The sequence below is a fragment of the Dyella jejuensis genome (assembly GCF_044904675.1).
GTDB lineage: Bacteria > Pseudomonadota > Gammaproteobacteria > Xanthomonadales > Rhodanobacteraceae > Dyella_B > Dyella_B jejuensis.
Window position 1 is genome coordinate 1 of sequence record NZ_JADIKJ010000010.1, and the last position, 57,671, is coordinate 57,671.

Genomic DNA, 57,671 nt, shown 5'->3' on the forward strand with positions numbered 1-57,671 from the left:
ATGCCCACCGTCACCTCCGGACCCACGCCGCGCGAACGCAGACCATGCGCCAGGCGGTTCGCACGCGCATTCAGTTCCGCGTACCCATACGACGTGCCTGCGTACACCAGGGCCGCTGCGTCCGGACGCTCGCGGGCCTGACGCTCGAAGGCTTCGTCCACGCTCCCCGGCGGTATTGGCTGGACAGCGCCGCAACGCCATGACTGCCGCGCATGCTGCGCATCTGACAACGTCGGTGGGATATCTCCCGTTTCCCGGCGGGGGTCGATATGCGTCACCATTGCATGTGCTCGAGTTCGCTGCTCTCGCTATCGACCACCGCCTGTGCGCTGCTTACAAGCGCAGCCATGGCTTCCAGTCGAGGCGCATCGAACAGGGTGCGTAACGTCAGCTCGACGCCGAAGGCATCGCGAATTGCGACGGTCAAAAGCATCATCAGCATGGAATGGGCACCGAGAGCGAAAATGTCGGCATCAAGGCCGATATTGGCCATATCCACACCCAGGAGCTCGGCCCAGATTTCGGCGAGTCTCCTTTCAGTGGCATCGCGAGGCGATCGATACGATCCCGGATGTACGGTCGCCAGCGCGGACAGCGCACGCATATCCAGTTTGCCGTTGACCGTCGTGGGCAGTTGATCCAGTCGCATCAGCGTCGCCGGCACCATGCAGCTCGGCAGCTTTACCCGCAGCCGCTCCAGCACGTCGTCCTCCCAGCCGGCCGCCACCGGGGCATCCATCGATGCCACCACGTAACCCGCCAGGCGTAGCCCGCCGGTTCCCTCGCGCGCGATCACCGCCGCCGCGGCCACGCCCGGTTCCGCGCGCAGCGCCTGCGCCACTTCCTGCGGTTCCACGCGGTAGCCATCCATCTTCACCTGGCCGTCCAAACGCCCCAGGTATTCCAGCGAGCCATCCCCGCTCCAGCGCACCCGGTCGCCGCTGCGGTAGTAACGGCCCGCATGGCCCGCCACCGTCACGAAGCGCTCCGCCGTTTCCGCCTCGCGGCCCACGTATCCCCGCGCCACGCCGGCACCGCCGATGTACAGCTCGCCCGGCACGCCTTCGGGTTGCTCCTGGCCCTGGCGGTCCAGCACCAGGCAGCGCACATTCGCCATCGGCCGGCCGATCCGCGGCAGCGGACCTTCGATGCGCGTCACCGTCGCGTACACCGTCGTCTCCGTCGGCCCGTAGGCATTCAGCGCACCCTCGGCACGTCCCGCGTAGTGCGCCGCAAGGCGGCCCCACAGATTCGCGCCGATCGCCTCGCCAGCGATCACCACGGACGGCAGCGGCGCGCCCTGCACTTCCAGCAACGCCTCGACCTGCAACGGCGTGGCGTCCAGTACCTGGATCGATTCGCGCGCCAGGTACGCACGCAGTTGCACCGGATCCCGGCGCAGTTCCGCCGGCAGCAGGTACAAGGTTGCACCATGGCGCCATTGCACCAGCGCCTGCAGCGACACGTCGAAGCCGTAGGAGGCGTTCCATGCCCAACGTTCCCAGCCATGGGCTCCCAGCCCCGCCAAGGCCGCATCCAGTCCCGCGGCGAGGTTCATCACGCTGCCGTGCTCGACCCGCACCCCTTTCGGGCGACCACTCGAGCCCGACGTGAACAGGATGTAGGCCAGCCGATCCGGCGGCGTCGGCTCGCTCCGCACCGGATCGTGCGCCGGCGCCGCCGCCAGCTCCGCGCGCAGCGCCGCCGTGTCCAACGCCAGCGGGATCGCCGCATGCAACCCTTGCAGCAGGGCTTCATGGCCGATCACGCAGTCCGCCTGCGCGTCATCGCGCATCATGGCCAGCCGCGCCGACGGGTTGTCCGGATCCAGCGGCACATACGCGCCACCGGCTTTCCACACCGCCAGGATCGCTACCGCCAGGTCCGCCGAACGCGGCAAGCAGATGCCCACCGTCACCTCCGGACCCACGCCGCGCGAACGCAGACCATGCGCCAGGCGGTTCGCACGCGCATTCAGTTCCGCGTACCCATACGACGTGCCTGCGTACACCAGGGCCGCTGCGTCCGGACGCTCGCGGGCCTGGCGCTCGAAGGCTTCGTCCACGCTCCCTGGCGGTATTGGCTGGACAGCGCCGCAGCCCCACGTCTGCGCAATCTCGCGCACCCGCGATGCCGGTGTCAGCCGCAATGACGACAAGGCCGCGTCAGGGTTGGAGGTCACTTGTTCGAGCAGATAAAGGTAAGCGTTGCTAAAGCCCTCCAGATCCGATGAGGCATATATGTCCTGGTCGTACTCCCACTCGCCAACCAGTCCTTCCCGGTCTTCACGCATGCTCAACAACAGGGCGAACTTCGGCTCCTGTCCGCCTCGCGGCAGCATCTCGACGCGCCCGCCGCCGAATTCACCCGCCAATTCGCTGCCGTTCTCCAGCACGAAGCTGACATCGAAGAGCACGCTCACACCCTGCTCGGCTTGCACCGCCTGTACCACACGTTCATAGGGAACATCCCGATGCGCGTAGGCATCCAGTGCGGTCCTTCGCACGAGTTCAAGGAGCGCACGAAACGTGCCCGTGCCAGAAAGGTCGGAACGCAAAGCCAACGTATTGAGAAAATAGCCGACCACCGACTCGAGGTTTTCGTGCCCGCGCATGGAGATCGGCGAACCGACCACGACGTCATCGCGATCGTGGATGCGGGCAAGAAGCAGCTTGTACACGGCCAGACAGGCCATGAACAACGTTGTGCCTGTATTGCGTGCGACGATACGGAGCGCCTCCACCTGAGCGCTGCCGATTCGCATCGGATGGCGCCCCGCTGGCTGACGCTGCGATGCCGCGGCTCCACTCCATCCTGCATGCAGCGGATCGGGAAGCAGGCCCAGTTGATTTCGCCAATAGTCGAGTGAACCTGTCGAGGTTGTACTTTCGACAAGTCCGTGCTCCCATTCCGCGAAATCGGCGTATTGCACCGGCAATGGAGCCAGCGACGTCGCGGACCGGTTCGCATACAGAGCGGCCAGTTCACGCACGAAAATCTGCAACGACCAAGCATCGGTCACGATGTGATGCCAGTTGAAAAGCAGCACCTGCTCTTCATCGCTGCAGCGTATGATCGCAACGCGAATCAACGGCCCGTTGCGCAAATCGAAGGGTGTTCGACTATCCGTCTGGATCAGCTCTTCCAGGTTCCGGGCTCGATCATCCGCACTCATCCCACGTAGATCGTGCTCGGCGAAGCCAGGCGTCGCGTCCGGGAGGACGATCTGAAGCGGCCCTCTGTCGCCGCTGGCAAATACCGTTCGCAGGATTTCGTGCCTTTTTACCAGTGTCCGCAGGCAGTCGTGCAGGTGGTCTGCGTTCAACGGTGCGCGCACACGGAGGGCACTGGGATTGTTGTAGGCGCTGGAGTCGGGATCGAGCTCGTAAATGAACCACAGGCGCTGCTGGGCAAACGATTGCCTGAAGACATTTTGCGACGCCTCCTCCTTTCGGGGAAGCGAAGGTATGGGAAGCGCGTCAGCGCCATTGCCATGGCCGCGTGAGAAGCAGATCAGGCGCGTCATGGCTTCGACAGTCGTTGTTTCGAGCACTTCGCTCAGCGCCAAGTCGACGCCGAAAACCCGGCGGATCCGCGAGAGCAATCGAATCAGAAGCAGCGAATGGCCGCCCAGTGCAAAGAAATCATCGCTCACCAGGATATTGGACACGCCAAGTACTTCCCGCCACATTTCCAGCAACATCGACTGTTCTGGCGTAACGGCACCGGATTGCGCATGGCCGCCACTTGCCGATGCGCCGAACGTTTGCGCGAGCATCTTGCGATCGAGCTTGCCATTCAGGGTCAGCGGCAAGCGATCAACGACGTCAATGGACGCCGGCAGCATGTACTTGGGGATGCGTTCGCCCAGCCAGGCCTTCATCTGCGTGGTCGTGATCGACTCATCGCCCTCGCTGAGCACTACTGCGGCGATCAACCTGGCCGACGCATCCGCGCTCTGTCCGGCCACCGTTGCCGCGGCATGGCGGATCCGGGGATGGCGCATCAGCGCGGCTTCCACCTCGGCCAACTCGATGCGGAACCCATGCAGTTTGACTTGACCATCACGGCGCCCGGCGAACTCGATCGAGCCGTCTTCCACATAGCGGCCAAAATCGCCGGTGCGATACATCCGGCCATCCGGGTGTCCAACGAATGGATCAGGCAGGAAAGACTCTAAGGTCGATTCCGGGCGGCGATGGTACCCCAGCGCAAGGCTGGGTCCACCGATGTACAGCTCGCCATACTGCCCCATGGGAACCGGCTTGCGATGACGATCGAGAACATAGATCCGGACGTGCGGATAGGGGTTGCCGATGGGTAGCGCGAGCCGCCGCGAAACTTCGGGGAGTGCGCCAAGATCGGCCGCCGTTACGCTGACCGTGGTTTCAGTCGGTCCATAAGTATTGAGCAGCCGCACACCCGTGCCTGATATGCGCTGCCAATGGGCCAGTGCATCCGGGCTGGCCGCCTCACCGCCGATGATCAGCAGGCGGACGCACCCAGGTAGGCGTACATCAGCGTCGGCCACCATGGTGCTCACCAGTTCGTGCCAGAGCGACGTCGGCAGATTCAACACCGAAATCCGCTGCTCCTCGATCGAAGCGACCAGCTGCTGCACCGAGACGGATCCGATTGCATCGTCGGGGAACACCAGCGTGGCCCCGGCCAGCAGGCTGGGAAAGATCTCTTCGGCGCTAGTGTCGAAACCGATCGAGGCGAATTGCAACACGCGGTCGCCGGGCTCAACGCGAAACAGGGTTTGAACACCATGGGTGAACGCGGCAAGGGCGCCATGCCCCACCACCACACCTTTTGGTTCGCCGCTGGTTCCGGATGTATAGATGATGTAAGCGGGATCACTCGTCGCGGGAGTCGGCGCGAATGTCGTTGGCGACTGGTCAGGCCACGAAGGCACCAGGTCGATCGCAAGGAGAGGCGGTTCCGATCCATGCCAGTCATCGACGCGCTCTGGCGAGGTCAACATCAGCTTGATGCCGGCGTCGTCGCACAGGTGGTCACGCCGCCTCCGCGGCAACCCAGGATCGATGGGTACGTACACTGCGCCGATTTTCATGGCGGCAAGCAGCGCCACCACGAAGCCCGGTTCCCGCTGGAAGAACAGTCCGACCTTGTCGCCCGCGCCGATACCCCGGGACCTGAGGGATTGAGCCACCCTCATCGCGATCCCGTCCACTTCGTTAAACGTGTATCGCCATCCCCTGCCTTCCAGCGCAATGGCATCGGGATAGTCGTGAGCGCGACTTTCTATCGCCGCGAGCATGTTCGTCGCCGGCTGGATGACAGGCTGGGCCGGTGGCGGCTCGGCACCAAACGGCAGCCGGTCGATGGCCAGATCCGGATATTTGAGAATCGCCTCTATCAAGCACTGATAACAGCGCTCGATCCGAGCCATGGCTTTCGCCGAAAAAAGGTGCGTGTTGTACTCGAAAACGCCAGAAAAATGGCCCTGGACCACGCTCAGGCTGAAGTTCAGATCCAGCTTGGCCGCGCCGGTGTCGCAGTCAATCACGCTGACCTTGTCGCTGACCACATCCGTCGGCCAGGGCGTATTCTGGAAGTCGAAGCCAGCTTGAAAAAGACGGTTGCGATCAGTAGCGCGTGCCACCTGCACGTTCTGCATGATCGTGGTCATGGATGCGGACGTATGTTCGTAGTCGCTCAGGCACTCGCCGCGCACGCGGCCCAGCAAGTCGACAAAGCTCTCGTCCGGATTGACGCGCCCTCGCATCGGCAGAATGTCGGAGAACAGGCCGATGACGTTGCGGCAGTCCCGCTCTTCGCGATTGGAGACGCTCACGCCGAGCACGATGTCGTCCTGCCCGCAAATGCGGGAAAGCAGCGCGTAAAAACTCGCCAGTACGACCATGAACGTCGTGGCGCCACGTTGGCGGCCCACCTCGGCCAGGTCCTTGGACACCTTTTCGGGTATGACGAAGGCGTGAATCGCTCCACGAAAATCATTTCGCGGCGGCCGCCGGAATTCGATGGGCAGATCAAGGGTTGCGGGTGCGCCCTGCAGGCGTCGAGACCAGTATTCGACATCGGCACGCCCCTGATCGCTGGCGGCCACTTCGCGCAGACGATTCACGTGGCTGGCGTAGCTGACGGGAAGCGGATCAAACGCGGGCTCAGTACCGTGAAGGTGGCTTCTGAAGGCCTTTCCGAAATCCCGCACGAACACTCCGATGGACCAGCCATCCATCACAACGTGATGGAACGTGGCCAGCAATGCGTGCAGGCTCTCGTTGATCCGCACCAGGCGGAAACGAAACAGCGGACCTTCCCGTAGGTCAAAGGCGAGTGCCGACTGCTGGACGCAGAGTTGCTTTACGCGAGCTTCCCAATCGTCGCCCTGGTCGTCCCCAAGCTGCATCCTGGGCAACTCAAGCGCCACCTCTTCCAGAACCCGCTGCCGGGGTTCGTCATCGGTGCTTTCAAATACGGTGCGAAGCGATGCGTGGCGACCTATCACGGTACGAAGCGACGCCTCGACGGTTTCGTGCATGACGTTTTCGGCGATCAGCCCATGCAGGCAGAAAGCGATCGACATGTTGTAAGCCGTGTTCCCCGGGGTCAGCTGCTGCTGCATCCAGATGCCCAGCTGTGCCGGTGACAGAGGGAATACCCGCTGGCGTTCGTCACGCTTGCGCAGCAAGGCCTCACGCAATGCGTTCTTGCGGTCGAGTGGCGGCGGGGTCAACACTTTCTCCGTCATCGTATTCAGCCCATCCTTGCCAATTCACTGCAAATGAGGCCGACCAGCTCGGTCTGCCTTTTGCGCAGGTAGAAATGCCCGCCTTCAAAGATGCGTAATGAAAAAGACAATCCGGCGAAGTGACGCCAGCCCTCGAGGCGATCGCGTGTGACGCGAATGTCGGTACTGCCTCCATACACGCTCAATGGACAGCGACAGGGGACATGGAGCTTGAAGCGATGGGTCTCGCAAGCGGTAAAGTCCGCGCGCAGTATCGGAAGGGCATAGCGCACCAGTTCGGGAGTGTTGAGAACCTCCTGCGGAAACCCTTCCAGTCGAACCAGTTCTCGGAAAAATTGCGAGTCAGGCAGTCCGTGCAGCTTCTCAGGCACGGGCATGTGCGGAGCCGGCACCGCTGACAGGAACACATGATCCGGATATGCCGTCGATCCGGCGAGCCGTTGCATTACCTCGAAGCAGACATATCCACCCATGCTGTGGCCGAAGAATGCACATGGCATATCGTCCGACCTGGCAATGTGTTCGGCTACCGAATCGGCGATTATCCCCAGGTCGCGACTGAGAGGCTCAGCGGATCGGCATTCACGCCCCGGATAAACCACGCCAACGAGCTCGACGAACTCGGGCAGAAGATTCGCCCACTCGTTGAAGATCGAAGGGCCCGCACCCGCGGGCGGGAAACACAATAGCCGCACCGTCGCGCGCGGAGAGCGCCGTATCGTTCTCAGAGGCATGCCGGACAGAGTCTCTGCGAACATCAGACCGCCACCTTAGCCGCTGGCTGTTCGCGCACCAGGCGATCCTCAACGATGCGGCCCTCCTCAAAGCGCACGATTCTGTCAGCCCGCTCGAAATACTGGTCGTCGTGGCTGATTACCACGACGGTCTTGCCCGCCGCCTTCAGTGCCGGAAGAATGTCGTGGTAAAAGACGCGCTTGAAAGCTGGATCCTGATCCGCTGCCCACTCGTCGAAAAGATAGATTTCGCGGTCTTCCAGGAAAGCGTTCAGCAGTGCCAGTCGCTTGCGCTGCCCCTGGGAAAGATCAATCGTGGATAGTTCGCCATCGATCACTTTGACCTTCCTGGCCAGGCCAAGTCTGTCGATCAGGTGCGAAGCACCGTTCGACCACTCGCTGCCCGTCATGCCGTAGATCGACTTGAACAAGTGATAGTCGGAAAGCACCGTGGAAAAACGCTGACGGTACGTATCGCGGTTATCGTCGCCGATCAGTTCGCCATCAAGAAGCAGATCGCCGCCGTCGTGGGGATACAGGCCGGTAAGGATTCGCGCAAAACTGCTCTTTCCGCTGCCGTTACCACCCACCACGAAAACCAGTTCACCCGCATCTATGCGGATATCCACCGGGCCAAGGCGGAAAGACTCTCCCTCCTCACCTTCATAGCTATACACCAGGCCACGCAGTTCGACCGAGCCGAAGGGCGGCCGGGCTGCATCCGCCTCGTTGGATACATCGCGATGATCCGCTTCACCGAGTGCCAACCCCAACTCGGTGATCTTTTTCAACGAAACTTCAGCCAGCTTGAAGTTGGGAATCGCACCGACCAGGCTCGCGATCGGACCGCCCATGTACAGTGACATCAGGACAAATCCGCTCAACACCTGCGGAGCAAGGAAGCTCACGTGCGGCGCCACGAACAAGGCTATGCCCAGCAAGGCGAAGAAGATCATCTGGGTGTGGCCATTGGCGAGCGCCAGGATCCAGTTCCAACGCCAGGAGTGACGCATCATGTTCGTTGCGGTCGGCGTCAGACTCCGGCTCATGAACTCACCGCGCCGCGCGCGGTGCATCTTCAGTTCCTTGTTGCCATCGATCAGGTCGTTGTAGTACGAGATCAGGACATCCCACAACGAGCGCGCCTCGACGATGGAGGGCTGGGCTCTGCGTGCGACTATCTTGTAGTCGATGATGCCCAGTGCAAAGATGCCGACATAGATCAGGGCCAGCCACCACGACAGCCAGAACAGATATGCAAAACAAGCCATGGCAATGGCTGCGTTGGCGCACTGTTCGGGAAACTCTATCATCGCGGTGGCGATCTGGTGGATATCCGTCGTCAGCGCAGCAAGCAGCGCGCCGCGACCATTTTTTTCCACGGTGCGAAGTGGCGCACTCAGGATCTTTTCGCTCAATTCGACGCGCATGTTTCGTACCACGCGCGTCGATACCCACACCAGCAACAACTTCGACACCACCTTGGTCGATACCGCGGTGATCGCAAGCACAAGGAAGACCCAGGCTGCCCGTGAGCTTGTTTCGCCCAGGTGATCGAGGCGTTCGTTGATTACCGTCAGCACGGCGGCGCCGGACACTCCCGCGGCGACACCCGCCAGCGCCGACAGCAAAAGCGGCAACGCAGAATTCCTGAATATGAGCACGAGCAACCGCATACTGAGTTTGACTCCCTATTCCCTTAAAAAGCGACGTCCTCGGCTATGCCTGGAAGCATTCGATCCACAGCCCGGAAATCCGCTCTCCCCACCGGATAACGAACGGACGAACCAACTTGCGAACAATGGCCCGCGCTCTATGCCGCAGGCCAACGGCCATCTGAAACGATCATCGTCGCCTTACTCCAGCGCGACGGCCTCCGTGCCCGGCGAGGCGTTCAGATCGTTGAGAATGGAGTCGATTTCTTCATTTGTCAGGTCGTCGATGCGATCGAGCACCGCTTCGAAACCCGCGCCATCCGACGCAAGCGTTACAGCCGCGGCGTTACCTGCGTGGCTGCCGTCCTTGTGCGTGTCGGTAAGCTCCGCCCTGAATTGCTCGGCAAGATCACGGATCGATTTTCCCGAGACCAACGCATTGGTGCGGACGATTACATCGATGCCCGACTCGATGCGATCCTTGAGCTCCAGCGACATGATGGAATCCAGGCCAATGGAGATCAATGGCGCATCCAGTTCCACCTGTTCGACATCGAGCATCAAAGCGTTACACACCGTCCGCCTGATCGCCGCCACCAGCAATTCCATTTGCTCGTCCGGCGTCTTTCCGACCAGCGATGCCCGCGTGATCCGGCTATTGCCTCCACCACCCGCACCCTGTTGCCCGGACATCAACGAGGCGAAATACGGGGTCTGCGCGGCATAACCGCGCATACGGGCCCAGGCATCCCAGTTCATCGGGAGCGCACCCTTGGCACCGGCCTGGCGCTCCAGGATCAGATCCTCGAGCAAGTCCAATCCTTTGTCGGGCATCACCATGCCCATGCCATGCTGCGCAAGGCGCTGGAGGTTGTGCACATCGGCAGCCATGCCAATCTCCGACCAGGGACCCCAGGCAATGCTCAGCGCTGGCAGGCCCTGGGCCCGGCGATGCTCGACCAATCCCTCGAGGAACGCATTCGCAGCAGCATAGTTGCCCTGGCCGGGCGAACCGATGAACGAAGCAAGGGACGAAAACAGCACGAAGAAATCCAGTTCCTTGCCTGCAACCGCGCGATGCAGGTTCCACGCGCCATGAACCTTGGCCGGCATCACGGAACACACCTGGTCATGATCCATCTGCACCAGCATCCCGTTGTTCAGGATACCGGCCGCGTGGATGACTCCCCTCACGGGTGGCATGTCGCGCTGGATCGCGTCGAACATGGCAGTCACCGCGTTCATGTCGGCTATATCGACCGACATCGCCGTACAACGAGCGCCGCCCGTGTTGATTTCTTCCATCACGTCCAAGGCGGACAGTGAGGGAGGACGCCGGCCAACCAGAACGACGTGGCGGGCACCGTCCCGCACCATGCGCCTTGCGATGGCGAGACCCAGGCCGCCCAGACCGCCAGTGATCAGGTAGGTCGCATCTTCTCGATAGGTGCTTGGCAACTGGGTGGTCGCGGTTGCCAGTTCAACCGTCACAGAGCGATCGACCGAGCCGATGTCCCCCTCCAATTCGTTCAAATCCAAGGCTTCGACATCGCCAAGGACAAATGCCCCTTCCGCAAGCAACCGGACGACTTCCTCCAGCAATGCCTGAGCACCCTTCGGGTTGGTCTTGCGCAGCCCCTCGAACTCGACAGCGGCGTAGGAACAGTTGCTCGGAAGGTCGCGCTGTATCAGCGAAATCGACCGCTTCCGGCTGTCGTCATTCGGGAACAGGTCGACATATCGCCCGAACGGGGCCAGGAATCGAGGACAAAAAGCCGCTTCGAACTCGCTCGTCACGTCGATGATGGCTGCCACGTCGCCGCAGACGGCACTGGCTAACGCATAGTCGAGAGGATCGCCTTCATCAAAAATGCGCTCGACCTTCAGGCCCCGAAGATGATCGTGAAGATGCCTAGGAGCGGTCACGAAGAGCTTGGCTCCCAGCCACAACGCGACATGTACCGCTGCGAAGCCGCGCCGCGCATCTTCGATCCGCATCAGCACTCGCTCGCCGCGAGTTATGCGAGCGACCTCGCGCATGCCGAACAAGGCGGTGAGGTAGCTACGTAGCGACGCCACCGTCCGGGTGTCGGACAAGGCGTCGTCGAGCACGGCCGTCGCGCCGGCGTCAACCAGCTGGTGCGAGGCAAGCGGTCCGCCAGCGACGCTGACGACGCGCTGCCCTGGAAGGATCCCCCGCACTGCTGCGCCGACACGCAACACGGTTCCGGCGATGGCGTCGACCCGTGACGTGCCTGCGTCGCCATCGAACCGCATGTCGGCGGCGCTGACGCCGATTTCGACATCCCCTTCCTCGGGACTGTGCCGGCGCCCGGCGACCGATTGCAACATCGGCGCGCCATCCCCGTTCCGGGAAACAGACCATGTGCGCATGGCCGCTTCGGCGGGGCTTTCCGCTGCGAGCCCCGCCCGCGCAGGGAACCGAAGGTGTGCGACATAGCGACGCTCGCCGCGGAAAGCAAGCTGGTCATCCAGTCGCTCTTCGACTAACTCATTGCACAATGCATCCAGTTCGGAGGCGACGATACCGGGGCTCAGATCCACTCGCACACACCGTAGTTCGGCGTGCTCGTGCAGGATGGTCTTTGCGCAACCCCAGGCCATGGATTGCCCCAGCGAAATTCCGGCCTCACCGACCTCCACGGGTTGCGCGCCGGCGGTAACCAGCCACAGCCGGGGGGCGCGAGTCAGTTCCGCCAGTGACAGCGCACGAACCACGTCGACCAGGCTGGTCACGCCATCGGCGTATCCGGCTGGCACATCATCCGTGAACGGTAGCGCGTCCAGATTCCACAGGTGCAACACGGCACGGCATGGATGATCACCGTCAGCATAGAGTTCGCGTACCAAACGCTCCATGTCTGACGAATCCGCTACGTTTACGGTATAGGCGGACGCATCCATCCGCGCATAGGCATTGCCTGGCCGCACCAGGACGCACTCTTGCCCTCGCGCACGCAGTCTCTCGGCGATACCCTCGGCTACTCCACCTGCGTCGGCCAGGATCAGCCAATGCCCCGGTCCCGGTGAAACCGGGGCCTCTGCGGGCAGAATCGGCATCTCCATCCACTCGACTTCGCAGCGCCACGCAGCGGGGTCTCTGGGGATACCCGAGGTTTGTGCATACGTCATCCCGGCAGGGAATTCGAATTCCATGCCCTCGGCCAGCGCGACCACTGCGCCATCGGCATCCAGCACCCATGCATCTGCGCGCATCCTTCCGTCGTCGGCATTCGTCGCCGAGCGGTCATGCAAGGTGGCATACGCATATACGGCGTCGCTCAGAGTCCCGAACACTCGCAGCCGGCGGACCTGCCTGAGCATGGTGAAAGCGGCACTGCTTCCGGAAGCGAGCCGGCAAGCCTGCTCCATGGCTTCGAACATCAGAGGATGCAGGTGGAATCGCTCCACGTCGCCGTTGCGCACGGCAATATTCAGGTGGAGCAGCGCCGAGCCCTCCGCCATGTGTATTTCACTGGCAACGTGGGCCGCGGCGACGTATTCAACGCCGATTTCGCCGAGTTTTCGGTAGACCTCCGCGCCGCTGAATTTCGTCGGGTTGCGCGTGCTCATCACGTCGACACGCACCGCTTCGGGGCGGTTTGCCTTCACGTTACCGCCGACCAGCGCGCTGCACGTAAACAAGGACTTCCAACATTCGGAAGGGCCTTGCGAGTCGTCCACCTGCGCATCCACGCAGATATCGTAGCAACCACGCATCATGCTCACGACGCGGGTCTGGAGCATCGGCAATGCATCGTCTTCGACGCTCGCCAGCCCTTCACTGAAGGCAAGATTCACCAACTCGCGCCCCCCGCGCGGGTCACTCAGGCTCGCGGCCGCGTCCAAGGCGACCTCTACGTGCAGCCCGTTGCTCAAGCGTCCATTGCCATGCACGCGGGTCGAACGGATGCTCGGTTGACCATAGATGTCCAGGCGCGATTGCCAAGTCGGCTGCGACACGGGCATCCGCATGGTGACCAGCGGGTGTGCGCACAAACGCTTGCGTGCCTCGTGATGCGCGCTATCCAGCCAGTATCTGTCGCGCTGCCAGGAGTAATGAGGCAGTTCGCGGTCGAACGCACCGTCTCCACAAAGCGCCGACCAGTCGACCTCCACGCCACGGACGTGCAGTGCGGAGATACAGCGCTTCATGCATAAATTATCGTCCGTCTGACGCTTCAGCGTCGGCAGCACGACACCGCGTATCCCGGATGCGGTCAGCGTGCGGGAGATGCCACCGTTTAACGTGGGATGAGCGCCGATCTCGATGAAGATGCGGCTGCCCCGTTTTGCCATCGCCTCGATGGCCTCCTTGAAGCGCACCGCCTCGCGGGCATTAAGACCCCAGTATTGCGCCGTCGGGAGGTGATCTTCGTCCACCCAGTCCGCACGTACCGTGGACATCAGCGCGATCTGCGGCACACGCACTTCCATGCCCTGCATTTCAGCTACGAGCGCAGCCGCGGCAGTCTCGACCAGGGCACTGTGGAAGGGATAGTCCAGCTCCAGTTCAACGCAAGTAACATCCTGTCTGGTCAGTTCCTCGATGAGCGCCCTGATCGCCAGATAGGTACCCGATACGACCGTGGTGCCTGGGCTATTCACGCTGGCGATTGAAAGCTCCCGTCCGTAATGGCGGACCACGGGCTCGAGCAGGTCGACGGGCATTTCAACGCTGACCATGCGTCCGGTTCCCTTCACCTCGCCCATGAGGCGCGCGCGCGCTGCCACCAGCCGGCAGGCGGTGTCAAAGCCGATGGCGCCCGACACGAAGGCAGCGGTAATCTCGCCAAAACTGTGACCGACAACGGCCGAAGGCTTCACGCCCCAGGATTTCAACAGGGCGGTGATGGAACACTGCAATGCGAACAGCGTTGGCTGAAGGTAGACGGTATCTTCGAGCCTGGTGTCACTGTCGTCCGCCGACAATACATCGATGACTGACCACCCCGTATGTGGCACCAGCCCCGCGTCGCAGCGCTCGAGCTCGGCCCGGAATACGGCTTCGGTCTGGAAAAGACGACGCCCCATGGCCGGCCACTGCGCGCCGTGGCCTGCGTACACGATCGCGATTTCGGGCGTGGAACCTGCCCCGAGGGCGCCGTTGTATTGCCCGGCTGCGACGTCCTGATGGTTGCGGGTCTGCAGGTACGCCTCGATGGCGTCGGCCATGGCCTCGCCGTCGGTTCCCACCACGCACAAACGATGATCGAAGTGAGTGCGGTGCATGGCGCAGGTGTGACATACATCCGCCAACGCGACGCTATCTCCCTTCGCGCGAAGGTGTTTGGCCAATGCGTCAGCATTGGCATTCATGGCGCGCTCGGTCTTGCCGCTGATGGCCAGCAGACGCAGTCCCTCCGGCGCCACCGGCGAGACCGGCGCCGCGGCATCAGGCACGTACTCCTCGAGTACGACGTGAACGTTGGTACCACCGATGCCGAAACTGTTGACGCCGGCCAGGCGGGGACGCCCCGTCTCCACGAGAGAGCCCAAGTGTCGCTGCACGCGCAGCGGATGTTCATCGAACCGGATGAGCGGATTGGGATTCTCAAAATGCAGGTTAGGCGGTACCTGCCCGCAATGCAGAACCATGGCTGCCTTGATGAGCCCGGCCACGCCGGCGGCGGACTCACAATGGCCCATATTGGTCTTTATCGACCCGATCGTGTGAATCCGGTTCGTACCACTCAGCTTCAGCAGTTCGCCTAATGCGTTGACCTCAATGGGGTCACCGACCGCCGTGCCGGTGCCATGCGCTTCCACGTAATCCAGATCGCTCGGCAGGATGCCCGCTCGTTCGCATGCACTGCTGATGACACGCTGCTGCGCTTCGCCGTTGGGTGCGGCGATCGCGCTGCTGCGACCATCCTGGTTGGTCGCCGATCCGCAGACTACGGCATAGATGGCATCACCATCGGCCTTTGCCTTGGACAGTGGCTTGAGCAATAGCAGCCCAGCTCCCTCCGACCGCACATAGCCGTTAGCCCTCTCGTCGAAAGCCTTGCATCGCCCATCCGGCGCCATCATGCCGGCCTTGCTGAGCGACATCGTCACGCTGGGCGCCAGTATGATGTTGACGCCACCTACCAGCGCCATCTCGCATTCGCCGGACTGGATCGCCGTGACACCGATGTGCATTGCCGAAAGCGAAGACGAGCATGCCGTGTCAATGGCCAGCGCCGGACCGCGCAGGTTGTGGAAATGGGAAATCCGGCTCGCTGAATTGGTCAGCGCACAGCCGATGCCCGCGTACGGATCGGCGACCGCATCACCACCGAACTGCAGCTGCGCGTAGTCGCTTCCGGAAATTCCGACAAATACTCCAATCTGCTTGCCGGACACGGAACTCGGCAATACGCCGGCGTCCTCAAACACCTCCCAGGACAGCTCCATGAGAATCCGATGCGCCGGATCCATGCGCTTTGCCTCGCGGTTCTGGATGCCAAAGAAGCGGGCGTCGAATGACTCGATGTCCTTGATGAACCCGCCGTATTTCGTGTTCATCTTGCCCATTGCCAGCGGATTCGGATCGTAAAGTGCATCCGCGTCCCAGCGCTCTGGCGGTACTTCAGTAACGGCATCGACGCCTTTGCACAAATTATCCCAAAGTTCGCGCGGTCCATTCGCGGAAGGGAACCGGCAAGCGATGCCAACGATGGCTACCGCGTCTTCCTGGTCCTTCCCCGGCTCACCCGGTTCCGCCGACGCAGCTTGCACGGTCGACAAGTGTCCATCGTTCCGGGGGCTGGAGCGTCCCAGCCTTAGTTCCGCTACTGCGTTCGCAAGATATGCGGCCAATTCCCCGATCGTGTCGTAGTCCACGAATACGCTGTACTGGATCCGCAAGCCGAACCTGCGGTTGATATCGTTGAGGATGGCGGTCATCTTCGGCGTATCCTGCCGCAAGGACGCCAACGGGGTCCCCGATGCCGGCTCTGCGAGATTGCCCTCGATATGCCTGGCGACCATGCGAACGATCCGGGCCTCGTCGTCCGCGATCTTGCGCTGCTTTAACGCCTCGTTACTCTGTTCCGATGCCTCGCCGGCGGCATCTGCTGATCCGCTCCGTGATGCAAACAGCTGTTTGAGGCGCTCGCCAAGGTAGAGCTCGCGACATTCGTGTCGGCGGATCTTGCCGCTTGTCGTGCGCGCCAGGCCGCCCGAAACCAGCACCACGTCGTAAGGCGATACCTGATGTCGATCCAGGATGTTCCGCCTCGCGCGTTCGGCGATGTCGGCCAGTGCAGCCCGATCATATCCGTCCCGGCTCCGCTCAAGCTCCTGTAACACAACCAGTCGCTCTTCGTCTTCGACCGTGATCGAGAACGCAGCGCAGCCCGACGACACCATTCGCTCGTCAATCTCTTCTACCGACTGCTCAATATCGGAGGCATGGTGGTTCTTTCCATTGATGATCATCAAATCTTTCAAGCGGCCACAGACAAACAGCTCGCCTTCGAACATGAAGCCGAGGTCGCCGGTATGCACGTAGATGCCTGCACCAGCTCCGGTAATTTCGCCACCAAACGATCGCCGTTCCTCGCGGCCGTGCTCCAGGTAGCCCGCGCCAACACTTTCTCCAGCCACGCGAATTTCGCCAATGTGTAGCTCAGGAAGGATCGCGTTCGTTTCCGGATCGACGATGACGACGCGGTTACCGCCGCAAGGCCGTCCAGAGGAGACCAGCCGCGTCGATTGCGCGTCACCGGCACCAGTCGGCGCTGCCACCGGACCGGCGAGCGAGGCCGTGCTGAACTGGCTAACCTTGATGCGTTCGCCGCGTCCGGTTACGAGCAGCGTCGCCTCGGCAAGGCCGTAGGCCGGACAAATGACGTTACGTCCGAACCCGAATCGCTCGAATCGACTCAGGAAATGATCGATCGTCGTAGAACGAATTGGCTCGGCGCCGCTTACGGCGCAGCGCATGCAAGACAGATCTACGCCATCGAGTTCGTCATCGCGAATTTTGCGCACGCACAGCTTGTAACCGAAGTTTGGCGAGGCGCTGCACGAAACGCGGAAATCGGAAAGCGCCCTCAACCAGCGAGACGGCCGCGTGATGAAGGCTTCCGGCGCCATCATCACGCTGTGCAACTGCTTGACCAGGGGAGTGACGATGCCCCCGATCAGGCCCAGGTCGTGATATGTCGGCAACCAACTCGCCCAGCAGTCGCCAGGAGCGGCGCCCACCTGATCGTAGATCAATCCTGCCTGATGAATCAGGTTGGCATGCGTGATCATCACGCCTTTCGGCTCGCTGGTTGAGCCGGAACTGTATTGCAGCATGGCGACTGCGGCGGGATCCGTCGGCGCCATGACCGCAGCGCCTGCATCGTGGCCATCAGTTTCGTCTACGAGCACCCAGCCGAAACCGCTCGGGAACTCCAGATGTGCTTCAGTGATATCGCGCGTCGCCGAGGTGGCGAGCGCGATGTTCGCGCCGCTGTTCTCCAGGATGGATAGCAAGCGCTTTACTACCATTCCATGCCGTGGCGCGGGCACGGGTATCGCAACGACGCCTGCGTATAGACATGCCACGAATGCCGTAACGAAATCCAACCCCGGGCGGAACAACAGCAGCACGTGGCTGCCCCGTTGAGTAACGGCTTGAAGTCGTGCCGCAAGACTTAGGGCGCGCTCGTGAAGTTGCCCAATGGACACGCTGCGCTCGACGCGGGCATTCCCTCCGCGGGAGGCGTACTCCAGATAAGTGAATGCCCTTCGATCTGGCTCAGAACGGACGCTTTCCCCAATCAGTTCGAACAATCCCTTGAAATCCATACACCCCATCCCAGCTGAAGTTATAGAAATCGGTTCCGGAGATCCGTACCGGCTTTAAACGTCATCTAGCACCTTAGGACGCCCCGTATTTCAGAGGCGAAGCAAACGGGCGTCCAGGGTCAATGTCGGCTGCTTTTCGCAGGTGGCAGATGCCAGCTTGTACAGCGCATTCTCGGGCGACTAATCGCTGAATTCGCCGCGCAGGGCGCCGATCCGGACATGCGTGCGCAATCACTGCAACGGCTGTCAGCCGTGCTATGGAACGCGATATTTATCGAGTGCGGCCCATTGGCGGCAATCAATGGAGAAGCGGTTGTCGTTCGACTGCGAATGCATGTTCGGCTGCGCCGAGGCACTTGCAGCATGGCTTCCTGATCCGGGCGTCCAACAACCTTGTGGCACACAAGCGTCCCCTTGTCGCAGCTTCCGATGGACCATAAACACCGTGGCGCTCGTTATGCTGCGCCAGCGGCATGATCTGTTGCCGACATTTTTTGCTTTGTGGTGCTGACGCGCCCCCTCAGTGATGAACACCGGCGCGCTTAAGGAGTCCCCCTCCCTTCGGGCATATTTACCCGACGGGTAGAGCCCCGTCAAGCGTTATCGACGTCATTTGAGAATAAGCGCGCGCATCTCGCTGGCTTCATGCAATGAAGCATGCGCAAGAACATTCTGCGTGCATCGAATAGCTCAATCGTTCTTGTTGGAAGCGTCCGCGTTCGCAGGTTATGATCGTTCGAGTTTCAAACGCAGGTCGAAGTACTCCATCGTAATTTGCGTAAGTACCAACGAAATTTGCGTAGGTACCGACGAATGGATTTCCACTCAAGACTCGCAATTGGACGGCACACAATGACACGACGCGCGCCACTGAACCGGAAGTCCGGCATCACGTTTCTCTCAGCGCTCCAGGCTGTTCTACCGAACGCAAGGCAAACCGCCACCGTAACGGAAACGAAACCTTTTCGACGCGCACGACCTTGCGATGCCGAATGGCCCACGGCAGAGGCATGGCAGGATCTCTACCACCAAGTGGGCGGCCGGCTCCTGAAACCCTCCGATCCGCTCACCGTATGCAGGGTCGATCCTCACGGCAAGGCGTGCAGGGATTTCTTTGCCAATCTGCAAAATCCGTATTACATCCTCGACCATCTCAACCTCACACAGGCCTCGGGTTGGGTAGATGCGTGGACATCGCAGCCCAGCGCATATGCGGTGGTTGCCAGAAACGCATCCGACGTCGCGGCAGCCGTGAACTTCGCGCGCAACAACAACCTTCGACTCGTGGTGAAAGGCGCCGGGCACAGCTATCACGGTACTTCCAACGCACCGGATTCATTGCTGGTATGGACGCGCCGTATGGATGCCATCACGATGCATGACGCATTCGTTCCGCAAGGATGCGAGGGGAAGATCGCACCGCAGCCGGCGGTCAGCATGGGCGCAGGACAGATATGGGGCCACGTCTACAATGAGGTGACGACCAAGGGCGGTCGATTCGTGCTCGGCGGCAGGTGTCTGTCCGTCGGCGTGGCCGGCCTGGTCAGTAGCGGCGGGTTCGGGGAATGGTCCAAGCAATATGGCACGGCGGCCGCGAATCTGCTTGAAGCCGAAGTCGTCACGGCGGATGGAAAAATCCGCATCGTCAATGCTGGCAGCGATCCCGACTTGTTCTGGGCGTTGAAAGGCGGCGGCGGCGGCAGTTTTGGCGTGATCACCAGATTGACGCTGCGCACGCACGAATTGCCGGCTTTCTTCGGCAGTGCAGCCATGCACGTTCAGGCCACTTCCGATGAAGCCTACCTTCGCCTGATCGAGCATTTCATCGATTTCTACAACCTTGACCTGTTCAATCCGAATTGGGGCGGACAGGCTGTTTTCTATTCGGACAACCGTCTCGACATCTTGATGGGCTCTCAGGGCCTGGACAAGGCGCAGGCCGAGGACACGTGGAAACCGTTCTTCAAGCTTATCCAGGGCTCGCCCGACGATTACGTGATCAGGCAACCGCTGCAGGTGAAAATGGGAGTCGCACGCGCGGCCTGGGACCCCGAAAGGCTAAGAAAGGAATCCGACTCGACGATCCCGGATCCGCGTCCAAACGCGCCTATCGAAAACAACATAAGGCGCAGCGACATGAACGAAGCGGGACAATATTTCCACGGATTCGGTTCGGCGTGGTTACCATCGACACTTCTGGGTGATGACCGGAGGAAAGATCTTGCCAGGATGCTCTTCTCGGCCAGCAGGCATTGGACGTTCGCCCTGCATTTCAACAAAGGTCTAGGTGGCGCGAATCCCGACGTCCTCGCAACCGCACGCGACACCGCGACGAATCCGCAGGTGCTGGAAGCGTTCGCGCTAGCGATTACCGGCAGCGAAGAACCCGCGGTTTTTCCGGACATTGTTGATCACGCACCCGATATTTCCGCAGCTCGCAAAGATGCCGAAGCGAATGCGATGGTCGTGAACGAATGGCACAAGCTTGTGCCAGATGCGGGCTCATATGTTTCCGAAAGTGATTACTTCCTGAAAGATTGGCAGCGTGCGTATTGGGGCTCCAACTACGCCCGCTTGTCGGATATCAAGAAGCGCTTCGATCCAGGCGGCCTGTTCACCGTCCATCACGGGGTCGGATCCGAGGCATGGAGTGAAGATGGATTCACCCTCGTCGATGCACATCACCACCGGCTGCCGGAATCGACAACGAAATTGGTCGTCGACAACGAACCCGCATAATCCGGCTTCACGGTTTGCAAATGGGGACAAGGTCCAATCACCTGTCCCCATGCCAAGCTCACGTATGGCGCGTGAATCCGTCGTCACTCCAATCTTCCGAGCCGACGCCGTGATGGACGGTGAATAGACCATCCGGATCGTATCGGTCCTTGGCTTTCTTCAGCCGGGGATAGTTTGAACCCCAGAATGCGCGTTGCCAGTCTTTCAGGAAGTAATCACTTTCGGAGACATAGGTGCCCGCATCAGGCACGAGTTTATATAGCGCGTCCATGATACGTGTGATGCCAGCGGCGGTCTGATGTGCATTGGAGGGAGGTTCGTGGCCGGGAATGCCCGCAAAAGCCGGCGGCCCGCCATCTCCGACGAGCGCCAGAGCGAAAGCCTTCAAAACTTGCGGATTAGTGGCCGTGTCACGCGATGCCTCGATCTGTTCACGATCTCCGCCGGCCAGAGCTTTTTTGAACTGCAAAACGAAGCTGCCCTGCTGACTTGCCGCAAACAAAGCGTCGGCCAATGCCTCCTGGCGGGCTGGTTGCAGTAAATCCTCCGGCAGCCAGGCGGAGCCCCAGCCGTGGATATAACGTCCCGCCTCTTCCTCATCGCCGGCCCAGACGAAGTTTTCGATAGGTGCACCCGGACGCGAGTCCGAGATCACGTCATCCGGTTCTTCGAAGACGACGCGCGGATCCCACAGTGTTCTTGCCGGAAAGATCGCAAAGCCCGGCGTCTTCGGAATCGCATAGTCGTCGGATGAGGATCGCAGGAATTGGGAGAAGGGTTTCCACGCCGCTTCCATCTGCGCTTGATCCAACCCCTGGCACGACATGTTGATCCGCAAGATGTGGCCATTAAGGAACTGCACCTGATCACCCCAGTGAGGGTTGAACAGGTATTCTCGATAATGCGAAACGAACTGCCCGATCAAACGTCGGTACGCTGACTTGGAACTCGCTCTCACCGTCACATCCACTGTTCCGAATTCGGCCGGCAGCTCAAACGTTCGCAGGGTGAGGCGTGTGATCACGCCGAAACTGCCGCCTCCACCGCCCTTGAGTGCCCAGAACAGTTCGGGATCATTGCAGGCATTCACGACACGGATTCTGCCGTCGGCGGTAACGACTTCGGCTTCCAGCAAGTTCGCCGCCGCCGTACCGTAACGTTTTGACCAGGCGCCGAAGCCGCCGCTGCTGATGAGCCCCGCCACGCCCACGGTCATGCAGTCCCCGCCCTGCACGTACCGGCCACCCTTCGTCGTCACTTCATTGTAGGTGTGACCCCAGATGCAACCGGCGTCACAGCTTACGGCCGGCTGCGGCGCGACCTTTCCCATGCATCCCTGGGGGACGAATGCGTCATGCATCTGCACCTTTCTCATGTTCCGTGTCCAGATAAGCAGCGAGTCCGGCGCATTCGATGTGCCCTTATAACTGTGCCCAGTTCCCTTTACCACCAGCCGCAACCGGTGTTCGCGGGCGAAATTCACAGCAGCAGCGACATCGACGGCACTCTCCGCAACGACAGCGTAGGCGCTGGGCTGTGAGGTCCATGCGCGCGCCCATCCGGAAGTCTGTGTCAGGTTGACCTGATCGAGGATGTAATACGGATTTCGCAGATTGGCGAACAGATCCCTGCATGCCTTGCCGTATGGATCGGCACGGCACGCGGCAAGCGGATCAGAAACTTTCAGAAGGCGACCGCCGACCTGGGTATTCAGACCCTCCCATGCGCTTGCGGCGGGCCACTCCGGATCGCCGGGCCGCACACGCCGGAAAGATTTAGGAGGGGATCGCCTTGTCTTGCGCAGGAGAGCCAGGAAAGGTGCGAGGAACGATATGCCGGACTTCCAGTTCATTGGTGCGGATTTAGTCATTATATCGCCGTCCGATTGCGAGTCGTCATCAGGATTTATTCCTTGCGGAAGCTGCTCGAAAACCCTTGTCAGGCTAAAAGAAAAACGATGGGCGTGTTTCTTGTGTAACGTTAGGCCACCTGCTTCATGTCGTCCAACGACCCGCCATCCACCACGATCACCTCGCCCCGGTCCAGCGGAAGCGTCTGATGGAAATAACGAATCAAGCGTGTATGCCAGCAAAGCGCCAGCAATTGTAAATTGGAACTACAACGGTAGCATCGGCCCCTAATGCTTGGAAAAAGGAATGTGCGATCTGAGCGTGAGTATACTGTTTCAAGCCTCCCGCACCACATGCCACTGCGGAAAAATCCGCATGGGTGCGCAAGACGGAATATCTTGATTAACTATGCAACACCGCACCCAAAAAGGGTAATTCTCCATTAAATTTCTTATCGGAAAAAAATATTAAAATGAATTGGAGTTCCAGCTGTGTCACGGCCTTAATCGCTTGCGCAAAATCAAGCCCCAATGTCCGAGCCCCTGGTCCCTTGGACGCCAGCCTGGCCAGGTGATGAAAGGTGGGTTTATTACTAATACCTGCTGGCTGGAACTGGACAACCAAAGTCATTCGTTGCCACCCGCTTTCGCTTTCGCCTTCGATGCAAATTACAGCGCCGGTAGTCATGCGAGCAATACTGGCTGCTGCGGTCGGCGTGCACGATGACGCCATGCGAACGGTGCGCGCAAAGACGGCCATGCTTGGCGCGGCGCATACCAGCTTGACTGGTCATACGCCTGGGCATCGATCATCCGATCACATGACGCGAATACAAGCCCAGCACCGCCCCAGTTACAACCAACCTTCATCGGCTGGGATTTACGTAATGCCGCTGACTCGCGCTTGGTTAGACTGATCCGCATGGAAGTTCTGCAGCAGATTCGGCGTTACCGGCAAGCCGTGGTTGCAATTGGTCATAACCCTTGTACTTGCGCGCCCCTTTGGCTCGCAGCGCCTGGCTCCGCCTCCAAGTTCAATCGCCGCTCGTCGCCACCGCTGGTGGTACTGCGGCGGCGCGAAGCGCTGGTGCCAGCACGGCGAGCTGGCCAATCAACCACAGGGCGATCGCGCCGACCGGGAAATAGATCGCTGGCAGCCGCGGCAGTTCGTAATGCAGCATTAGAAACTGGTTGATGCCGTAGGCCGCCACCATTCCAAGCGCAATACCGATCGTCGCCAGCAGGAAGTTCTCGGTCTGGAAGTAATGCAGAATATCGGCGCGCGTGGCGCCCAGCGCGCGGCGCACGCCGATCATCCGGCGGCGTTGCGCCACCCAGAAGCTGGACAGACCGACAATGCCCAGTGCGGTGACGATCAGCAGCGCCGCGATAACTCCAACCAGCATGCCGGCCATGGCCCGGTCGTCCTGAAAATACCCATGGCGTAGTTCGTCATAGGTCCGCTGCTCCAGCACGATGCGATTGGGATCGAGGTGCTTGAGCGCAGCCAGCGCGGATTTCAGTACCTGCTCGCGATCCCCCGAGTTCGTGCGAATCACATAGCTTCCGCCCTCCGTCGCGGTCAGACGTATCGGAAACACGATGCTGTACTGGGCACCCATCTGCAGGTTGTCCGGCCGTGCCAGCGGCGCGCTCACACCGATCACCTGCATCGGTATGTCGTTGCCGAAGTAGATCGTCTTGCCTAGCGCGTCCTGGCCCGGCCACAGACGCGCGGCGACTGCCTGATCGATGATCACGGTGTGCGGCAGATTTTTCATATCGTCGTTGTGCAATGCCGGCAGCGCGGTTTTCAGATCGACCAGTTCATCGGGTTGAAAATCACGTCCCGACATGAGCCGTACACCCAGGGTAGCCAGCAGGTTCTGGCCGTAGTAGCTCGCTACCTCCAGCGAGGTCTGCTGCTGTCGAGGGTGCAGCTTGATGCCGCTGTTGGACATGGAATAACCACTCAGCGGCAGCTGGTTTACCAGGGCTGCCGCCTGCACTCCTGCGATCTGCCGCAGTGTCGCCAGATCGGTTTGCGCCTGCGCATAGGCATCCGGACGATCGCCAATGTACGCAAACCGGATCTGCAGCAGTTCGTGCTCGGCGATACCGCTGGCAATGTCCATCTGCTGCAGGCGTTGATGGATCAGGAACACCGCGTTGCACACGATGGCGCACGTCAGCGCAATCTGCAGGATCAACAGCCATGCGGTGATCTTGTGTCGGCGCAGGGTACGCAGGATCGGGTGGATATTCATATCAATTGCTCTTCAGTTGCAGGCCGGGAGTGATCTGGCTGGCGCGCCAGGCCGGCAGCACACCAGCCAACAGACTGGCAGCCACCGCCATGGCGAGCGTTATCACCAGCATGGCGCCATCCAGATACGCCAGCGGCGCGTAATCCGCCGGCTGTCTTCGCACCAGCCACAACCCGAGGAACGCCAGGAGCAGGCCGCCGAACCCGCCCGCAAGCCCGATCACACCGGACTCCACCAGCAACTGCATGAACAGCGCACGCCGCGATGCACCCAGCGCGCGGCGCACCCCAAGTTCGGCGGAGCGGCGCAGGAACTTGGCCAACATCAGGCCTACCGTATTGACCAGACACACAAGCAGGAAACCCAGCGCCAGCCAGTTTTGCAACTGCACATCACCGGGCACAACCTGCTCGTAGTCCAGCCACTGCATCAGATTGCGCAGGCGCACGTTGGGCGGACGCAGAAAGCGGCCCAGCGACTTTTGCTCCTGCGAGTAATGGATCAGAAACTGCCGGTACGTGGCGGCCTGGGCCGGCGTATCCAGCTGCACCCAGAACTGCAGCCACACGCATGGCGCCGTATGCACGGGGGTAGCGCCGTCACCACCATTGCCCCAGCAATCAGCGCCGCCGAGGTGCGCCAGATGCAGATCCTGCGAGGTGGACAACGGCAGGTAGACATCTTCGTCCTCGCCGTAGTTTTTCAGGTTGAGATCATAGAAATGCGGGTTCGGCCGCCAGCCACCCAACACACCGACGATGCGCAGGACATGGCCCTCCACGCGCAGCATGCGTCCGCTGCTGTCGCGACCGCCGAAAAGCTGGTCGTTGAGCTTATGACTGATCACTGCTACGGCTGCGCTTGTCGCATCCTCGGGCGCGCCCCACGCATGGCCATACTGGAACGGCACACCGAACATGGGAAAGAAATCGGCCGTGGTGTAGCGCGCGGTCTCGTAAAATGGATCGATCGCGGACTGCGCCGGCTGGATAGCGACCGAACCGCCTGTCATCAACGCCTGGCGATCCGCCCGTTTGGCCTGCAACAGGTTCATGCCGTCGATCCAGGTAACCCGATCCGGCGGTTCGTCATGCGGTTGATAGTCATCCATGTCGCGCGGATCAAGCTGCGGCGCGTACAACGTGCTGCTTCGTCCTGGCAACGGATCACCGGATAGCACGTGCAGTACGGTCAGCGTGGTCATGCTGGCACCGATGCCCAGCGCAATAGCCAGCACCATCAGCGCGGTAAGCGCCTTGTTGCGCCGGAGGCTACGCCAGGCAAGGTCAAAGTAGTAGCCGAACATTCCTTTCCCCTCAATGCACTGCCGCTTCTACAAGTTAAGAGTGCGTGCACCTCACACGCCGCCTCATATCAGCGCAGACAGGAACGGCGAGGCGCGCACCGGCGGACGCTGGCAACAGCCATCGAGTTCACTTTCCCCGCAAATGAATTCGTCGATAGAAGGCTTCACTCAAGTCTCCTGCCCTGCTCCAGCGATAAGCGGCAGCCTGATTCACCGTCAGCCAGCCGGCAGCAGATTTGGGGTAAATGGAGACATCAGCGTGGCGAGGCGGACGTTACCGACCCATCCGGGCGAATAACGCATCGCGATACCGTCGGCTGAGCCGGAGAATGCGGCCGTTGTGCAGCTGGATTTCGTAGTCCCCCTTGAAGAGCGGGGTGAGCGATCCGATGGCACTGAGGTTTACCGCCGTCGACTTATGGATACGCATGAAGCGCTGTTCGCCCAGTTGGGACAGCAGATCCTGCAATGTCCTGCGCAGCAGGTAGGTGCGCGCAGCCGTGTGCACGTGGACGTAGTTATCGTCGGCTTCGAGCCATTCGATGGATGCTGCATCGATCAGCTGTAGCCGCTCGCCATCCGGTACGAGCAAGCGCTCGCAGGAAGGTGCCGATGTTCGACCAATCGCTACCGCTGCAGCGCCGGATTCACGGGCGCGCAGACGTTCCCTGACACGCTGCACGGTGCGTGCGAAGCGATCCCGGTCGTAAGGCTTTAGCAAGTAGTCGATCGCATTGAGGTCGAACGCTTTCACCGCATGCTCGTCAAATGCGGTCACGAATACGATCAGCGGTGCGCTCGATGGTTCAAGCTGCGCCGCGACCTGGAGTCCCGACAAAGTCGGCATCTGGACATCAAGGAACGCCACTTGCGGGCGGAGCCGTTCGATGCACCGTGCCGCGGACAATCCGTCCTCGGCCGATCCGACCACGGCCAAGTCCGGTTGCTCCGCCAGCCAGCGTTCGAGTTTCTCGCGCGCCGGCGCTTCGTCGTCGGCGATTACGGCGCGGATCATTGGATGGCGTCCGTCAGCGAGATCGAGACGCGCGCGGCAACGCCATCGCCCTCGTTGCGGACCAGCAGGGATGCCGCATTGCCGTAGATGATGCTCAGCCGCTCCCGGCAGTTGCGGAATCCCAGCCCATCACGATGCTCCGGCGCCAGCATGGAGCCGGAGTTGCTAACGACGATTTCCAGTGAGTCGCTTTCGCGCCGGACGCTGATACGGATGTGTACGGGCGACACGGTACGCTCGACGCCGTGTTTGAACACATTCTCGACCAAGGGCTGCAGCAGCAGCGCCGGAACGGGGGTGTCGAGAAGAGTCTGATCGGCCTGCCAGGCCAGCGTTACACGATCCCGGAACCGCTCGCGCATGATGTCGGTATAAAGCTCAAGCGTGCGGAGTTCTTCAGCGAGCGGCATCATCTCATTCTCCGTTGACCGAAGACTGATACGCAGCAGATCGCCGAGCGTCGCAACCAGGTGATCGGCTCGTTCTACGTCTGTATGCATCAGGGCAGAGACGGTGTTGAGCGCATTGAACAAGAAATGCGGCCGCAGCTGACCTTGAAGTTGTGCAAGCTGTGCCTCGGCCAGCGCTTTCTGTGTTTGCAACAAACGGTGTCGCTGGCGTTGCCATTGTGCATAGGAATCGATGCCAAACAGGATCCCGAGCCACAGTCCCGCAAAAATCGTCAGCTTGATGCTCTCGTATACAAAGACGAAGCCCCAGCCTGGATGCTCGTAAGTACTGCCCACGGCGGCATAGACGCCGCCTCGTATCGCGTACACCGCCGAAATCCACGTGATGAAGACCAACGGCAACCACCACAGGTAGTTACCGAACCAGATCAGGGGTTTGTCCAAATACGATGCGTAGCGTCCGCGAACCCGGACTGCAAGCCACATCCATCCGGTTGAGACCAGTGCCGAGCTCCCCTCCCACAGGACCGGCTCCCACCACCGTGCGAGCGGATTGTGGAACTCGTTCCCAATGGAAACGCTGATCATGAGCAGCCAGAATGCCACCCACAACGCCCAGAACGTAGTCAGGGCCTTTGGAGGAAACGTCGCGCCGTCGCCGGTGTCGACACCTGCCGGCAGTGGGCGGGATAACACGTTCATGGCGATCGATTGTAGCCGCGCCTGCGGCGACTGACGTGGTCTATGTGGCAAGCGGGACCTGCGCGGGGCAAGCGGCCAGGCGGCGCATCGAAGTCGCTTTGTCAGCCGCTTGATGGCCATTCTCCTTCCGCCATTCCAACACGCTATTCCAACATTAGTGTCCACAGCAGGACGCTGCCCCTACCCTTGCTAATAACACTGCCTGATCGCCCCCTCGGCGTCAGGAGCCGCCACTCATTCGTCGGGGGCTGCTCCAGCATGCGCATCCACTGAACTGAAATTGCAGTCGAAGGCGCAGGCTTGCGGCCTCGCTGAAAGCTTGAGTGAGGCGCGCCATTCGCCAGTGGCCCCAAGGGCCACTCTTCCCGGCAGCCAGAATCTCTTGTCGATGCATGGCAATGCGAATCATTTGCATTTATCATGGTCCCGTTGATGGTTTGACCAGGCGTGTTGCTCGTAACGGACCTTCTCGTCCCCTGGGACTGAAAGGCCGGTCGGCATGCGCACATCGCTATCGGCCCCTTATATCTCCGCTCCCCGAATCCGCATGCCCGATCTGCCGTTCCGCTCACCGAAGCTCCCGCAAGCCTGGTTCATACGCAATCGCGTTGCTATCGCCACGCGCGTCCTGGCCGCGTTGTGCGGCGGTTATTTCGTTGCCTATGCATGCACGGCGTTGCTGACCGTGGTGCTGCCTATGGATCGGATCAACCGGGTAGTCACCGCCAACCTGCTGAGCTTCGTGGTGTGGTGCGCGGCGGCGATCTGGGTGTTTGCGGCGCGCAGCGCCTGGCGAAGTTGGTGGCCGCTGCTGCTGGCCGGTGCGGCAATGCTGGGCGTGGCGCTGGTATTCCGCGGCACCGGCATGCGGCCGTGAGGGATACTTTCAGGCAATCGATGGCGTGGCTGCATACCTGGGCCGGGCTGATCGTGGGTTGGGTATTGTTCGTGATCTTCCTGGGCGGCACCCTGGCCTGCTTTGACAAGGAACTGGATTACTGGATGCGCCCGGCGCTGCATCGAATGGCGCCAGGGGCCGTCTCGATGGATGCCGCCGCGGCCAGCTTGCGCGCCATGGCGCCGCATGCCGGAACGTTTTACTTGGAGCCGCCCACTTCGCGCGATCCCTCCATCCACGGGTTGGTGTTCGAACCGGGCAAACCGTACATCGACGTAGCCTTCAATCCGCACGATGGCCAACTGATTCCAGGCACCGTTGGCGGTACGTTCTTCTTTACCCTGCACTACGACCTGGAAGCCGGGACGATCGGTGTCTATCTGGTTGGCCTGGCCGGCATGCTGATGCTGCTGGCGCTGGTCAGCGGCGTAATCATCCATCGGCGCATCTTCAAGGACTTCTTCATGTTCCGTCCTGGCGGCGGACAACGCGCGTGGCTGGACGGACACAATCTCACCGGCGTATTGGGATTGCCGTTCCACCTGATGATTGCCTACACCGGCGTGGCCATCATGATGTCCAGTTACATGTTCGCCGGCGTCCAGGTGGCGTATCGCGGCGACATGGGGCGATTCTTCCAGGAGCTCGCCGGCGCTCCCGTTCCTCTCGCATTGCATCGGCCACCACCGCGGCGGGCTTCGCTGGACGCGGTGCTGGCCGACGCGGTCCGACGCCTCGATGGTCCGGCGCAGTACATGCAAGTGGATCGTATCCACGATGCGTCGACGACCATCAGCGTGCTGGCGGCCGGCAACGATCAAGTCGCCGGCGGACGCCGCACGCTGCTCTACAACGGAGTCACGGGCGCTTTCATGGCCGAGGCCAAGGGGCCCGAGACCGCCTATCGCACTTACCAATTTCTCAGCGGCCTGCATCGCGTGCAATTCGGTGGCACAGCGCTGCGCTGGCTGTATTTCCTGCTGGGTGGCGCCGGTTGCGTGATGCTGGCGTGCGGCATGCAGGTATGGATCGCCAAGCGTGCCCGACAGGCCGCGCTGGCAGGGCTGCGCTCCGGATACGGCCTGGTGCGCGCGTTGAATGTCGGCGTGCTTGCCGGCATGCCGTTGGCCTGCATCGCCTTGCTATGGGTCAATCGCTTGCTGCCCGCCTCGCTGATCGGACGCGCCGATTGGGAAGCACGCGGTTTTTGGGCGGCATGGTGGCTGGCCGCCTTCTGGGGCATCGGGCGAATGCGCCGCGGCAACCCCTGGCGCGAATTGTTTGCCGCCACGGCAGCATTGCTGCTGGCATTGCCGTTGATCAACGCCCTCACCTGTCCCTATAGCAGCCTGTTGCACAGCGTGCATGATCGCGACTGGACCTTGGCCGGCGTGGACCTGACCGCATTCGTGCTCGGCCTGGCCTTTGCGTGGCTGGCGTACCAATGCGGACCAACCGACACACCGGAGCACCCGACTACCCGCACCCGGCAAGCAACCGGCCGGCGCATTGCCGCGAACCGCGCATCGACACCTGCCGACGAGGTGATGCCGTGAGTTCCATCGTCGCCGTCTTCGCACTGGATTACCTCAGCTGGGCCCTGCTCTGCCTGGGCCTGCCGCGGCATTACGCAGGGCATTTCGGGGTGTACCCCGACGCGCGGCGTGCACGCCTGCTGCGATTTGGCGGATGGCTGCCGGCTGGCATGGCGTGGGCGTTGAGCGTCGACGAGTGGAGCTGGGACATCGGAACGGTGGCCTGGGCCACCAGCTGGATGGTGGCCGCGATGGGCTGGGTAGTGCTGCAGCCTTACCGCCCCCGGCTGGCCCGCATGCTGGCGCCAACGTTGCTGGTACTGGCCGTGCTCTGTCGACTGAGCCCGTGACAGTCATCGCGCCACACATTTTTGATCGACATTCCGAGGAGAACGTTATGCGTCATTCCATCCACGCGGCAGCGCCACGCCGAAGCCACGCGCATGTGCGGCGGGCGCCGCTGCCTTGGTTGCTGGCGCTGGCGCTCGGCTGTGGCGCTGTCCATGCACAAAGCAGCCAACCCGATGACCAGAGCGGCACTGGCCAGACCAACGGCAGCACCGCTCCGAATACACCGCGTACCTTGCAAGCGGTGCAAGTGCAAGGCACTGCCACACCCAATTTCGGCGGCGGCGAGATTGCACGCCAAGGCAACCTGGGGGCGCTGGGCGAGCAGGACCTGATGAACACGCCGTTTTCGATGACCAGCTATACCGAAGATTACATTGCCAATCATCAGGCCTACACCATTGCCGACGTGGTCGCCAACGATCCGGCGGTGCGTGTCGGCGACGGTTTCGGCAACTTTGCCGAGGTTTTCGTGCTGCGCGGCTTTCCGCTCGACGGTGACGACATCACCTTCGATGGTCTCTACGGCATCATTCCACGCCAATTGGTGGATGCCGATGCGATCGGGCGATTGGATGTGCTGCGCGGCGCCAGCGCATTTCTGTATGGCGTTTCGCCGGGCGGCAGCGGCATTGGCGGGTCGATCAATGTCGAACCGAAATGGGCGCTGGACACGCCATTGACTCGTGCCACGGTCGATTACGGCAGCGACAGCCAGGCGGGTGCCCAGCTCGATTTCAGCCGGCGTTTCGGCCCCGACGACCGTTACGGCATCCGTGTCGACCTTGGCGGACGCGATGGCGATACCGCGATCGATCGCGAAAGCCGCCACTCCAATCATCAGTCGATCGCCTTCGACTATCGCGGCGAGAAATTCCGCATCAAGGCCGATATAAGCCACCAGTTGCAGCGCATCGACGATGGCCGCAACGTGGTCTACCTCTCGGGCGATGGCGTGCCGAAACCGCCGCCGGCCAGCGCCAATTATGCGCAGCCGTGGAGCTATTCCAGCCTGGAAGACACCTATGGCGTCGTTCGTGCCGAGTACGATTTCCTGCCGGACCTCACCGGTTACATCACCGCGGGCGCCGATCATTCCAACGAGACTGGCGAGTATTGGTCGCCGACGGTCGATGGCAGCGGCAACGGTAGCGCCTATCGCCTGGGCGTGCCTTACCAGAACGACGCGCAAACCGGCGAGGCCGGCCTCAATGCCCATCTCGTCACCGGCGCGGTCACGCACAAGATCAACCTGAGCGTATCGGCACTCAACCAGAAGAAGACCGTCAGCTACACCTTCTCGTCCACCTTCCCTGCCGATCTCTACAACTACGTTCCCATTCCCTATCCGCCCACCATCCTGGATGGCGGCGTACCGGTAGTGACAGGCCGCACCAAGCTGCACAGCCTGGCACTATCGGACACGCTGGGCTTTGCCGACGACCAGGTGCTGCTGACCGTGGGCGCGCGGCAGCAGAGCTTGCAGACCCTTGGCTACGCCTACGGCACCGGCGCGGAAACCTCGGACTATCGCAAAAGCGCGACCTCGCCGGTGATCGGCCTGGTGGTCAAGCTCAATCCCAACTTCTCGCTGTTCGCCAATTCCATCCAGGGCCTGTCGCAGGGACCGGAAGCGCCGATCGGTGCGATCAATGTCGGCCAGGTGTTTCCGCCCTATCGCTCCCGGCAGCTCGAAACCGGCATCAAGTACGACCAGGGCGGTTTTGGCAGCACCTTCAGTCTGTTCCAGATCAAGCAGCCCAACGGCATCACCAGCGGCACACCCGCCGTATTCAGCATTGCCGGCGAACAACGCAATCGCGGGGCCGAATGGAGCATCTACGGTGAACCGGTGCATGGCCTGAAGCTGATCGGCGGCGCCAGCTATATCGACGCCAAGCTGACTCAAACCCAGGATGGCGCCGACAATGGCAATACTGCGGTCGGCGTGCCTAAGTGGCAGTACAACGCCGGACTGGAATGGGCGGTGCCACACGTCGACGGACTGGGCCTCGATCTGGGCCTCACGCGCACCGCCGCGCAGTATGCCGACGTGGCCAACACCTTGCGCATTCCCGCCTGGACCCGGGTGGACGCCGGGATCGACTACGCCACGACCATCGATACCCGCGCCGTGACGTTCCGCGCCGCCGTGCTCAATCTTGCCAACAGCAATTATTGGGCATCCGCGCTGGGCGGTTACCTCACCGAAGGCGCGGCACGCACGGTCAAGCTTTCGGCGAGCGTGGACTTCTAACCGGCGCCGCGCATGACGGGTGCATGGCGATGCAGGCCATCGCCATGCACGGTCCGTTGGAGTCGCCCGTTGTCATGGCAACGGGCGGCCCCTGCGCAAGCTTATGGAGCCCGTTCGGGTAACGTGCCACCCACGCATGCTTCACCGCCTGTTGATGGATGGGTGCGCATCGTCTGTCGTGCTCAAGTAACGCTCGAGGTGCATAGCGTGACGACGGCCAAGGCTCCCGAGGGCAGGCAGGTCATGCCGTTGCCGAAAAACCTGTCCACGGTGTTCCTGGGCGGGCTGTTTTTTTTCGCTGCCATGGCGTGCATGTATGTGGCAAAAGACGTCTTGCTGCCGATCATGCTCGCGTTTTTCCTGAAGCTGCTGGTCCAGCCGGGCATGCGACTGATGAAGCATCTTCGCCTTCCGCGCGTCGTGGCGTCGTTGCTGGCCCTGGCCTCGCTGATGGGTTGCCTGATCGGACTGGCCGACATGCTGAGCACGCCGGCCGGCCATTGGGCCCGGCGCCTGCCCGAAGGGCTGCCCCGCCTGCAGCAGCGGGTACGCATCGTAAGCGAGCCGATCGACACCATGGCGCGGTTGTTCTTGCATGCCAAAAGCATCGTGGTGGGCGGCAAGGCGCCGGCACCGCCTGCGCCGGCGACCAGCGTCGATTTCCAGCAGTTGCTGTTGTCGACCGTGCATCATTTCGCGTCGGGATTCGTCTGGACCTTCCTGGTACTTTTTTTCCTCTTGATCGCCGGCGACACCTTCCTGCGGCGGCTGGTGGAAGTGATGCCGACCTTCGGCGACAAACGGCAAGTGATCGATATCGCCCAGCAAGTGGAGGCGGATATCTCCGGCTACCTGGTCACCATCACCATCATGAATGTGCTGGTCGGCGTGGCTACCGGCCTTGGCATGTGGTGGCTGGGACTGCCCGATCCTTTGTTATGGGCGGTCGTGGCGTTCTGCCTGAACTACGTGCCCATTTTTGGCCCCTTGAGCGGCATGCTGCTTTTTCTTGCGGTCGGCATGCTGAGCCTTGAGCCTTTGTGGAAAGCCTTCATGCCCATGGTCGTTTATGTATGCGTGCATATGATCGAAGGCGAAGCGGTCACGCCGATGCTGCTGGCGCGGCGCTTTACCCTCAATCCGGTACTGGTGATCGTGGCGTTGCTGTTCTGGGATTGGATGTGGGGCATTCCCGGCGCGATTCTCGCGGTGCCGGTACTCGCGATCACCAAGATCATCTGCGACCGGGTGCGGCCACTTGCCGCGCTCGGGCATTTCATCCAGGGCGAGCGGCGCCTGTTCGGCCCTTGATGAAAGCGCAACCATTATGAAGTTGCCGTGCGACATAGCGCAGGATGTTTTCCATCCGCCCATAAAAGCTTGCCTGCTTTCCGCGCTTTCTCGCGTGCCGCGGCCGACCTCAACACCGCGACGACATCACCTGAGGCACGCTGGCGCCCGCGTAAGAAAGGCCTTCCGCAATCCGCGCGCGCCTGCGCCGCGCGACTAGTTCGGTTGCCTGCGCCAGGATTCCTGAGGAGATGGCATGCCCGACCAGCACTACGACGTGATCGTGATCGGCACCGGCCCGGGCGGCGCGTCGGTGGCCCATCGGCTTGCCGCTACGGGCAAGCGCATCCTGATGATCGAGCGCGGCGGCTACCTGCCCCGCGGCATCGAAAACTGGGATCCGAAGAAGGTGTTCGTGGACGGCCTCTACAACGCGGCCGAAACCTGGTACGACCGCTCGGGCAAGCCGTTCCATCCGGGGCTGCATTATTTCGTGGGCGGCAATTCCAAGGTATACGGCGCGGCGCTGTTCCGCTTGCGCGAGCGCGATTTCGAAGAGATAAAACACGCCGACGGCATCTCGCCGGCATGGCCGCTTCGCTATGCGGACATGGAACCCTATTACACGCAGGCCGAACAATTGTTCCGCGTGCATGGCCTGCGCGGCGAAGACCCTACCGAACCCGCGGCGAGCGCGCCCTATCCTTTTCCGCCGGTATCGCACGAACCGCGCATCCAGGAACTGCATGACCGTTTCGCCGGTCAAGGCGTGCGGCCCTTCCACATGCCGCTGGGCATCCTGCTGGACGAGCGGGATGGCAAGGTCTCGCCTACCAGCACCTGCATCCGTTGTGCCGCGTTCGACGGCTACCCGTGCCTGTTGAACGGCAAGTCGGACGCACAAGTGATCTGTGTCGATCCGACGCTGGCCGCTTATCCCAATGTCACGTTGCTCACGCATGCCTATGTGTCCACGCTCGATACCGATCCATCCGGCCGCCGCATTACGGCAGTGAACGTCGAACGCGAAGGCCGGCGCGAGGCGTATTCGGCCGACATCGTGGTGATGGCGTGCGGTGCGCTCAGTTCAGCGCTGTTGCTGTTGCGCTCGGCCAATGCGCAACATCCGGATGGGCTGGCCAACGGCTCCGGCCTGGTCGGACGCAACTACATGCGGCATAACCAGTCCGTGTTGCTGGCACTCTCGCGCGAACGCAACGACACGGTGTTCCAGAAGACCCTGGCACTGAGCGATTATTATTTCGGCGCTGACGATTGGCCTTATCCGCTGGGCCTGATCCAGATGACCGGCAAATCGCATGCCGGTACCTTGCGCGGCGAAACCTTGCCTTCCTGGATGGAGTGGCTGCCGGATCTGCCGTTCGAGGAAATCGCACACCATGCCATCGATTTCTGGCTTTCCAGCGAAGACCTGCCACGCCCGGAGAACCGCATACGCCTCGAACGCGACGGGCGCGTGGTGCTCGAACAATACGGCAACAACCTGGAAGCGCACGAGCGGCTCAAGCAAAAGCTGAAGCTGCTGGTGCAGGGTTCGGGCAAGCATCCGCAATTGCTCGAGCGCAAGTTCGAACTCGGCCAGGAAATCCCCATCGGCGGCACCGCCCATCAGGCCGGCACCGCGCGCTTCGGCACCGACCCTTCCCATTCCGTGCTCGATATCCATTGCAAGGCGCACGAACTGGACAACCTCTACGTTACCGATGCCAGCTTCTTCGTTTCCATCGGCGCGGTAAATCCGACGCTCACCATCATCGCCAATGCGCTGCGCGTTGCAGACCATCTCAAGCAACGGCTGGGCGCGGGTTGACGCGCCACTCGCCGAGGAGGCATCTCTGATGTCGTGGATAAACGTAATAGGCATGCCGCTGTTGATCCGCATCTGCCTGGTCGTGCTGTTTCCGTTCAGTGCGATGGACAAGATCTTCGACTGGGAGGGCGCACTCAAGCAGGCCAACTCCAGCTTCCTCCCTGGCGGATCGGCATTGCTGGTACTCGGCATGAGCTTGGAGCTGCTCGGCTCGGCCTGCGTCATCGCAGGCTGGCATGATCGGCTGGCCGCGTTCCTGCTCGCCGGCTATTGCGCGGTCACCGCACTGCTGTATCACAACTTCTGGGCGTATCCGGATTTCTGGCGCAAGGGCGACAGTGTGGCGCGCTCGCACTTCTGGGATTTCCTGAAAAACTTCGGGCTGGTCGGTGGCCTGTTGCTGATCACGTTCGGTACGCAACTGACGCCGGTACAAGCGTTCACCAGGCATCCGCTCGCGTCCACCCCGGTGTATGCATCGCCTGCGGATACCGTGCCATGAGCCATGTTTCTCGCACCGCCCCGCCCGCATTCCACTACTGGCAGATATGGACCGACGAGCAAGGGATCAGTCGTCAATCCCGTTGCGTGCTGGATCGGTTTGAGCAACAGAGCATGGGCGGTGCCGCGCCGCAATGGAACGATGTGCTCGGTACTTGCCAAGCCACCGTAATGTTTACCGTGCTGCCGGCGGGCTGGATCGGCGATTGGCACGAGAATCCCAAGCCGCAGTGGATCGTGCCGCTGTCCGGCCGCTGGTTTGTCGAGAGCATGGATGGGCAGCGCGTGGAACTGGGGCCGGGCGAGGTGTCGTTCGGTGGCGACCAAGATTGCGTCGCCGATGCGCACGGTCACAAAGGACACCGTTCCGGCACGCTCGGCGAACAGCCGGCGGTGCTGATGCTGGTGCAGCTCGAACAGCCCACGGCACGCGGCCGGCCGGCCAATGCGGTGGATGGCGAGCATGGATAACATTGAAATCATCGATCCGCGTTTTCGCGCCATGGTGCTGTCCAATGCGCCGCTGGAAGAACTTGCGGACGGCTTCCGCTGGCTGGAAGGCCCGGTGTGGTTTGCCGACCACGAGTGCCTGTTGTTCAGCGATATTCCGAACGATCGCGTCATGCGCTGGAGCGAAAGCGCAGGCATATCGGTATTCCGTCAACCGTCGCATTTCGAAAACGGGCACACGCGAGACCGCCAGGGGCGACTGATTTCCTGTTCGCATCGCGCTCGCTGCATTACCCGCACCGAATGGAACGGCCAGATCACGCTGCTGGCCGATCGCTTTGAAGGCCGCCGCCTGAATTCGCCCAATGATGTGGTGGTGAAATCCGATGGCACGATCTGGTTCAGCGATCCGCCCTATGGCATCCAGACCGACTACGAAGGCGGCAAGCAGGAACGCGAATTGCCGGCTCGGGTGTATTGCATGGATCCGCAAAGCGGCGAGCTGCGCTGCGTGATCGACAGCTTCGAAGGGCCCAACGGCCTGTGCTTCTCGCCCGATGAAACGCGCTTGTACGTGGTGGAGACAGGGCTACAGTTCGCCGCCGACGCACGGCATGAAATCCGTGTGTTCGACCTGCAGGCCGACGGTCGCGGCCTGAGCGGCGAGCGTTGCTTTGCCGGCGCGCACGCCGACGGCATCCGCTGCGACCAAGACGGCAACCTGTGGGCCGCTACCGAGGACGGCGTGCATTGCTACGATCCCGACGGCACGCTGCTGGGCAAGATCCATGTACCGTGTCGTGTTTCCAACTTGTGCTTCGGTGGCCGCAACGGCAGCCAGCTGTTCCTGTGCGCGTCGCAGACGCTGTTTGCGATCTACACCAACTGCCGCGGTGCGCAGCAGCCATGAAGGCGGGCCGCGTGCTGCGGCTGCGCTATCTGAGTCGCAATGTCAGCAACCTTGCGCGCGCTATCGCGTTCTACCGCGATGCGCTGGACTTCCAGCTCATTGCAGTGGCGCGCGTCGATAGCGCTTCGCTCGGCGTGCCAGGCATGCATGCGGACGTGGCCCAACTGCAATTAGGCCAGCAGGCGCTGGAACTGGTCGCATTCGATTCGCCCGGCCGGCCTTATCCCGGCGATAGCGGTTCCAACGACCTGTGGTTCCAGCATCTGGCCATCGTCGTGGCGGACATGCGCGAGGCGTACCGACAGCTTTGCCGTCATGCGTTCCAGCCCATCAGCGAAGATGGACCACAACGGTTGCCACCTAATACCGGCTCGGTCAGCGCTTTCAAATTTCGCGATCCGGACGGCCATCCGCTGGAATTGATCCATTTTCCGGTCACTGCAGGTAACGCCCGCTGGGCGCATCATGCAGGCTTGTTCCTGGGCATCGATCATTCCGCCATCGCGGTCACCGATGCCCAACGCTCGCTGGCGTTCTATACCTCGCTGGGCTTTCAGGCCGGCGTGCGTTCGGACAATAGCGGGCCGGCGCAACAGCGGCTCGATGGCCTGCCCTCCGTCGAGGTGGATGTCATTGGCTTGCAACCTGCGCGGGCGGAACCGCCGCACCTGGAGCTGCTGGCTTACCGCGTTCCGCCGGGCCGTTCGCCGAGTCCTCCGGCTGCCGCTATCGACCTGGCGGCGGATCGGCTGGTGGTGCAGTTCGATGATGCCGCAAACGCATCGGCATACCACGACCAGCATTCAACCACCTGGCCTTTATTGCAGGATCCGGATGGACACCGTCTGCTGATGCAGGCATCCATTGAAACGGATCACTAACGGCCGGAATCGGTCGATCGCCGACGGATCGGCGGCCCGACATTGAGTACGCTTCGGGTCAATCGCTCTTCATCGGTCTGGCCCATCGCAATGAAACAGGTGGCTTCGAACAATCCGCGCGCCACCTGGCGATAGGTGATGGAACCGGCACGACGCAGGACAATTTCCTCGATGGTCGACCAGTGTTCGCTCTTGATGGCATTGGAAAGCCAGCGCTCGGTCGTCCGGCGCGGTGGCATCCGCGCGAGCTGGAAGCCGTATAGCAGGGCGTCGGCGGGCACATCGCGAAGTATCGTTCCTTCAGGATCGATATCCGCGGCCTCGACCACAAAACGGATGGTGCCGCCTTCAAGCAGAAACCGCCGGAAGTCGCTTTCGCTCGGTCGCGCTCGAATGGCCATCGGGATGCCTCATTGCATCATCCCGGATTCCCGCAAGCATTTAAGCGCTGGCGCAAGTCGGACACAAGGGCTGGAAAGCAAACAGACGCGAGCGTTGCGTCCGAAATGAGGCACTCCTCGGATAATGCAGGCAAGCATTCAATGCGCGTTCAATATTCCATCGGGCAAACGTTGCATTGCCCGAACAAGATCAACGATACGTCACGATAGTGTCAGCTTCGCTTGACGGATGCATCCGACGCGGTCGTCGCCGAGGGCACCGGCACCGTGGCGATCGCCAGCTGCGCCGCTTCTTCGAAAGACTTGGCGACATGATCGACGCATGGGCCAGCCGCCATGGGTTGCGCGACCTCAAGCCATTGCGGCAGCAGCACCGCGACGATGCATGCATCGGGAAGGCGCTGGCGCAGATCCTGCGCCACCTCGTTGATCTGTTGTTCTTGCCGGGCAGGCGACGCGCTGACCAGATAGACCATGGACACCGCATCGCGCGTCGCCTCCGGATGCGCTTCCAAGGTAAAGGCGCGGATATCGTCCATGGAGAAATGGCGACTATCGATGCTCAGGTCGCGCAACACGCGCACCAGCAGTTCGGTGGCCAGTTCGTCGTTATCCAGACCAATGTCGATGCACAGCGCGATTGATCTGGATGCCACCGCCAGCGGGCCCTGCCAGCGGCCGCTGACACGCTCGCGGCGCTGGCGCAGGCTGAGCGCCAACGAACCCTCGCCGAGCACGGAAGCGTTGCGAGTACGCCAGCCGGAGCGCACGCCCGCCTCCCCGCCCAGCGTTTCGATCACGCGCACTACCGCCCTTCGCGCTTTCAGCCGTTGCTCGGGACTGATCGCGCCCCGCGAAAAATCGACATAAGCCAGTTGCAATGCCGGCAACAATACGCTGTCGCAATATTTGGCGAAGGATTTGCGCTTGAGGAATTCGCGCGCGGCCGCAATGACCTCTTGCGAATCGCCCGAGAGCGTGCGCTGGTAGAACCGCTCGGGCATGGTCAGCGCCGGCGCATCGCCCAGCAGGATCTCCAGCAGCGCCAGCGCCTTGACGTGGCGACCGGCGACCACCAGGCACAAGGTCAGCGGCGTGGAAAGAATCAACCCGGCCGCGCCCCACAACCAGCTCCAGAAGATCGCGGCCACCACCACCGCCAGCGGCGACAGGCCCGTGGTATGGCCATATAGGTGGGGCTCGATCAATTGGCTCACGATCACTTCGATTACCGCGAACAAGCCCAGCGTCATGAGCAGCAGCGACCAGCCCGGATCGACCGCCGCCGCGAGCAGTCCGGCCAATATCGCGGCCAGCCACACGCCGACATACGGCACAAAGCGCAGCACCGCGGTGCAGGCGCCCCACAGCAGCGCGTTGGGCAGGCCGATCAGCACCAGTCCCAGCCAGATCAACAGACCCACGCTCACGTTGACCGAAAATTGCGAAACGAAGAACCGCGACAACCGTTCGCCGCCATCGTTGATCGCCGCCGTGGTGGCGCGCAGGTCCTTGCCGCCGATCAGGCGGATAAAGCGATCGCGCAACGACTCGTATTCCAGCAACACGAAAACCAGCACGACCAGCACGATGCCACCAGTCTCCAGCGGCATCCAGATCGATGAAAGCACCCGGCTCACGGCGCTCAGCGAACTGCCTGGCGCGGCCGGCGCGCTTTCCGGCGCGGCGTAAGCGGGGACGACCAACGCGCCAGGCGCACCGGTGTATTGGCCAGTCAGGCCGATCACCCTGCCCGCCTCGCCTTGCATCGCCGCTACCCGTCCCATGGTGAGGTCATGCAGCATCTGCAACTTGGCATGGATGGTGGCTTCGTATTGCGGCAGGCTCCTGGCCAGATGCACGATCTGCGTGCCGATCACCATCATCAACCCACCCAGCACCAACACCAGCAGCAGCACCGCGATCAGCACGGATGGCGCGTGCCCCAGGCCAAGCCGCCGCCACACTCGCACCAGCGGCGCCATCAGCAACCCAAGGATGAGCGCAAGCGTCACCGGCACCAGTACATCCCTGCCGAAGTAAAGCAGCGCCAGGATCGCGGCCGTCGCGAGAATGGTCAGTGCCCGCTGATTGGCCACGGCCAGCGGCGACGGCGCGGATTCTGGAGGCATGCGTACACCCTGTTCCGTGAAATCGGCGGCGCCCGCTGGTGCCGCCGTCGCTAAATTACGCCTTCCGGAGGGGAAAGGACATGCCGGTCAATGACCGTGGGCGAGCCTCTGCCAAACACTCCGGGCTTGATACGGCGGAACCGGATGCGGATCGGCAGTTGGCCTTTATCTTCCGTGCCTTGCGGGAAAATAGGGTCGGTTGGGAAACTGCCCAAATCCGGCCACTCATCATTTCCTCGACACATACGCACAATCGGCCAGATACCAGCGCCACGGAAAATCCGTCGCTTTGGTGAGGCCGATGCGCGTGGTCTGCACCGGCTGCACTGGCGGCGGTACGCCATCGTCGACCAATGCATAAGCGTCGCCGCCGACCAGATCGATGCCATCTTGCAGCTTGCTGATGCTCATCGCCTGGGTGAGGCAGGCCGGGCCATTGCACAGCTGGCGATCGTTCTTCGCCAAGGGACGGGCCGCATGCATCAGGTCCAGCCCGGCCACTGGCTGCAGCGCGCGGATCAACACCGCCGAGCCTTCAACCGTTCCTTCGCACACCACATTGCTGCACCAATGCATGCCATAGGTGAAGTACACATACATATGTCCCGGCGGACCGAACATCACCGCATTGCGCGGCGTCTTGCCCCGGTAGGAATGCGCCGCCGGATCGTCGGCGCCGCGATAGGCTTCCACTTCGACGATCCGTCCCGCGCGGCCGTCATGGCATACCAGCAGCTTGTTCAGCAACGCGGGCGCCACGATCAGCGGATCGCGGCGATAGAACGAGCGTGGCAGCGGGCGGGGTTTCTTTCGGGATGTCGGCATGCTGGTCATACTAGCGGGCGATTTGGATGAGCCCCCCGTTGCGGGCATGCGCGAGGCGTTCTACATAGCAACAAACGATCGACACCTGGAACGACCGATGACTCTTTCCTCTCCCGCCACCTACGGCGAACTCCTGGAACGGATGCGCCACGAATCGCCGCTGGTTCAGTGCATCACCAACTTCGTGGCGATGAATTTCGCGGCGAACGTGCTACTGGCGGCCGGCGCTTCGCCGGCCATGGTGCATGCGCCGGAAGAAGCCGGCGAATTCGCCAGGCTGGCTGGCGCGCTCACCATCAATATCGGCACGCTTTCGTCGAGCTGGCTGGACGGCATGCTGCGGGCCGCCGCGGCGGCGAACGAGGTTGGGCGGCCGTGGGTGCTGGACCCGGTCGCGCACTTCGCCACCGGGTTCCGGCGCCAGGCGATCGATGCGTTGTTGCAGCATCGTCCGACCGTGATCCGCGGCAATGCCTCGGAAATCATGGCACTGGCTGGCGAGGCGAGCGCTGGCCGCGGCGTGGATGCCGGCGATAGCGTGGAGCGCGCGCAAGCATCCGCCACCGCGCTGGCGCAGCGCTCGGGCGCGGTGGTCGCGGTAACTGGCGCGGTGGATTGGGTTACCGACGGCCAGCGTGCGTTGCGCATCGCGGGTGGTTCCGAGCTTATGCCGCGCGTCACGGCCATGGGCTGCGCGCTCACCTGCCTGATTGGCGCCCTGGTCGCCGTGGCGCCGCAATCGCCCCTGGCCGCCACGGCCAGCGCCCTTGCCTGCTTCGGCGCAGCCGGCTCCCGTGCCGCGCAGCAGGCAACTGGTCCTGGTTCGTTCGCATGGCGCTTCATCGATGCGCTCGACGCACTGCATGCGAGCGAGCTGGCAGCGCAGGTGACACCCGCATGAGAAAGCCCTTCGATTTATCGCTTTACCTGGTGCTCGATCCGGAACTCTGCCAGCGTCATTCCATGCTCGAAACGGCCCGCGAAGCGGTGGCCGGCGGGGCGACGATGGTGCAAGTGCGGCATAAGCAGGCCTCCACCGCCGAACGGATTGCCCTGGCACGCACCATCAAAGATGTACTGCGCGGCACGACAGTTACGCTGGTGATGAACGACGATATCGAAGCGGCCCTCGCAGCCGGGGTCGACGCCTTGCACATCGGCCAGGACGATCTGTCGCCGGCCTTGGCGCGCGAAAGAATCGGTCCGGACATGATCCTCGGCCTGTCGGTGAACTCGGAAGGCGCGGCGCGCGCGGTCGATCCGATGCGTGTCGACTACGTAGGGGTCGGTCCCGTGTTCGCTACACCGACCAAGCCCGACCACGCGGTCCCGCTCGGGTGGGACGGCCTTGCCCGCGTCGTCGCCGCCTGCCCGGTGCCCACCGTTGCCATCGGCGGCCTGAAGCAGGCGCATGCCAGCGAGGTGTTCGCCGCCGGCGCCGACGGCATGGCGGTGGTATCGGCCATTTGCGGAACACCGGATCCGCGCGCGGCATCCCAGGCGCTGTGGGAGCGCATTTGCCGGGCGCGTGCCGGGTAGGCTCGGCGTATTTGCAAGGCTTTCTGCATCAAAGGGTGGCCGGAGTGGCCGTAAGCACGTGCCTACATAAACCTTCCATCACCTGACATGGACGGCGTAATGTGCGATAACAGCCGCGCCGGGAAGTCAGGCGCCGAGGAGGGGCCCCTCCTCAACATGGATGACCGATGCCCGACCGAGCCGCCGCCAAGGCGGCTCGTTTTGTATCCGCCCCTCCATTGCGACAATTCCGGCGGAAATGCGTCGGCGGAGCGGCCGCCGTGTTCTGCTGGCGAAATCATTACCTCCCCATCCGCTTGAACCAGGCGCGACTTTTCGTGCAGCACAGCCGACGGAACGGCAATGGATAGTCGGATCAGCGTCGTCCTTTTCTCGCACGACTGTCGACCATGTATCGCGCAACGCAACTGTCCATGCTTGAGCAAGGATGACGTTCGCAACGGAAAAGGCCTACGCGCAAGTGTGTCAGGTTGCACGATGCCATGCGGGCATGATCGCTAAGGTGTTTTCAAGCGCATCTCTTCGTCCAGCACATGCGCTTGCCACGCCATGCCGTGGCGTGCTGGATGCACGGCAACACTCACAAGGAGTGAGTCATGACACGCATCATGTCACGCACGTTCCTCATCACGCTGATGAGCGGCGCATTGTTCGGCGGGTATCCACATCAAGTCATCGCCGCGGACGGAAACAACGAAAAGCCAACCACGGCCGGCGTTCAAGAAAGCTGGGGCGAAGTATCCGCGACGCAGGACGATCCGGCGGCCGTGAGCGCCTTCTGGTCTTACTCGAAGATGAAAGCAGCCGAAGAACTGGAGCCATCGGACGTGCCGCCATCGCTTCCCGGCCAGCCGGATCATCGCTATTGTCCCGGCATCGGCGAATGTCCGGATGGCGACACCGCACCCAGCGACTTTTTCGGTTACCTGCCTGCTGCAACACCTTACGAAGCCAACCTGCTGACGCGCGTCAACGGCATCTTGTTTTTCGTCGCCGACCAATTTTTTCCGACGCTGCCGGACGTACCGCGCCATTGTTCCGCTTCGGTGATTCAATCGCAGGGCAGAAGTCTCGTGCTCACTGCCGCCCATTGCATCAAGGGCGGGAACGAATGGAGCACCAACTTGCTGTTCGTGCCTGCCTACAACGGGTCGCTGCCCGAAGCGGCGCGCGCGCCCTACGGCAAGTGGGTCGTCAAGCGCGCTTACCTGCCTGACTTTTTTTTACAGACCTCCAATGACATAGCCGTGCTCTCGGTATATCCCCAGCAAGGCCCGGACGGCGAGCCGGTTTACCTGCAGGACGCCGTACACGGAGGCCTGGTGCCACGCCCCAACGATGTGGAAGATACCTTTCCCCTGGTGCATATCTATGGCTATCCGGGTAACAACTGGAATGGCAAGGACGAACCGCTGGCCGATCGGACTGGCAAGCTCTCGTTCTGCCTGAGCACCAGCAAATCCAACGACAGCTTCCTCCTGAACACACCCAACTGCGGCATGCAGGTCGGCAACAGTGGCGGCCCATCCATCATCGTGCACGAAAACAGCAGCATCGAGCCACCGGAAGTCGTAGCGACCGTCTATAACTCTCAAGCCAACGCGCGTCTGCTCAAAGCCAACTTCTGTCCGATTTATCGCGCGGCAGACCAAGACGCCGCCGTGATCGATCCGGACGCCGTTTGCTTGCCCCAAACCGGCACCAGCGGTTCTTCGCACCGGTAGCTGGCCACGCCCCGACGCGCGGCGTGAAACACCCGGCTCCGCAGCCTCGGCAGCGCTAAAGCAACGCCGAATGAGTTGGCCTCAACGTGGATGACCGATGGCCTATCGAGCTGCCACCTGGCAGCTCGATTTTTATCCTCACCCGATTCCCAACAACCGTAGGTCCTGCGGCAACACGTTTCGCCATGCCAAGGGCCGCGCAACGGGCCGCGCGATGGAAAACAGCGTGCCCCGTCGCGTGTCGTCACGACGTCGAGATTTTGCCACGGTCACGGCCAGAAAAACTTGACGCCCGCGCAACACGCGACGGAGGAATCTTCGATGGCAGCCTTGAATGCCACTGACGCCATCCTTGAGTAACGCATGCGTATTACTGCCGCCGTCCTGGAACAGATCGACACACAAACCGTCCCGCACCGCATCACGCTCGAACAAATCGAGCTGGACGATCCACGCGACGATGAAGTGCTGGTTCGCGTGATCAGCTGTGGTGTATGCGGCACCGATCGCGGTTGCTTGCACGGGGTTGAGCCCTATCCCACACCAGGCGTACTCGGCCACGAAGCGGCTGGCGTCGTCGAAGCGGTCGGGCGCAACGTGACTCGCGTGCATAACGGCGATCGGGTGATGATCGGATTTCCGTTCTGCGGGCGCTGCTATCGTTGCCTGCGCGGCGAGCAGCGTTATTGCGAAAAGAATCGCGACCTGACCTTCAGCGGTTATCGGCTGGATGGCTCCGGCGGCATGCGGCGGCGCAACGGCGAGGAGCTGGCCGGACGATTTTTCCAGCAATCGTCATGGGCCACCCATACGGTTGCACTCGAACAGCAACTCGCCAGGGTGCCGGACAGCATCGAGCTGGAGATGGCCGGTCCTTACGGCTGCAGCATTTCTACCGGCGCTGGCACCGTATTGAACGAATTGCGTCCAGAACCCGGTACGTCGCTCGCCGTGTTCGGCGCGGGCAACGTCGGACTCGCCGCGGTGATGGCGGCGCGGCTTACCAGCGTCGAACACATCATCGTGATCGACAAAGTGCCCGAGCGCCTCGCCCTGGCGCGCGAACTCGGCGCAACCCATACCTTCCACGCATCGAGCGACACGGTCGAGGAAATCAAGGAACTGACCCGGCACCGGCTCGATTACGCGATCGAGGCGACCAACGGCGCCAACCTCGTTGCCGATGCGGTCGCCGCGCTGGGCATGCGCGGCACCTGCGCCGTGGTGGGCGGCTCCAGTCCATCTGCCAAGGTGACCCTCAAGCATGCCGACCTGCTTGGGCACGGCAAGCGCCTGATCGGTGTCATGGGCGGCGGCGGCCAGACTCCCGCTTTCCTCGAAAGCCTGATGGCACTGCAAGGCCAGGGACGATTCCCCTTGGAAAAACTGGTGCGTTTCTATGACTTCGCCGACGTGAACCGCGCCATCGACGACAGCGACGCGGGTATCACGATCAAGCCCATCCTGCGCATGCCTGCCTGATTTTTTACTGGAGTCGCCATGTCATCGCTCACTTCCGTTGCCCGTTTCGACCACCAGGTCACCGGCGTCACCGTCTCGCGGGATGGCCGCCTGTTCGTCAACTTTCCGCGCTGGACCGAAGACGCACCCGTTTCCGTCGCCGAACTGCTGCCCGACGGCAGCCTGCGTCCGTATCCGGACAAACATTGGAATGCATGGCGCAACGCCAAGGCCAGCGACATGCCGGTGGCCGAGCATTTCGTATGCGTGCAATCGGTGGTGGCCGATGGCCGCGGGGCGCTGTGGGTACTGGACCCGGCCGCGCCCGGCAATGAACGAATCCTTCCCGGCGGTCCGAAACTGGTCCGCATCGACCTGTGTACGGACAAGGTCACGCAGGTCGTCTTGTTTCCGGAAGAGGTCGTGTTGCAAGGCAGCTACCTCAACGATGTTCGATTCAGTCCGGATGGGCGCACCGCCTACATCACCGACTCGGGCACGCGCGGCGCGATCATCGTGGTGGATCTCGCCAGCGGCGACAGTTTCCGCGCTTTGGACGGACACGCCTCGACGCAACCGGAAAAAGACGTCGTCGTGAACATAGACGGCCAGCCGCTGTGCCGTCCGGACGGACGCCAGCCGGTGTTCGCTTCCGATGGCATCGCCATCGCCAATGATGGCCGCACGTTGTATTGGCAGGCGCTGACCGGCCGCACGCTGTACAGCATCGCCACCGACAAGCTCACCCGCGATACGCCGGCCGCCGAGATCGAGGCGGCCGTCACCAAGGTCGGCACGACCAACGTCGCCGACGGCCTGTGGATGAGCAGCACGAACACGCTCTACGTCACTTCGCCGAGCGACAATGCGGTGAAATTCTGGAACGGCAGCGCGCTGGAAACCGCCGTATCCGACCAGCGGCTGCGTTGGCCCGACACGCTTTCCGAAGGGCCGGATGGCACGCTCTACATCACCGCGTCGCATATCCAGGATTCGGTGTGGTTCAAGCCCGATGCCAGCCGTTCGCTTCCTACCGCGTTGTTCTCGTTCGCACCCGTGCATTGACGGCGGCAATGCTGTGCTTTCTATTTGCTGCACGAGATTGACATGATTGCCCACAAGAAACCCGATCCGCACGCTCATGCAAATCCTGTCGAGACCGCGCAGGAATTGCTCAAAAGCAAGCGCGAGCGAAGTCAAGCGCCACCGTCGTGGCCGCACGCCGAGGACCAGCCACGGCAAGCGCAGGTCTCCGCACGCACGTCATCGCTCGAATTGAATCAAGGCATGCCATCCGAATCCGGTCACGAGCGCAACGACATTGGCAAGCGCCATCACTGACGCCGGCCAGCAGGCACGGCGGTGAGACCGCTGGCCTGGATGTTCTTCCTGGGCGCGATGCTGCTCGCCACGTCGCTGTCCGCTGGCTGGCTGCGGCGCATGCCGGTAACGCCTTTCGCCTTGTATGCGCTGGCCGGTTTCGCGCTCGGGCCGACCCTGTTCGATGTTGCGCACGTCGATTTCGTGCAACACGCGCACTGGCTTGGCGGGATCAGCGAAGGCGTGCTTGTCGTATCGCTGTTCCTCACCGGCTTGAAGTTGCGCCTTCCATGGCGGCATCCGTCGTGGCACGTCGGTTGCCGGCTGGCGGCGCCGGCGATGCTGCTGTGCGTGGCGGCGCTGGCCTGGGCCACGCATGCATGGCTTGCCCTGCCATGGGCTGCGGCACTGGTGTTCGCCGCGATGGCCGCGCCGACCGATCCGGTGCTGGCGAGCCTGGTCTCGGTGGATGACGCCCGCGATGGCGACGCCCTGCGTGTCGCTCTGTCCAGCGAGGCCGGACTGAACGATGGCGCCGCGCTGCCCTTGCTGATGCTCGGCCTGCTATGCCTTTCCGGCACCACCGACTTGCACGGCGTGTGGCAATGGTTCTGGCTCGACGTCGGCTGGGCCTTGCCGGCGGGGCTGGCGATCGGATTCGGGCTTGCACGCCTGGTCGGCATCGCCGCCACGCGCGCCAAGATGGCCAGCGGCGATCGCGCTCCCAGCGATTTCCTGGCGCTTGCCTTGATCCTGCTTGCCTACGCCTGCGCGAAGTTGCTCGATGCTTCAGGATTTCTCGCCGTGTTTGCGGCTGGTATCGGCCTGCGCCACACCGAGTGGCGCGTAGTCTCCCAACACCCGCATCCACATGCCGGGCAAGACCAGGCCGGCCAGGCTCATCCGCCGGCGGAAATGCTGGTCAATCCCAACCAGCGCGACGAAGTGGCGCTGGAAGAACCTTCCGCATCCATCGGACTGGTGGTGTCCGATGCGCTTTCCTTCGGCGACACGCTGGAACGGCTGCTCGCCGCCGGCACCATCCTGGTAGTAGGCATTGCCTGTGCCGGCGCGTGGAGTATGGCCGGGGCATGGATGGGCCTGTTGTTGTTCGTGGTGATTCGGCCGGTATCGGTCTGGATCGCCACCATGGGCCTGGGTACGCCGCCAGTGCGGCGCCTGCTGATGGGCTGGCTGGGCATACGCGGCATCGGCAGCCTCAACTATCTCGGCTATGCGTTGACGCACGGCCTGCCGGCTGCGCTGGCCCCGCGGATCACCGCGATGGTCACTACCCTGGTCGTGCTGAGCGTCGTGGTGCATGGCGTAAGCTGCCAGCCGTTGCTGGCGTGGCGGGAACGGCGATTGCGCGAACGCGGGCGTTAGGCCGAGTTGATTCTTACCTTCACCGCGGTCGCTGGCAGGCAAGCGCAATATTTTTCGACGATATTGGCGCTTGCGCGCAAGCTCACGCATCTTTCACGCATCGGATCGTTCCATAAGCCGCCATACCCAGGCGATAAGCCGGGCTATGCCAGGGAACATCCAGACGAGGGGCAAGGCGCATGGGGAAAGGATCGCGCGGGAACGAATGGCTGAAGCAAGTCGCCATCGCTGTTGTCTATGCATTGACGTATCTCGCCATCCGCCCTTATTCCGATGCGCATTGGCCGGTGACTTCCGGACTGCGCATGGCTTGCTTGCTGCTGGTTCCCTATCGCTATTGGCCTGCGTTGGTAATGGGCGAAATCGGACCGCTTACCTATACCGTGTTCCAATGCGCGGATCCATTCGGCTTGACTTGGGCGATCATATGTTCGATACCGCCTGTCGCCACCGGCATGCCCATCGTGTGGTACTGCCGCCGCCATATGAAGCTGTTTCCGGCGCAACGTGTGATCGATTTGAAAGTACTGCTTATCTGCACATTGGTCACATCACTGGCGTGGGCACTAATCACCTATGGCGCTACACTCACAGCCAAGGTGCCCACTGATAGCCCGGTGCAAGTAACGCCATTGATGCTGGTCGACTTTTTCGTCGGCAACTATGGCGCGGCCTTGACGGTGATTACCTGGCCGCTATTTGTACGCATCGATAACAACGGACTGCCCTGGAAAGAGCGTGTACGCAATGCATTGAGTACCACCTTGTGTCTCGATACCTTGTTGGCGCTGATCCCGTCGTTGGCGCTGATGACATGGATGAGCCATCGCAGCACTGGCGAAACGGCGCAAATCCTTCAGATGTCGATGTTTTTGCCGGTAGCGTGGCTCACTTTCAAGTACGGCTGGCGCGGCGCCGCAACGGGTGGGCCGCTGGCCGTGCTCTGTATCTGTCTGCTTACCAGGCGTGAGGTGCCCGAACCTGGCGCCATCCAGACGCAGGCGCTCATCGCGATAGCGATTACCTGCCTTCTTGTGCTTGGCACGCGCATCACGACACAGCTTTATAACGAGCGACGCGAACGGCACGTAGTAAAAAACGCCCTGCAGGTAGCACAGCATTGCTTGCAGATAAGCGAAAAGCGACTACGCCAAACCTCGCAGGCACTGGAGCTGGTAGGCGGCTCGTTGGCCATCACACACAGCCGGATGGTGCAGCGTGTACGCCACCTGCTGCCTCCGGATGAAGGGCAAAGTCTGACGCGCCAGGCGACAACCACGCGAAACCAACTTTTCCGGCTAGCCGAATCTTTACATCCGGCAGCTTGGCGGGAGCGCGGCCTGCCGGCGGCACTGCGCGAAACGATTGGCCGCGCCCTCGATGAAGCTGGCATGTTTTACAGCTGCCGTATCGAGGGCCGTCGTCTATCGCAACTTGCACCTTCGGTACACCAGATCATCTATCGGCTGGCTTGCGAAGCAGTAGCCCATATCAGCCTGGATAAGCATAATTATCAACAGGTGCATTTGATGTTGCGTGGTGGAGAAACAAAGGGGCTGCGATGGGCTGTGCTACGCATCGAGGGAAAATATAGCGCGGAATCCGGGCATCCAATCCCCCACCATGAACGCCAAAACTTATCGGCTAAGCTGGGCATCAGCAGTGTAGACCTCGAAGCACTCCGCGCCCTTGTCGCGCTGTTCGATGGCGTAGTGCACGTAACGCAAACAGCACGTTCAATCCGCGTGACCATGCTGTTGCACGATGCGCAACACTTGGGGTCGGAAGCAGCCATCGAAACTCATCCAACGCAATTATGGGTGCGTTGAGGCTATCACTGCACCCAATTTGATTGGGTTGCGGGGATTAATTTCCGCGGCCTCCCCCGCAACTCGAAATATTGCATTGCGAATTCGTGGCGGCATTGAAGGCCGTGCTTCCATCGCTTTGCGGCATAGCCGAAATGCTGACCGTGCCATCGCTGTACACGATCGTTGCTGCCGTATTGGTCAATACCTGCGACGTCGTCACATTCCCCGCATCAACACCCACCGGCAACACGATCACCGTGCCCGCGGCCGTACCGATCGCCGCGTGTACCGTGCCGTTGAGATCGTTGATCTGCACGTACTTGATGCCGTGCAGGGTGAACACATAGACATGCCATTGGGGACTGGCGCTGACATCCGCCGCGTTCGGCCAGGATTGGCCCAGGCCCGAGGACAGCGCCGAGGTTTGCGCGAATGCGGACGATATCGTGCCTGCGGCGATCAATCCGGCCAGCGCGAGCTTGCGTGCCAGGCTTCCTTGGATACGAGACATCGGACTTCCCCTTGGTGATGGTAGTGGGCCTACCGGAGTGCCGAATGTAGCAGGGCAAATGTCATCGGTGCGGCGTGTCCTGTACACATATTCAGTGCCATGCCGGACGACGCCGTTCCTTCACGCCGCCTTGACGCACTTTCTCAGGCGCCATAGCGGCGCTGGCACAGCTCGCAGAAAAAGCTGCGGCGATTGCGCTTGCCCAGGTAACCGCGCGTCAGGGGGACATGGTGGATCGGGCAACTGCCCTGGTTATGCACCAGCCAATGCTTGCGCAGTACGTGCGCCTTCTTCCAGTCCAGGAACCGAAAACTGTATTCGCGTGCCTGGGCCACGATCTCGCTCGACTTGCGCGGCGGCAGGTCGCCGACGCGGGAAAGCGGATGCACCTTGCACAGGAACAACACCTCGTTCTTGATGATGTTGCCTACGCCGGCAAACACGTCCTGGTCCAGCAGCGCATCGCAGATCAACGCCTCCGGCATGGCGCGGAGCTTCTTGCGCACCAGGCGGGCGTCCCACTGATCGGACATGATATCGATACGCCAGTCGTACTGCGACGCGATGTCGCCTTCCAGCAGCTTTACCGAGCAATTGTAGAAATTGAGCTCGCCCTTGGCGAAAACCAGGCCGAGCCGCGGCACGATATCGCGCTGCTCATTGATCCGGTAGCTGCCGAACATCAACAAGTGCACGCGCACGAAAAATCCGTCGAACTGGATCAGCGTCTGCTTGCCGAAACTGCGCAGGGCGACGATGCACGCGCCCTCGATGCGCGCCATCGCGATCTTCGCGTTGCCATGCGCGCGACGCACGCGCTTGCCGACGAAGATCGATGCCTCGTCCCGCAGTATCGCTATGGAAGGGCCTTCCGGCATCTCGATCCCGGCTTCAATGCGCAACCGCCGCGATGCCCGCGGCAAGCAAAGCCAGGCCAAACACCAGCCACGCTACCTGGTCCCCTACCCGCCCCGCATGCAGCGAACGCAACGCGCCGATGGAAACGTGCGCCGGCCACAGCGCGCGATGCTCGAGCAGCCTGGCGGCGAACAGTTGCAATGCGGCGATCACCATGGCCAAGCCGAGCGCCAACCATGCGAAAAATTCGCTGCTCGACGATGGCGCGGAAGCGGCCGGCACGACATAGGCCTGCGCGCCACTCAGTACCGACCACGCGGGCATGTGCATAAAGGTGGCCGCGGCCATGCGCGCCATCCGCCGCAATGGTTCGCCCGCCACCAGGTTGGCTGCTACCAGCATCGCCAGTGGTACGAACATCATCGACCAGGGGCGGTCACCGCTTTCCGATTCGTGCGCGGCAGGTGCCTTGCCCGCTGGCAATTCGCCCTTGCCGAGAAAAATCCGCACACCGGCGCGCAGCACTGCCGCACCCGTGGTGGCGGAGGAAATCACGATGATCGCGACCAGCCAACCCGTGCCCTGCGCCTTGCCGGCGCCTTCGATGGCTTCCGCGCCCGCGGCCATGATGCCGACCGGCAAGCCGGCCAGGCACAATCCGGCGATGGCATAAAAGCACCCGAGCAGATGGCGATCGCGCGCGCGCCCGTAGAGTTCCAGTTCGTCCACGCTGTCCAGCGTGGCGGCGAGCATCCCGGCGGCCATGAACAAGGCCGCTTTCACCATGCCGTGGCCGAGCATGTACAGCAGCCATCCAGTCGCGCCGCTGCCGGACACCAGGCACAGCGCGGCCAGCATCACGCCGACGTGGCTCACGGTCGAATACGCCAGCAGGCGTTTCAAATGGGTCTGCTGCAACGCCATGAGACCGCCCACCAACGCGGTGACCGCACCGATCGGCAACAGCAGTGCATGCAGCAAGGCGGCAACGGCCGGCACGTCCACGTAGGTGGTCATCGCCAATCGGCCGAGCCCGAACAGGCCAACCGGCACCATCACCCCGGAAAACACTACCGAGACCGGCGTAGGCGCTACCGCGTGCGCGTCGGCCAGCCAGAAATGAAACGGCACGGCCGCGGCCTTGATCAGCATGGCCGTGCCCATCAACACAAACGATGCCTCGGCGAGCACGTCGGCATGACCGGCCGCGAACAGCTTGCCGACCAGCGCCATGTCCAGCGCGCCGGTGGCCGCATAAGCCAGCCCTACGCCGGCCATCATCAGGAAACTGCCGAGCGTGTTGACCACGGTGAAATTGAGTGCGCCTTCCAGGGCCGCGTCTTCTAGCCGATAACCGGTCAAGGCAAAGGCGATCACGCTCATCGTCTCGAACCAGACGAAGGCATTGAACAGATCGTGGGTGAAGCAGAATCCGATCAGCGCGGCGCAGAACATCAGCATCAGCGCGTGGAAGTGGGCGCGTACTTCCTCGAAGTAGTGCCAGGAGAACATGAAGGTAAGCGCGAACAGGCCGGCAATGAAAGCACCCGCGCCGGCGCCCGCGCTATCCACCACGAAGCTGATGCCCAAGACCGGCCCATGCGCGGGGGCCCATCCGCCATACCAGTACACCATCGGCATATGGGTGGCCGCATGCGCGAGCGCTGCGCACTGGATACAGATTGCCGCGGTGGCAAGAATCGCCACCGCATCGACGATCCGCCGCGGCACCGCTTTTTCAAACAGCAGGGCAAGCGCCGCCACCAGCAGCGGCAGCACCACCGGCAACGGTATCCAGTGCAACAGGTTCAAGGAATCGGCTCCAGCTCTTCCGGATCGAGCGTATGGCGGCGCTTGTGCAATTGCAGGGCCAGCGCCAGCAGCAAGGCGGTCAACGCCGCGCCCACCACCACGTCAGTCAACACCAATGCCTGCATCACCGGATCGACCGCCGGCGTTCCCGGCGGATGGTCATAGAAGATCGGCGGACCGGCATGCCATACGAAACCGATCGCCAGCAACAACACGTAAGTGCCCGACTGCACCACCGAAAGGCAACCGATCAGGTGCACGAAATGGCGGCTGGTGACGATGCCATAGATACCGACCGCCATCAGCCAGGCCGCGGCCAGCCAGGGCAGCAACGTGATCATCATGGCGATGCTCCGGATGCGGGCTCGCGCGTTTCTTCCAGGAACTCCACCAGCACGCTGGCGAAGCCGCCGGCGATCGCGATGGCAACCGCCAGGTTCATCAGCGGGATCAGGCCGCCGCCGAGCAGCGACTTCGGCGCGCCTTGCGGCAATACGTTCTCCAGGAAACCCGCCCCCAGCGCCATCGGCAACAGGCCCACCAGTACGCAGCCGACCGCGCCGAAGGCCTCGCTGCGTTGCATCACTTCCGGCGGCATCACCTTTCGCCAGCTGCGATAGCCATCGCCCAGGAACAGCAACAACAAGCCCGAGGCAAAGATCGCGCCGCCCTGGAAACCGCCGCCCGGTGTCAATTGGCCGTGCGCGATGACGTACAGCGAAAAAGCTGCCGTGCCCGGCAGCATCCAACGCACCAGCAAGGCGACAGCCTCGCTGCGTGGCGGCAACAGCCGCCCATCCGTATGGATAGCCTGGTCGGATGCATCTTCGCCGCGCCCGCCACGCAGCAACACGGCCAGTCCGGTGGTCGCCGCCACGAAGATGAATTCCTCGCCCAGCGTATCGACGCCGCGCACATCGAAAATCACCGCCGTGACGATATTGGTGGCCTGGCGCATCGAAGGCACATGCGCATTGATGATGGCGCCATACGCCGGCAAGGCCTGCCCGAACGCGGGCATATGCATGGCGACCAGCACGCTTGCCGGCGCCAGTACCAGCAAGGCGAGCACGCACAGCAAGCGGCGCAGCAGGAGCGCATGTTTCGGCGCGGACGTGCTCATGAGGGTTTGTTCCGGCGTCCGCCGCCGCGCACGCTGGCCAGCACGGTCAGGAACATGACCGGCACCAGCGCGGTACCGACGGCGATCTCCGAGTACGCCACGTCCGGCGCTTCCAGCGCCAGGAACAGCATCGAAAGCATCAAGCCATGCGCGCTGATCATCAGCACCTGCCGTTTTGGCCGGCGCGTCAACGCCACCAGCGTGCCGCTGAGCATCACTACGAGCAGGCAGCCGGCAATGGCGGGCGTCATGCTTCACCCCCTTCACGCGGGCGCATCAACCGGCCCAGCGCGTGCGCAACGCCCACGCTGACCAACGCATTGAACAGCCACAGGAACGCCACCTTCGCCGCAGCGAGCGACCAGCCTGTCTGCGCCAATACCACCACCAGCAGCAGCGGCGAAGTCGCCAGCGGCACGAAGCTGACCGCATGCAAACGATCCATGCCATGCGACAGGCGCCATAGCGCCGCAGCGGAAATCCAGCAACATGCCACCAGCAGCACCAGCATGACCTGGATCAACAGGTTCATAGCCAGCGCTCCATGTACAGCGTATAGGCCAGCGTGCCTGGCAGCCCGAGCAAGGTGAGCGTCAGCGCCAGATCGATATACGAAGGCTGCTGCATCGCCAGTGCGATCAACACCAGCACCATGGCGACGATGCAACTGATGAACTGCAACACCAACGGCCGCGTCCGCGTCGGCCCGCCTCGCGCCAGCAGCAGCCCGGCGACCAGCGGCGGCAACAGGGCGAGGATGGCGATCCAATACATGGCATCACTCCGAACGGCGGGTAGCGTCGGCGCGATGCACGCGCAAGGCTTGGTGGTGCGCCTCGATGGTGTACGCCAAGGGGCCGAACGACGTCGTCAGGATGGCCAGCGCGCGCTGCTTGGGCACGGTACGCATGTCGGTGCCCTCGATCAGCACCGGCATCGGTTCCATCAGTTGCTGGCCGTAGCGCCTGCGCCATATGGAAGCCAGCACGCGCCAGCCGCCTTTGGGCACATCACGCAATGCGCCATTCGCGGCAAGTTTCAGCATATGCAGCGGTTGCGGCCTGCCGACGAAACGGAAGGCCGACCAGCGCAGCAACCGTCCATGCCACAGCGCAGCGAACAAACCGGCAATGGCTGCGACAACCACCTCGGCTACCGACACGCTGCCCGCGAACAACAGGCAGACCGCGCCGAACACAGTTGCTTCCAGCAGCAAGCGCCACATCTTCACGCTCCGGTGATTTTCTTTGATTCTGCCACCCGTCGCGTGCAAGAAACGCGCACGGATGAGCTCGCCCCTTGCCGCGACACAAGTGCGTTGCGTGCACCATCTGCGCGCCTGTGCGCATCCGTGACGGGGCCGCGACAAAAGCTGCACAGCACATGCACGGCGTTCTGCCTAGCTTGCGTTTGAGCTATCGCGCCGATGCGCGCGAGCGCCTTCGTTTTTCCTCTGCATGCCTGCGTGAGTTCCCTGATTTACGTTTACGCACGCTGCCGCCATCATTTGGAGTGGAGCGCCATGAGCAAGCCAACCGTCGGAGATTTCCTGGTCGAGCGATTGCACGCCTGGGGGGTGCGGCGTATCTACGGCTATCCGGGCGATGGCATCAACGGCGTGTTCGGCGCCTTGAATCGCGCCA

43 protein-coding genes (1 of these 43 running past the window's edge) are annotated in these 57,671 nt (G+C 62.1%); 20 read left to right on the forward strand and 23 right to left on the reverse strand.

The genetic code is table 11. The annotated features are described in order from the left end of the window. The 5 genes from ISP15_RS09720 to ISP15_RS09740 all read right to left on the reverse strand — a co-directional run. Positions 1–281 (reverse strand): AMP-binding protein (locus ISP15_RS09720; RefSeq protein WP_404547072.1); only part of this gene is annotated, 281 nt, incomplete at its 3' end. After that, positions 275–6,739 (reverse strand): amino acid adenylation domain-containing protein, encoded by a 6,465-nt coding sequence (locus ISP15_RS09725; RefSeq protein WP_404547073.1) that lies wholly within the window; start codon positions 6,737–6,739, stop codon positions 275–277. The genes ISP15_RS09720 and ISP15_RS09725, both read right to left, overlap by 7 nt. Before the next feature lie 5 nt (positions 6,740–6,744). Then, complete coding sequence (locus tag ISP15_RS09730; RefSeq protein ID WP_404547074.1) at positions 6,745–7,497, reverse strand: thioesterase II family protein; 753 nt, start codon at positions 7,495–7,497, stop codon at positions 6,745–6,747. Further along, positions 7,497–9,149, reverse strand: coding sequence for a cyclic peptide export ABC transporter (locus ISP15_RS09735; RefSeq protein ID WP_404547075.1), 1,653 nt, complete (start codon positions 9,147–9,149; stop codon positions 7,497–7,499). The genes ISP15_RS09730 and ISP15_RS09735 overlap by 1 nt, the downstream gene beginning before the upstream one ends. A 180-nt stretch (positions 9,150–9,329) precedes the next feature. Continuing rightward, entirely contained in the window at positions 9,330–17,936 is an 8,607-nt protein-coding gene (locus ISP15_RS09740) for an SDR family NAD(P)-dependent oxidoreductase (protein WP_404547076.1), read from the reverse strand. A gap of 852 nt (positions 17,937–18,788) precedes the next feature. Here ISP15_RS09740 and ISP15_RS09745 point away from each other — a divergent pair. After that, the gene (locus ISP15_RS09745) at positions 18,789–20,675 is read left to right on the forward strand and encodes an FAD-binding oxidoreductase (RefSeq protein ID WP_404547078.1); all 1,887 of its coding nucleotides are present in this window, start codon (positions 18,789–18,791) and stop codon (positions 20,673–20,675) included. Positions 20,676–20,733: 58 nt separating this feature from the next. Here ISP15_RS09745 and ISP15_RS09750 read toward each other — a convergent pair whose 3' ends face one another. From ISP15_RS09750 to ISP15_RS09775, 6 genes are all read right to left on the reverse strand, one after another. After that, a complete protein-coding gene (locus tag ISP15_RS09750) occupies positions 20,734–22,545 on the reverse strand; it encodes an FAD-binding oxidoreductase (protein WP_404547080.1) in 1,812 nt (603 codons plus the stop codon). A 382-nt stretch (positions 22,546–22,927) separates the two neighbouring features. After that, positions 22,928–23,212: a hypothetical protein gene (locus ISP15_RS09755; protein WP_404547082.1), complete on the reverse strand. Its 285-nt coding sequence runs from the start codon at positions 23,210–23,212 to the stop codon at positions 22,928–22,930. 346 nt (positions 23,213–23,558) lie between these two features. After that, positions 23,559–24,791 carry an ABC transporter permease gene (locus tag ISP15_RS09760; RefSeq protein WP_404547084.1) on the reverse strand — a complete coding sequence of 411 codons (1,233 nt, stop codon included), beginning with the start codon at positions 24,789–24,791 and terminating at the stop codon, positions 23,559–23,561. Position 24,792: 1 nt separating this feature from the next. Then, positions 24,793–26,097, reverse strand: coding sequence for an ABC transporter permease (locus ISP15_RS09765; protein ID WP_404547086.1), 1,305 nt, complete (start codon positions 26,095–26,097; stop codon positions 24,793–24,795). A gap of 274 nt (positions 26,098–26,371) precedes the next feature. Then, positions 26,372–27,112 (reverse strand): LytR/AlgR family response regulator transcription factor, encoded by a 741-nt coding sequence (locus ISP15_RS09770; RefSeq protein ID WP_404547088.1) that lies wholly within the window; start codon positions 27,110–27,112, stop codon positions 26,372–26,374. Then, on the reverse strand, positions 27,109–28,224 hold the full coding sequence (locus tag ISP15_RS09775; protein WP_404547090.1) for a sensor histidine kinase: 1,116 nt from the start codon (positions 28,222–28,224) through the stop codon (positions 27,109–27,111). The genes ISP15_RS09770 and ISP15_RS09775 overlap by 4 nt, the downstream gene beginning before the upstream one ends. 547 nt (positions 28,225–28,771) lie before the next feature. On the opposite strand from ISP15_RS09775, the gene ISP15_RS09780 reads away from it, so the two are divergent. The 10 genes from ISP15_RS09780 to ISP15_RS09825 all read left to right on the forward strand — a co-directional run bounded on the left by ISP15_RS09780 (position 28,772) and on the right by ISP15_RS09825 (position 39,125). Beyond that, a complete protein-coding gene (locus ISP15_RS09780) occupies positions 28,772–29,101 on the forward strand; it encodes a DUF3649 domain-containing protein (protein ID WP_404547092.1) in 330 nt (109 codons plus the stop codon). Then, positions 29,098–30,678 (forward strand): PepSY-associated TM helix domain-containing protein, encoded by a 1,581-nt coding sequence (locus tag ISP15_RS09785; RefSeq protein WP_404547094.1) that lies wholly within the window; start codon positions 29,098–29,100, stop codon positions 30,676–30,678. The genes ISP15_RS09780 and ISP15_RS09785 overlap by 4 nt, the downstream gene beginning before the upstream one ends. Further along, entirely contained in the window at positions 30,675–31,007 is a 333-nt protein-coding gene (locus ISP15_RS09790) for a DUF3325 domain-containing protein (RefSeq protein WP_404547096.1), read from the forward strand. Before ISP15_RS09785 ends, ISP15_RS09790 begins: the two co-directional genes overlap by 4 nt. Positions 31,008–31,054: 47 nt before the next feature. Further along, positions 31,055–33,262: a TonB-dependent receptor gene (locus ISP15_RS09795; protein WP_404547098.1), complete on the forward strand. Its 2,208-nt coding sequence runs from the start codon at positions 31,055–31,057 to the stop codon at positions 33,260–33,262. A gap of 207 nt (positions 33,263–33,469) precedes the next feature. Next, positions 33,470–34,573 carry an AI-2E family transporter gene (locus tag ISP15_RS09800; protein WP_404547100.1) on the forward strand — a complete coding sequence of 368 codons (1,104 nt, stop codon included), beginning with the start codon at positions 33,470–33,472 and terminating at the stop codon, positions 34,571–34,573. Positions 34,574–34,808: 235 nt separating this feature from the next. After that, entirely contained in the window at positions 34,809–36,383 is a 1,575-nt protein-coding gene (locus tag ISP15_RS09805) for a GMC oxidoreductase (RefSeq protein WP_404547102.1), read from the forward strand. Positions 36,384–36,411: 28 nt separating this feature from the next. Beyond that, entirely contained in the window at positions 36,412–36,885 is a 474-nt protein-coding gene (locus ISP15_RS09810) for a DoxX family protein (protein WP_404547104.1), read from the forward strand. Next, the gene (locus ISP15_RS09815) at positions 36,882–37,355 is read left to right on the forward strand and encodes a cupin domain-containing protein (protein ID WP_404547106.1); all 474 of its coding nucleotides are present in this window, start codon (positions 36,882–36,884) and stop codon (positions 37,353–37,355) included. The genes ISP15_RS09810 and ISP15_RS09815 overlap by 4 nt, the downstream gene beginning before the upstream one ends. Next, entirely contained in the window at positions 37,348–38,244 is an 897-nt protein-coding gene (locus ISP15_RS09820; protein WP_404547108.1) for an SMP-30/gluconolactonase/LRE family protein, read from the forward strand. Before ISP15_RS09815 ends, ISP15_RS09820 begins: the two co-directional genes overlap by 8 nt. Beyond that, positions 38,241–39,125, forward strand: a complete 885-nt coding sequence (locus tag ISP15_RS09825; protein WP_404547110.1) for a VOC family protein — start codon at positions 38,241–38,243, stop codon at positions 39,123–39,125. Before ISP15_RS09820 ends, ISP15_RS09825 begins: the two co-directional genes overlap by 4 nt. Here the strand turns inward: ISP15_RS09825 and ISP15_RS09830 are convergent. From ISP15_RS09830 to ISP15_RS09840, 3 genes are all read right to left on the reverse strand, one after another. Next, positions 39,122–39,526 (reverse strand): hypothetical protein, encoded by a 405-nt coding sequence (locus ISP15_RS09830; RefSeq protein WP_404547112.1) that lies wholly within the window; start codon positions 39,524–39,526, stop codon positions 39,122–39,124. The two genes, ISP15_RS09825 and ISP15_RS09830, sit on opposite strands and share 4 nt — an antisense overlap. A 212-nt stretch (positions 39,527–39,738) precedes the next feature. Then, positions 39,739–41,658 (reverse strand): AI-2E family transporter, encoded by a 1,920-nt coding sequence (locus tag ISP15_RS09835; protein WP_404547113.1) that lies wholly within the window; start codon positions 41,656–41,658, stop codon positions 39,739–39,741. A gap of 228 nt (positions 41,659–41,886) precedes the next feature. Then, complete coding sequence (locus tag ISP15_RS09840; protein ID WP_404547114.1) at positions 41,887–42,483, reverse strand: DNA-3-methyladenine glycosylase; 597 nt, start codon at positions 42,481–42,483, stop codon at positions 41,887–41,889. A 97-nt stretch (positions 42,484–42,580) separates the two neighbouring features. Between ISP15_RS09840 and thiM the strand changes: the two genes are divergently transcribed. The 8 genes from thiM to ISP15_RS09880 all read left to right on the forward strand — a co-directional run bounded on the left by thiM (position 42,581) and on the right by ISP15_RS09880 (position 51,742). Then, positions 42,581–43,384 (forward strand): hydroxyethylthiazole kinase, encoded by an 804-nt coding sequence (thiM, locus tag ISP15_RS09845; RefSeq protein WP_404547115.1) that lies wholly within the window; start codon positions 42,581–42,583, stop codon positions 43,382–43,384. Further along, positions 43,381–44,022, forward strand: coding sequence for a thiamine phosphate synthase (gene thiE, locus ISP15_RS09850; RefSeq protein ID WP_404547116.1), 642 nt, complete (start codon positions 43,381–43,383; stop codon positions 44,020–44,022). The genes thiM and thiE overlap by 4 nt, the downstream gene beginning before the upstream one ends. Positions 44,023–44,618: 596 nt before the next feature. After that, on the forward strand, positions 44,619–45,746 hold the full coding sequence (locus ISP15_RS09855; protein WP_404547118.1) for a trypsin-like serine peptidase: 1,128 nt from the start codon (positions 44,619–44,621) through the stop codon (positions 45,744–45,746). A 363-nt stretch (positions 45,747–46,109) separates the two neighbouring features. Then, positions 46,110–47,228: an NAD(P)-dependent alcohol dehydrogenase gene (locus ISP15_RS09860; RefSeq protein ID WP_404547120.1), complete on the forward strand. Its 1,119-nt coding sequence runs from the start codon at positions 46,110–46,112 to the stop codon at positions 47,226–47,228. Between the two features lie 18 nt (positions 47,229–47,246). Beyond that, positions 47,247–48,272: an L-dopachrome tautomerase-related protein gene (locus ISP15_RS09865; RefSeq protein ID WP_404547121.1), complete on the forward strand. Its 1,026-nt coding sequence runs from the start codon at positions 47,247–47,249 to the stop codon at positions 48,270–48,272. Positions 48,273–48,314: 42 nt separating this feature from the next. Beyond that, positions 48,315–48,548, forward strand: coding sequence for a hypothetical protein (locus ISP15_RS09870; RefSeq protein ID WP_404547122.1), 234 nt, complete (start codon positions 48,315–48,317; stop codon positions 48,546–48,548). A 21-nt stretch (positions 48,549–48,569) separates the two neighbouring features. Then, entirely contained in the window at positions 48,570–49,913 is a 1,344-nt protein-coding gene (locus tag ISP15_RS09875) for a cation:proton antiporter domain-containing protein (protein ID WP_404547123.1), read from the forward strand. A gap of 179 nt (positions 49,914–50,092) precedes the next feature. Continuing rightward, on the forward strand, positions 50,093–51,742 hold the full coding sequence (locus ISP15_RS09880) for an MASE1 domain-containing protein (protein WP_404547124.1): 1,650 nt from the start codon (positions 50,093–50,095) through the stop codon (positions 51,740–51,742). A gap of 37 nt (positions 51,743–51,779) precedes the next feature. On the opposite strand, the gene ISP15_RS09885 is transcribed toward ISP15_RS09880, so the two are convergent. The 9 genes from ISP15_RS09885 to ISP15_RS09925 form a co-directional block, all read right to left on the reverse strand. Further along, a complete protein-coding gene (locus ISP15_RS09885) occupies positions 51,780–52,235 on the reverse strand; it encodes a hypothetical protein (protein WP_404547125.1) in 456 nt (151 codons plus the stop codon). A gap of 143 nt (positions 52,236–52,378) precedes the next feature. Further along, a complete protein-coding gene (locus tag ISP15_RS09890) occupies positions 52,379–53,137 on the reverse strand; it encodes a DNA-formamidopyrimidine glycosylase family protein (protein WP_404547126.1) in 759 nt (252 codons plus the stop codon). Further along, entirely contained in the window at positions 53,127–54,905 is a 1,779-nt protein-coding gene (locus ISP15_RS09895) for a complex I subunit 5 family protein (protein WP_404547127.1), read from the reverse strand. Before ISP15_RS09895 ends, ISP15_RS09890 begins: the two co-directional genes overlap by 11 nt. Beyond that, positions 54,902–55,249, reverse strand: a complete 348-nt coding sequence (locus ISP15_RS09900; protein WP_404547128.1) for a sodium:proton antiporter — start codon at positions 55,247–55,249, stop codon at positions 54,902–54,904. Before ISP15_RS09900 ends, ISP15_RS09895 begins: the two co-directional genes overlap by 4 nt. Beyond that, entirely contained in the window at positions 55,246–56,028 is a 783-nt protein-coding gene (locus ISP15_RS09905; protein WP_404547129.1) for an MnhB domain-containing protein, read from the reverse strand. Before ISP15_RS09905 ends, ISP15_RS09900 begins: the two co-directional genes overlap by 4 nt. After that, positions 56,025–56,279 carry a Na(+)/H(+) antiporter subunit B gene (locus tag ISP15_RS09910; RefSeq protein ID WP_404547131.1) on the reverse strand — a complete coding sequence of 85 codons (255 nt, stop codon included), beginning with the start codon at positions 56,277–56,279 and terminating at the stop codon, positions 56,025–56,027. Before ISP15_RS09910 ends, ISP15_RS09905 begins: the two co-directional genes overlap by 4 nt. Then, positions 56,276–56,560 (reverse strand): hypothetical protein, encoded by a 285-nt coding sequence (locus ISP15_RS09915; protein WP_404547133.1) that lies wholly within the window; start codon positions 56,558–56,560, stop codon positions 56,276–56,278. The genes ISP15_RS09910 and ISP15_RS09915 overlap by 4 nt, the downstream gene beginning before the upstream one ends. Further along, on the reverse strand, positions 56,557–56,802 hold the full coding sequence (locus ISP15_RS09920) for a monovalent cation/H+ antiporter complex subunit F (RefSeq protein WP_404547135.1): 246 nt from the start codon (positions 56,800–56,802) through the stop codon (positions 56,557–56,559). Before ISP15_RS09920 ends, ISP15_RS09915 begins: the two co-directional genes overlap by 4 nt. 4 nt (positions 56,803–56,806) lie before the next feature. After that, entirely contained in the window at positions 56,807–57,253 is a 447-nt protein-coding gene (locus tag ISP15_RS09925) for a hypothetical protein (RefSeq protein WP_404547137.1), read from the reverse strand. Positions 57,254–57,550: 297 nt separating this feature from the next. Between ISP15_RS09925 and ISP15_RS09930 the strand changes: the two genes are divergently transcribed. Continuing rightward, on the forward strand, positions 57,551–57,671 hold the 5' portion of the coding sequence (locus tag ISP15_RS09930; RefSeq protein WP_404547138.1) for a thiamine pyrophosphate-requiring protein. It continues 1,682 nt past the right edge of the window; 121 of the gene's 1,803 nt are visible here — the first part of the coding sequence; its start codon is at positions 57,551–57,553; the stop codon falls past the right edge of the window.

Coding starts and splice junctions, on each gene's coding strand:
- ISP15_RS09880 (WP_404547124.1), top strand. CDS start 50,093: ATGGGGAAAGGATCGCGCGGGAACGAATGGCTGAAGCAAGTCGCCATC.
- ISP15_RS09750 (WP_404547080.1), bottom strand. CDS start 22,545: ATGACTAAATCCGCACCAATGAACTGGAAGTCCGGCATATCGTTCCTC.
- thiE (WP_404547116.1), top strand. CDS start 43,381: ATGAGAAAGCCCTTCGATTTATCGCTTTACCTGGTGCTCGATCCGGAA.
- ISP15_RS09910 (WP_404547131.1), bottom strand. CDS start 56,279: ATGACGCCCGCCATTGCCGGCTGCCTGCTCGTAGTGATGCTCAGCGGC.
- ISP15_RS09815 (WP_404547106.1), top strand. CDS start 36,882: ATGAGCCATGTTTCTCGCACCGCCCCGCCCGCATTCCACTACTGGCAG.
- ISP15_RS09775 (WP_404547090.1), bottom strand. CDS start 28,224: ATGAACGTGTTATCCCGCCCACTGCCGGCAGGTGTCGACACCGGCGAC.
- ISP15_RS09765 (WP_404547086.1), bottom strand. CDS start 26,097: ATGTTCGGCTACTACTTTGACCTTGCCTGGCGTAGCCTCCGGCGCAAC.
- ISP15_RS09855 (WP_404547118.1), top strand. CDS start 44,619: ATGACACGCATCATGTCACGCACGTTCCTCATCACGCTGATGAGCGGC.
- ISP15_RS09865 (WP_404547121.1), top strand. CDS start 47,247: ATGTCATCGCTCACTTCCGTTGCCCGTTTCGACCACCAGGTCACCGGC.
- ISP15_RS09925 (WP_404547137.1), bottom strand. CDS start 57,253: ATGTGGCGCTTGCTGCTGGAAGCAACTGTGTTCGGCGCGGTCTGCCTG.
- ISP15_RS09795 (WP_404547098.1), top strand. CDS start 31,055: ATGCGTCATTCCATCCACGCGGCAGCGCCACGCCGAAGCCACGCGCAT.
- ISP15_RS09915 (WP_404547133.1), bottom strand. CDS start 56,560: ATGAACCTGTTGATCCAGGTCATGCTGGTGCTGCTGGTGGCATGTTGC.
- ISP15_RS09770 (WP_404547088.1), bottom strand. CDS start 27,112: ATGATCCGCGCCGTAATCGCCGACGACGAAGCGCCGGCGCGCGAGAAA.
- ISP15_RS09830 (WP_404547112.1), bottom strand. CDS start 39,526: ATGGCCATTCGAGCGCGACCGAGCGAAAGCGACTTCCGGCGGTTTCTG.
- ISP15_RS09870 (WP_404547122.1), top strand. CDS start 48,315: ATGATTGCCCACAAGAAACCCGATCCGCACGCTCATGCAAATCCTGTC.
- ISP15_RS09805 (WP_404547102.1), top strand. CDS start 34,809: ATGCCCGACCAGCACTACGACGTGATCGTGATCGGCACCGGCCCGGGC.
- ISP15_RS09745 (WP_404547078.1), top strand. CDS start 18,789: ATGACACGACGCGCGCCACTGAACCGGAAGTCCGGCATCACGTTTCTC.
- ISP15_RS09835 (WP_404547113.1), bottom strand. CDS start 41,658: ATGCCTCCAGAATCCGCGCCGTCGCCGCTGGCCGTGGCCAATCAGCGG.
- ISP15_RS09780 (WP_404547092.1), top strand. CDS start 28,772: ATGCCCGATCTGCCGTTCCGCTCACCGAAGCTCCCGCAAGCCTGGTTC.
- ISP15_RS09900 (WP_404547128.1), bottom strand. CDS start 55,249: ATGATGATCACGTTGCTGCCCTGGCTGGCCGCGGCCTGGCTGATGGCG.
- ISP15_RS09860 (WP_404547120.1), top strand. CDS start 46,110: ATGCGTATTACTGCCGCCGTCCTGGAACAGATCGACACACAAACCGTC.
- ISP15_RS09840 (WP_404547114.1), bottom strand. CDS start 42,483: ATGCCGACATCCCGAAAGAAACCCCGCCCGCTGCCACGCTCGTTCTAT.
- ISP15_RS09810 (WP_404547104.1), top strand. CDS start 36,412: ATGTCGTGGATAAACGTAATAGGCATGCCGCTGTTGATCCGCATCTGC.
- ISP15_RS09760 (WP_404547084.1), bottom strand. CDS start 24,791: ATGAATATCCACCCGATCCTGCGTACCCTGCGCCGACACAAGATCACC.
- ISP15_RS09920 (WP_404547135.1), bottom strand. CDS start 56,802: ATGTATTGGATCGCCATCCTCGCCCTGTTGCCGCCGCTGGTCGCCGGG.
- ISP15_RS09820 (WP_404547108.1), top strand. CDS start 37,348: ATGGATAACATTGAAATCATCGATCCGCGTTTTCGCGCCATGGTGCTG.
- ISP15_RS09905 (WP_404547129.1), bottom strand. CDS start 56,028: ATGAGCACGTCCGCGCCGAAACATGCGCTCCTGCTGCGCCGCTTGCTG.
- ISP15_RS09825 (WP_404547110.1), top strand. CDS start 38,241: ATGAAGGCGGGCCGCGTGCTGCGGCTGCGCTATCTGAGTCGCAATGTC.
- thiM (WP_404547115.1), top strand. CDS start 42,581: ATGACTCTTTCCTCTCCCGCCACCTACGGCGAACTCCTGGAACGGATG.
- ISP15_RS09755 (WP_404547082.1), bottom strand. CDS start 23,212: ATGACTACCGGCGCTGTAATTTGCATCGAAGGCGAAAGCGAAAGCGGG.
- ISP15_RS09740 (WP_404547076.1), bottom strand. CDS start 17,936: ATGGATTTCAAGGGATTGTTCGAACTGATTGGGGAAAGCGTCCGTTCT.
- ISP15_RS09885 (WP_404547125.1), bottom strand. CDS start 52,235: ATGTCTCGTATCCAAGGAAGCCTGGCACGCAAGCTCGCGCTGGCCGGA.
- ISP15_RS09735 (WP_404547075.1), bottom strand. CDS start 9,149: ATGCGGTTGCTCGTGCTCATATTCAGGAATTCTGCGTTGCCGCTTTTG.
- ISP15_RS09725 (WP_404547073.1), bottom strand. CDS start 6,739: ATGACGGAGAAAGTGTTGACCCCGCCGCCACTCGACCGCAAGAACGCA.
- ISP15_RS09730 (WP_404547074.1), bottom strand. CDS start 7,497: ATGTTCGCAGAGACTCTGTCCGGCATGCCTCTGAGAACGATACGGCGC.